Annotated in this window: 49 protein-coding genes (3 of these 49 cut by a window edge); 29 read left to right on the top strand and 20 right to left on the bottom strand. The window is 68.3% G+C overall.

Annotated elements, in window-relative coordinates:
* On the bottom strand, positions 1–6 hold the beginning of the coding sequence (locus tag BM43_RS33495) for a GNVR domain-containing protein (protein ID WP_036051535.1). It extends 2,220 nt beyond the left edge of the window; 6 of the gene's 2,226 nt are visible here — the first part of the coding sequence; the start codon lies at positions 4–6; its stop codon lies beyond the left edge, outside the window.
* Positions 1–460, bottom strand: the 5' portion of a protein-coding gene (locus BM43_RS33490) for an arsenate reductase/protein-tyrosine-phosphatase family protein (protein ID WP_036040857.1). The gene continues 8 nt to the left of window position 1, outside the view; only the first 460 of its 468 coding nucleotides appear in the window; it begins with the start codon at positions 458–460; its stop codon lies beyond the left edge, outside the window. The genes BM43_RS33495 and BM43_RS33490 overlap by 14 nt, the downstream gene beginning before the upstream one ends.
* The gene (locus BM43_RS33485; protein WP_080752213.1) at positions 460–1,650 is read right to left on the bottom strand and encodes a polysaccharide biosynthesis/export family protein; all 1,191 of its coding nucleotides are present in this window, start codon (positions 1,648–1,650) and stop codon (positions 460–462) included. Before BM43_RS33485 ends, BM43_RS33490 begins: the two co-directional genes overlap by 1 nt.
* 273 nt (positions 1,651–1,923) lie before the next feature.
* Here BM43_RS33485 and BM43_RS33480 point away from each other — a divergent pair, with 273 nt between their 5' ends.
* On the top strand, positions 1,924–2,331 hold the full coding sequence (locus BM43_RS33480) for a hypothetical protein (protein ID WP_036051537.1): 408 nt from the start codon (positions 1,924–1,926) through the stop codon (positions 2,329–2,331).
* A gap of 18 nt (positions 2,332–2,349) precedes the next feature.
* Here the strand turns inward: BM43_RS33480 and BM43_RS33475 are convergent, their stop codons facing one another.
* From BM43_RS33475 to BM43_RS33465, 3 genes are all read right to left on the bottom strand, one after another.
* A complete protein-coding gene (locus BM43_RS33475; RefSeq protein ID WP_036051540.1) occupies positions 2,350–3,408 on the bottom strand; it encodes a sugar transferase in 1,059 nt (352 codons plus the stop codon).
* A gap of 624 nt (positions 3,409–4,032) precedes the next feature.
* Positions 4,033–4,764 (bottom strand): hypothetical protein, encoded by a 732-nt coding sequence (locus BM43_RS41540; RefSeq protein ID WP_036051543.1) that lies wholly within the window; start codon positions 4,762–4,764, stop codon positions 4,033–4,035.
* 84 nt (positions 4,765–4,848) lie between these two features.
* Positions 4,849–7,173 (bottom strand): YjbH domain-containing protein, encoded by a 2,325-nt coding sequence (locus BM43_RS33465; RefSeq protein WP_036051545.1) that lies wholly within the window; start codon positions 7,171–7,173, stop codon positions 4,849–4,851.
* A gap of 598 nt (positions 7,174–7,771) precedes the next feature.
* On the opposite strand from BM43_RS33465, the gene BM43_RS33460 reads away from it, so the two are divergent.
* Positions 7,772–8,944 (top strand): YncE family protein, encoded by a 1,173-nt coding sequence (locus tag BM43_RS33460; RefSeq protein WP_111946379.1) that lies wholly within the window; start codon positions 7,772–7,774, stop codon positions 8,942–8,944.
* 82 nt (positions 8,945–9,026) lie between these two features.
* Here the strand turns inward: BM43_RS33460 and BM43_RS33455 are convergent, their stop codons facing one another.
* Positions 9,027–11,867, bottom strand: coding sequence for a TonB-dependent receptor domain-containing protein (locus BM43_RS33455; protein ID WP_036051548.1), 2,841 nt, complete (start codon positions 11,865–11,867; stop codon positions 9,027–9,029).
* Positions 11,868–12,360: 493 nt separating this feature from the next.
* Between BM43_RS33455 and BM43_RS33450 the strand changes: the two genes are divergently transcribed.
* From BM43_RS33450 to BM43_RS33360, 19 genes are all read left to right on the top strand, one after another.
* Complete coding sequence (locus tag BM43_RS33450) at positions 12,361–13,941, top strand: thioredoxin family protein (RefSeq protein WP_036053461.1); 1,581 nt, start codon at positions 12,361–12,363, stop codon at positions 13,939–13,941.
* Between the two features lie 1,016 nt (positions 13,942–14,957).
* Positions 14,958–16,790: a fatty acyl-AMP ligase gene (locus BM43_RS33445; RefSeq protein ID WP_036051551.1), complete on the top strand. Its 1,833-nt coding sequence runs from the start codon at positions 14,958–14,960 to the stop codon at positions 16,788–16,790.
* 16 nt (positions 16,791–16,806) lie between these two features.
* A complete protein-coding gene (locus BM43_RS33440; RefSeq protein ID WP_036053463.1) occupies positions 16,807–17,736 on the top strand; it encodes an acyl-CoA desaturase in 930 nt (309 codons plus the stop codon).
* Positions 17,737–17,761: 25 nt separating this feature from the next.
* The gene (locus tag BM43_RS33435) at positions 17,762–18,736 is read left to right on the top strand and encodes an acyl-CoA desaturase (RefSeq protein ID WP_036051553.1); all 975 of its coding nucleotides are present in this window, start codon (positions 17,762–17,764) and stop codon (positions 18,734–18,736) included.
* Between the two features lie 62 nt (positions 18,737–18,798).
* A complete protein-coding gene (locus tag BM43_RS33430; protein ID WP_013697992.1) occupies positions 18,799–19,122 on the top strand; it encodes an acyl carrier protein in 324 nt (107 codons plus the stop codon).
* A gap of 21 nt (positions 19,123–19,143) precedes the next feature.
* On the top strand, positions 19,144–20,244 hold the full coding sequence (locus BM43_RS33425) for a fatty acid desaturase (RefSeq protein ID WP_025100205.1): 1,101 nt from the start codon (positions 19,144–19,146) through the stop codon (positions 20,242–20,244).
* Between the two features lie 71 nt (positions 20,245–20,315).
* Complete coding sequence (locus BM43_RS33420; protein WP_052710582.1) at positions 20,316–21,290, top strand: alpha/beta fold hydrolase; 975 nt, start codon at positions 20,316–20,318, stop codon at positions 21,288–21,290.
* Between the two features lie 15 nt (positions 21,291–21,305).
* A complete protein-coding gene (locus BM43_RS33415; protein ID WP_036051556.1) occupies positions 21,306–22,184 on the top strand; it encodes a ferritin family protein in 879 nt (292 codons plus the stop codon).
* A 17-nt stretch (positions 22,185–22,201) separates the two neighbouring features.
* Positions 22,202–22,387, top strand: coding sequence for a rubredoxin (locus BM43_RS33410; protein ID WP_013697988.1), 186 nt, complete (start codon positions 22,202–22,204; stop codon positions 22,385–22,387).
* A gap of 49 nt (positions 22,388–22,436) precedes the next feature.
* On the top strand, positions 22,437–23,633 hold the full coding sequence (locus BM43_RS33405; protein WP_036051559.1) for a cytochrome P450: 1,197 nt from the start codon (positions 22,437–22,439) through the stop codon (positions 23,631–23,633).
* Between the two features lie 236 nt (positions 23,634–23,869).
* On the top strand, positions 23,870–24,958 hold the full coding sequence (locus tag BM43_RS33400) for an HlyD family secretion protein (protein ID WP_025100201.1): 1,089 nt from the start codon (positions 23,870–23,872) through the stop codon (positions 24,956–24,958).
* Positions 24,958–26,598: a DHA2 family efflux MFS transporter permease subunit gene (locus BM43_RS33395; protein WP_036051561.1), complete on the top strand. Its 1,641-nt coding sequence runs from the start codon at positions 24,958–24,960 to the stop codon at positions 26,596–26,598. Before BM43_RS33400 ends, BM43_RS33395 begins: the two co-directional genes overlap by 1 nt.
* Before the next feature lie 11 nt (positions 26,599–26,609).
* Positions 26,610–28,163 carry an efflux transporter outer membrane subunit gene (locus tag BM43_RS33390; RefSeq protein WP_036051564.1) on the top strand — a complete coding sequence of 518 codons (1,554 nt, stop codon included), beginning with the start codon at positions 26,610–26,612 and terminating at the stop codon, positions 28,161–28,163.
* 120 nt (positions 28,164–28,283) lie between these two features.
* Positions 28,284–28,703, top strand: coding sequence for a MarR family winged helix-turn-helix transcriptional regulator (locus BM43_RS33385; RefSeq protein ID WP_025100198.1), 420 nt, complete (start codon positions 28,284–28,286; stop codon positions 28,701–28,703).
* Between the two features lie 57 nt (positions 28,704–28,760).
* The gene (locus BM43_RS33380) at positions 28,761–29,375 is read left to right on the top strand and encodes a TetR/AcrR family transcriptional regulator (protein ID WP_036051567.1); all 615 of its coding nucleotides are present in this window, start codon (positions 28,761–28,763) and stop codon (positions 29,373–29,375) included.
* A 77-nt stretch (positions 29,376–29,452) separates the two neighbouring features.
* A complete protein-coding gene (locus tag BM43_RS33375) occupies positions 29,453–30,637 on the top strand; it encodes an acetyl-CoA C-acyltransferase (RefSeq protein ID WP_036051568.1) in 1,185 nt (394 codons plus the stop codon).
* A 261-nt stretch (positions 30,638–30,898) separates the two neighbouring features.
* Positions 30,899–31,897 carry an aldo/keto reductase gene (locus BM43_RS33370; protein ID WP_036051570.1) on the top strand — a complete coding sequence of 333 codons (999 nt, stop codon included), beginning with the start codon at positions 30,899–30,901 and terminating at the stop codon, positions 31,895–31,897.
* A gap of 22 nt (positions 31,898–31,919) precedes the next feature.
* Positions 31,920–32,348, top strand: a complete 429-nt coding sequence (locus tag BM43_RS33365) for an SRPBCC family protein (RefSeq protein WP_036051572.1) — start codon at positions 31,920–31,922, stop codon at positions 32,346–32,348.
* 359 nt (positions 32,349–32,707) lie between these two features.
* A complete protein-coding gene (locus tag BM43_RS33360) occupies positions 32,708–34,111 on the top strand; it encodes a tetratricopeptide repeat protein (protein ID WP_036051578.1) in 1,404 nt (467 codons plus the stop codon).
* Positions 34,112–34,200: 89 nt separating this feature from the next.
* On the opposite strand, the gene BM43_RS37725 is transcribed toward BM43_RS33360, so the two are convergent.
* From BM43_RS37725 to BM43_RS33345, 3 genes are all read right to left on the bottom strand, one after another.
* Positions 34,201–35,250 carry a leucine-rich repeat domain-containing protein gene (locus tag BM43_RS37725; protein ID WP_052409285.1) on the bottom strand — a complete coding sequence of 350 codons (1,050 nt, stop codon included), beginning with the start codon at positions 35,248–35,250 and terminating at the stop codon, positions 34,201–34,203.
* Positions 35,251–35,450: 200 nt separating this feature from the next.
* A complete protein-coding gene (locus tag BM43_RS33350; RefSeq protein WP_036051579.1) occupies positions 35,451–36,647 on the bottom strand; it encodes an amidohydrolase family protein in 1,197 nt (398 codons plus the stop codon).
* 79 nt (positions 36,648–36,726) lie between these two features.
* Entirely contained in the window at positions 36,727–37,440 is a 714-nt protein-coding gene (locus BM43_RS33345) for a FadR/GntR family transcriptional regulator (RefSeq protein ID WP_013697975.1), read from the bottom strand.
* Positions 37,441–37,673: 233 nt separating this feature from the next.
* Between BM43_RS33345 and BM43_RS33340 the strand changes: the two genes are divergently transcribed.
* The 3 genes from BM43_RS33340 to BM43_RS33330 are packed head-to-tail and all read left to right on the top strand — an operon-like array spanning position 37,674 to position 40,530.
* On the top strand, positions 37,674–38,456 hold the full coding sequence (locus tag BM43_RS33340) for a (Fe-S)-binding protein (RefSeq protein WP_025100190.1): 783 nt from the start codon (positions 37,674–37,676) through the stop codon (positions 38,454–38,456).
* Complete coding sequence (locus tag BM43_RS33335; protein WP_036051582.1) at positions 38,453–39,886, top strand: lactate utilization protein B; 1,434 nt, start codon at positions 38,453–38,455, stop codon at positions 39,884–39,886. The genes BM43_RS33340 and BM43_RS33335 overlap by 4 nt, the downstream gene beginning before the upstream one ends.
* Positions 39,883–40,530, top strand: a complete 648-nt coding sequence (locus BM43_RS33330; protein ID WP_036051584.1) for a LutC/YkgG family protein — start codon at positions 39,883–39,885, stop codon at positions 40,528–40,530. Before BM43_RS33335 ends, BM43_RS33330 begins: the two co-directional genes overlap by 4 nt.
* 141 nt (positions 40,531–40,671) lie before the next feature.
* Here the strand turns inward: BM43_RS33330 and BM43_RS33325 are convergent, their stop codons facing one another.
* Positions 40,672–41,226: a hypothetical protein gene (locus tag BM43_RS33325; protein ID WP_036051586.1), complete on the bottom strand. Its 555-nt coding sequence runs from the start codon at positions 41,224–41,226 to the stop codon at positions 40,672–40,674.
* A 318-nt stretch (positions 41,227–41,544) separates the two neighbouring features.
* Between BM43_RS33325 and BM43_RS33320 the strand changes: the two genes are divergently transcribed.
* Positions 41,545–42,051: a dihydrofolate reductase gene (locus tag BM43_RS33320; protein ID WP_036051589.1), complete on the top strand. Its 507-nt coding sequence runs from the start codon at positions 41,545–41,547 to the stop codon at positions 42,049–42,051.
* Positions 42,048–42,308 (top strand): hypothetical protein, encoded by a 261-nt coding sequence (locus BM43_RS33315; protein ID WP_013697968.1) that lies wholly within the window; start codon positions 42,048–42,050, stop codon positions 42,306–42,308. The genes BM43_RS33320 and BM43_RS33315 overlap by 4 nt, the downstream gene beginning before the upstream one ends.
* A gap of 23 nt (positions 42,309–42,331) precedes the next feature.
* Here BM43_RS33315 and BM43_RS33310 read toward each other — a convergent pair whose 3' ends face one another.
* The 7 genes from BM43_RS33310 to BM43_RS41020 all read right to left on the bottom strand — a co-directional run bounded on the left by BM43_RS33310 (position 42,332) and on the right by BM43_RS41020 (position 48,764).
* A complete protein-coding gene (locus tag BM43_RS33310) occupies positions 42,332–43,081 on the bottom strand; it encodes a FadR/GntR family transcriptional regulator (protein WP_036051591.1) in 750 nt (249 codons plus the stop codon).
* A 186-nt stretch (positions 43,082–43,267) separates the two neighbouring features.
* Positions 43,268–44,509 carry an L-fucose:H+ symporter permease gene (fucP, locus tag BM43_RS33305; RefSeq protein WP_025100186.1) on the bottom strand — a complete coding sequence of 414 codons (1,242 nt, stop codon included), beginning with the start codon at positions 44,507–44,509 and terminating at the stop codon, positions 43,268–43,270.
* A 71-nt stretch (positions 44,510–44,580) separates the two neighbouring features.
* Positions 44,581–44,919 carry an L-rhamnose mutarotase gene (locus BM43_RS33300; protein ID WP_036051593.1) on the bottom strand — a complete coding sequence of 113 codons (339 nt, stop codon included), beginning with the start codon at positions 44,917–44,919 and terminating at the stop codon, positions 44,581–44,583.
* A gap of 48 nt (positions 44,920–44,967) precedes the next feature.
* Complete coding sequence (locus BM43_RS33295; RefSeq protein ID WP_036051595.1) at positions 44,968–45,744, bottom strand: SDR family oxidoreductase; 777 nt, start codon at positions 45,742–45,744, stop codon at positions 44,968–44,970.
* 33 nt (positions 45,745–45,777) lie between these two features.
* Positions 45,778–47,115, bottom strand: a complete 1,338-nt coding sequence (locus BM43_RS33290) for an L-fuconate dehydratase (RefSeq protein WP_036051598.1) — start codon at positions 47,113–47,115, stop codon at positions 45,778–45,780.
* A 186-nt stretch (positions 47,116–47,301) separates the two neighbouring features.
* Complete coding sequence (locus BM43_RS33285; RefSeq protein WP_036051602.1) at positions 47,302–48,144, bottom strand: amidohydrolase family protein; 843 nt, start codon at positions 48,142–48,144, stop codon at positions 47,302–47,304.
* 332 nt (positions 48,145–48,476) lie between these two features.
* Entirely contained in the window at positions 48,477–48,764 is a 288-nt protein-coding gene (locus BM43_RS41020; RefSeq protein WP_124083840.1) for a hypothetical protein, read from the bottom strand.
* An 88-nt stretch (positions 48,765–48,852) separates the two neighbouring features.
* On the opposite strand from BM43_RS41020, the gene BM43_RS33280 reads away from it, so the two are divergent.
* Both BM43_RS33280 and BM43_RS33275 read left to right on the top strand, forming a co-directional pair.
* Positions 48,853–50,994: a M1 family metallopeptidase gene (locus BM43_RS33280; protein WP_036051605.1), complete on the top strand. Its 2,142-nt coding sequence runs from the start codon at positions 48,853–48,855 to the stop codon at positions 50,992–50,994.
* An 835-nt stretch (positions 50,995–51,829) separates the two neighbouring features.
* On the top strand, positions 51,830–54,013 hold the full coding sequence (locus BM43_RS33275) for a hypothetical protein (protein WP_036051607.1): 2,184 nt from the start codon (positions 51,830–51,832) through the stop codon (positions 54,011–54,013).
* A gap of 98 nt (positions 54,014–54,111) precedes the next feature.
* Here BM43_RS33275 and BM43_RS33270 read toward each other — a convergent pair whose 3' ends face one another.
* A complete protein-coding gene (locus BM43_RS33270; protein ID WP_036051608.1) occupies positions 54,112–54,948 on the bottom strand; it encodes a GNAT family N-acetyltransferase in 837 nt (278 codons plus the stop codon).
* A gap of 169 nt (positions 54,949–55,117) precedes the next feature.
* Between BM43_RS33270 and BM43_RS33265 the strand changes: the two genes are divergently transcribed.
* Positions 55,118–55,441, top strand: coding sequence for a YXWGXW repeat-containing protein (locus BM43_RS33265; RefSeq protein ID WP_013697958.1), 324 nt, complete (start codon positions 55,118–55,120; stop codon positions 55,439–55,441).
* Positions 55,442–55,564: 123 nt separating this feature from the next.
* Here the strand turns inward: BM43_RS33265 and hutU are convergent, their stop codons facing one another.
* A protein-coding gene (gene hutU, locus BM43_RS33260; protein WP_036051610.1) for a urocanate hydratase crosses the window boundary here: on the bottom strand, positions 55,565–56,651 show its 3' portion. It continues 602 nt past the right edge of the window; only the last 1,087 of its 1,689 coding nucleotides appear in the window; the start codon falls outside the window, past its right edge; it ends in the stop codon at positions 55,565–55,567.

The raw sequence follows: 56,651 nt of genomic DNA, 5'->3' as shown, positions 1-56,651 counted from the left end.
GTTCATGCACGGCATCCTGCGAAATGAGCGGCGGTTGCGCGGCGCGCGCGATGCGCCACGACCAGCGCTCGACGCCGGCCTGCAGCCGGTCGAGCGCCACGGGATAGGCGGCGGGGCCGCGGCGATACGGATCGGCGAGGTCTTCGTCGAGCAGGCGCCAGACGCGGCCGGTGGCGCTCGGGTAACGCCGCGCGATCACGCGGCGCTGCCGCTCGCTCATCGTCAGCACCAGCGAGGCGGCCTCCAGCATCCATTGCGCGAGCGCCTGCGAGCGGTGCGTGCCGATCTCGAGGCCGAGCCGGCGCAGGCACTCGACCGCGAGCGGATCGGGCGGCAGGCCCGGCATCGCCTCGACGCCGGCCGACCAGACCCGCCAGCCCGGCAGCGCGCGCTCGAACAGGGCCGCCGCCATCGGGCTGCGGCAGAGGTTGGCGGTACAGATCACGAGCAGGGTCTCCATCAGTAGGCGATGCTCCGGCCGGTGGCGAGCGTCTGCGCGCTCGGCAGGAACATGCCCACCACGCGGCTCCAGCGCACCAGCGAGGAGGCGTCGACGAACACCACGTCGTCGGGGCGCAGCGGGAACTCGTTGGCCAGCGCCATCGACACCGGCGAAGTGGCATCGAGGTGGAAGATGGTCGGCGAGGCGCCGGTTTGGCTGCGGATCACGTAGACCTGGCTGGCATCGGCCGAGTACTGGCTCACGCCGCCCGCGTAGCCGAGCGCCTCGCCCAGCGACAGGCGCCCGTTGTTGAAGTTGAGCGTGGTGGTATGGCCCACCTCGCCGAGCACGAACACCTTGGTGTCGCTCAAGGGGTAGACGCGCACCAGGTCGCCGTCCTGCAGCAGGATGCGATCGGGGTTGATGCCCTGCGCCACCAGCCTCGGCAGGTTCACGATCGCGGTGGCATCGCCGCGCGTGACCGAGATGCGCGCGCGGTCGCCCGCGCTGGTCAGGCCGCCGGCGCGGTTGATCGCCTCGGGCAGGGTCATCGGCAGGTCGTTCATCACCTGCAGGCCCGGCAGGCGCACCTCGCCGTCCAGGTAGATGCGCCGGCTGCGATAGGCCTGGATCCGCAAGGTCACCTGCGGATCGCGGATGAACTTCGCCAGGCGCGCCGTCACGCGTTCGCGCGCCTCCAGCTCGGTCAGCCCGGCCACCTCCACCGCGCCGATATAGGCGAACTGCACGCGGCCGGTCGCATCGACCGTGTAGCCCGACACGATCGCGTTCGAGCCGGTGTTGTCGACACCGGTGCTGGCGCCCTGCGTGACCGGCATGTTCAGCTCGGGATGATCCCAGACCACGATCGCCAGCACGTCGCCGGGGCCGAGCGTGTAGGGCCGCGGCTTGCCGAACAGCGCGCTGACGTCGGCGGGAATCGAGGGATCGGTGGCGGCCCGCACCTTGGTGATCAACTGGCCGTCGATCTCGACCAGCGAGCCGGTGGGCGGCGCATCGCCCGCGCCCTGGGCGGCTCCCCCGGGCTCGCCGCCGACCGTGCCGGAAGCGCGCGCCGCGGACGCCGCGCGCTGGCAGGCGGGCGACGGCGCGCCGTTGCCGTCGGCCGCGCAGCCGCCGCGGAACGTCATGCCGGGCGCGAAGGCGCAGCCGCCCAGCAGCGTGGCGCCGAGCACCAGCGCCGCCATGCACGATGCGCCCGCCCGTCGTGCCGAGCGAGCCGCGCCTCGTCGCGTGCCGCGTCGATCGTCGCGCCGGAGCGCTTTCGCCAATCCGCCCAGCAGTGCTATCGTTCGTGTTCCCATTGCCGTGTCGAACATGATGTCTGGCCTGTCCTTGTCATCGCGCAATCGCAGCCGCTCGCTCGCGGCCCGCTTCCGCCTTTCGTTCATGGTTCGGCCGATACGCTGCGATGGCGTCTCGGCATACCCGCCCAACCTGCTGCGCTGCTTCGCTACCGCATGAATCCACGACTCCTGCTCGCGCTCGCCGCCGGCCTCTCGCTGAGCCTCGCCGCCCTCGCCCAAGGCGGGGCCGAGCCGTCCACGTCGTCATCCCCGTCCTACCGCTACGTGCCACCCAGCCAGACCGGCGCGATGCTGCCCGCGCCCACCTCCGCCGCCTCCGCCACCTCGGCAACGGGCGCCGCCGCGCCGCTGGGCGCCTCGCTGCCGCGCGCCTATCGCGCACCGGGCCGCGCCGGCCTCACGCCCGGCAACACCGCCACGCATTCGAACCGGCAGAAGCTGGCGCGTTATCGCGCCAAGCCGGCCGCCGCCGCCGCGGCGAGCGACGATGCGGCCAACCCCTATCGCTACGACGGCTGGAGCGCCTCGTCGGTCTACGACAACAGCGCGCCGGCGCGCTGAGATCGCGGCCCGCGCCGTTCAGTAGGCGCCCTCGCGCCGCATCACTACGCCCACCGTGCGCAGCAGGATTCCGAAGTCGAGCATCGGCGACCACTGCTTCACGTAGGACACGTCGAGCGAGACACGCCGCGCGTAATCGACATCGCTGCGCCCGCTCACCTGCCACAGCCCGGTAATGCCGGGCTTGGCCATCAGGTAGTAGCGCACCTCCAGGCCATAGCGCTCGAGCTCCTTCTCGACGATCGGGCGCGGGCCGACCAGGCTCATCTCGCCGCGCAGCACGTTCCAGAGCTGGGGCAGTTCGTCGAGGCTGGTGCTGCGCAGGAAATGCCCGACGCGCGTGACGCGCACGTCGTGCTTGAGCTTGAAATCGCGTTCCCATTCGGCGCGCGCCTGCGGATCGCGCGCCAGCAGCTCGCGCAGCACGGCGTCGCTGTTGGTCACCATGGTGCGGAACTTGAGGCAGCGGAAGGCGCGGCCGTCGCGGCCGACGCGCAGGTGGCCGTAGATCGCCGGGCCGCCGTCGCGGCGCACCAGCAGCGCGAGGATCAGGAACAGCGGCGAGAGCGCCACCAGCATCGGGATCACCAGCGCGGTGTCGAACCCTCGCTTGAAGGTGCGGCGCGCCAGGTGCGTGGCCAGGCGCATGTCGGCGCGCGCCGCCAGCTCGTGCGCGCGTGCGCCGAAGCGCCAGAGCGTCTTCAGCACGGTCAGCGCCAGGGTGCGCGCGATCAGCATGCCGAGCCCGCTGGTGATGGTCCAGTAGAGGAACCACACGCGCGAGACCAGGTGCAGGCGATGCAGCACGAACAGCAGCAGGAAGCCGCAAGCCTGCACGAACAACCAGGCGATGATGGTGCGACTGATCAGGTTGAACACCGAGCGCACGCCGGACAGCCCGTAGGTATCGCAGGCCGGGAACACCGACAGCGCGAGCGCGACGGCGAAGGCCACCAGCAGGCCGTCGAAGCCGGAGGCGGCCGATGCCGAAGGCGGCATCAGTTCGAAATGCAATGCGCATAGCGCGCCGACAATGATCAACGTACCGTCGACCAGGCGCCAGATCAGGCCTCTCATCACCCCACCCCGTTCAAAAAGTCTTGCGTTTCTCGGTCTTTCAGAATTGTTTTCTTGTGTACCGCCGCGATGCCTTGATGCTTTTTGTCGAGCTGTCGAGGCACGTGCGCATGCCGCCGGCAAGCCGGCTCGACAATTCGAAACAATCTTTCGTTTTCCTACTGTTCGAGGTGTGATGCAGGGCTTCCGCATCACACCTGCGCACGGCGAGGCGGCTGGCACGGCCGCCCGCGCCGGTATCGCACAAGCTTGCACGTCACGACAGTTGTGCGCTGCAGCGATCGGCGCGGCGTGTATCAAGCATGAAACATGCCATTGAATCGAATTTCGAAAAACTGACGCCGAATCTTTTGAAAATCCATTTTTATCAATGCTTTATTGGATTATCGAAAAGCTCGTTCCCGGCGATACCGTCTGTATCGATGCTGAAACGCGTCGTTACGTTACGCGCTGCAAAAAGACGCGTTACGTAACGATGAGAGCGGTAAGCAGATGAATGACGACTGGATCGGATAACTTAATATATTTAACGCAAACGATTGCGTGAAATGACAACTTGAGACGGCGCGTGCCCGGCCGTCGATGCCGGCGAAAGCTCGCGCCGTCAGTCGCGGGACCGCTCGATCACGGCGTGCCGCTGGTGCTGCCGCCCGTGCCGCCGGTCGGGCTGTTCGCCGTGGTGCCGGCCGCCGCCACCGCCGAGAGCAGCGTGGCCGAGGGCGTGCCGTTGCTGGTAAAGGCGCCGGCGGCCTGCAGCGCGTCGAGGTCCGCGTCGGCGCCGGGCTGGCCTGGCGTGAACGCGGTGGTCAGGAAGGCCGAGGTGGACAGCGTGATGCCATAGAGCTTCTTCAGCACCGCTGCCACGCCGCCTTGCGCCGCGGCGAGATCCGCGTTGTTGCTCGCAGCGGCCTGGTAGGCCGTGTTCGTGCCGAGGCCGGCGAGCAGCCCGTTGAGATCGGTGCCGAGCTCGGCCGCCAGGTAGACCAGCATCAGCTCGGTGAGCGGCGTGACGTTGAAGGTGCCGCTGCCGTTCGCCAACGAGTGCAGCGTGGCCGAGCCGGTGCTGCCGGTGATCGAGCACGGCCCGCTGAACGCGAAGCTCAGCGCGTAGGCGCCGCTCGCGGTGGCCGTCCCGGCTCCGTTGCCCTGCGCGCAGGCGATGGTGATCGAGGCATTCGCCATCGCCGCGCCCACCGCCGCCGTGCCGCTGATCTTGCCCGAGGCGACGGTCTGCGGCCCGACCGGGCCGCCTCCGCCGCTATCCCCGCCGCCGCCGCAGGCCGCCATCGTGGCTGCCGCGACGATACCCAGGCCGATCCACCGCGCGGCGCGCAGCTTCGTGTGATTCGTCTTCATCGTGGTTCTCCGTGATCTCGTGAATCGTCCAGACGCCGCCGGCCGCGCGCATCCGGAAACCTGCGCGGCCGGCGGCACGTGAATTCATGGCTGCGGCGTGGCGGCATCGAGCGCGGCCGTCGGCGAGGCCGGCCGCGGATTCGACGCCTCGGGCGCCGCGTAGCGCTGGTAGGCGTCGCGCATCCGGTAGAGCTGGGTGGCGAAGTAGGCCGCGCTGAAGCGGCCCTGGTTGAGCAGCAACTGCTGCGCGTCGTAGGCGAAGTCGAGGTTCTCCCCACCGTCGGCCGACAGGTAGTTGGTCGAGCCCACGCGCGTGCGGAAATTGAGCGGGAACTGCGCCGTGCCGCCGATCTCGACCAGGCCCGGCTTCATGCCCTGGCGCGGCGTGAGCGGGAAGCTGGCCGAAGCGCCGACGAAGGAGCCGCGGCCGCTGTGCTGCGCCTGGAAGCTGAAGGCGACGTCGTCGAACCAGCGCGTGGCCACCAGCAGCGGGCCCTTGTCGCCGCCCACGTAGCGCGCCACGCCGGCCTCGATCCAGAGCTTCCACGAAGGCTGCACCCAGCGGTAGCTGAGCAGTGCGCTCTTCTCGTCGGGTAGCGCGTCCTTGCCCGGTTCGCGGCGCAGGTAGGCCAGCTTCAGGCGCACCACGTCGGGCCGGCCCGGCACGAAGGCGGTGGTCTCGTTCTCGACGCCGAGATACTGCAGGTCGAACTTGCCGACCGAGGTGACGTTGAACACGCGCGGCGCGATCCAGAAGCTCTGCGCCAGCGCCGCGTCGGCGATGCCGCCGCGCAAGCGGTAGGCGCTGTAGAAGCGGCCGTCGTCCATGTTGCGGCTGTTGGCGATCGGCGCGATCGCGCTCGCGTAGAACTCGGCGCCGCGCCAGAGCGGCACGAAGGCGCGCAGTTCGGCGCCCACCGAATAGTCGAAGTTGCCGTAGTCGGTGCCGTACAGATAGCGGGTGACCGGCGCGATCTCGAAGCGCACCAGGCTGTGGCGGCCGGTCTTCGTGGACCAGTCGATGGCGGAGGCCGCGTAGGTCGGGCGCATGCGCATGGTCAGCGAGGCGTCGGCCGCGGTGGGCGAGCCGCCGGCCAGGAAGGCCGCGTAGGCGCCGCGATCGACGCTGACTTCCGCGATCGCCTGGTCGGCCTTGCGGATCACCACGCGGATCGTGTCGATCTCGCTGCCCGCGTGCCGCGCGGCGACGCCCAGCGCGATGCCGAGCGCGTCGGCCTCGTTCTGGTTGTAGCGATGGTTCTCGTATTCGACCACCAGGTCGCGGCCGACGATGCCCGCGCGGCCGCGTTCGAGGCCGGCCGCCGAGAGCGCGTCGACAATCGCGTCGAGCGAGGTGGGTCCGGCCTCGGCGGCCGGGGCCAGGGCGATGCGCTGCATGGCGAGCGGCGCGGCCGCCCGGCCCGATGCGGCCAGCGCCGACCAGGCAACGGCCGGCGACATCGATGACGCCGTCGCCACGCTTGCACTCGCCTGGTCCGAATCACGGCGAGGAGCTGATGCGACGGCAAGCTCGCCCGCCTCGCCCTTGCCAAGCTCTGCCGTGGCCTGCGCGGCAGCCGCCGGCCCGGCCGCATCCCGCGCGAGCCTCGCCTCGCAAGGACCGCCCTCGCAGCGCGAGGCATCGAAACGCCGGCCGAGCGGAATCTGGATGCCGACCGAGAACGCGGTGCGCTCGGCCACGCCGTTGGTGCTCTTCAGCGAACGCATCAAGCTGGCCACCACGCTCGCATCGGCCAGCCAGCGGATCGACGGCGACTGATAGCGGATGCCCGCATAGGGCGTCTTCGAATCGTGCTCGACCAGCAGCGACAGGCCGGTATGGAACACGTCCAGCTCCGCGCCGCCGAACACGCCGTCGAGCCGGTCGCCGCTGCCGTAGCCGAGCGTCAGCGTGGCCGGCCCGAGCACCTGCGAGACCACGCCATAGGTCGAGCGGAAGAAATGCGTCTGGCCGCCGATGTCGTCGATGCCGACGGCGATGTCGGGCTGGTAGCGGAACCACTTCGGCACCGCCACCTTCAGGTTCGCCATCAGGTGGCGCACCACGATCGACTCGGCGCCGGGAAACACCGGCCGCACGTTGCCGGTGTAGTTCACCAGCCCGCCCGTGGCCTCGACATACGGCAGGATGCCGATCCCCGCCCAGGCCACGTCGGCCTTGGTGGCGGTGCCGCCGAAGCGCGGATCGATGTAGTCGTTGTACTGCCCTTCGAAAGTCCCTTGCGGCAAGGTGAAGCCATAGGGAATCACCAGGCCGCCGCTGGGACCGAGCGCCGAGAGCGCCGGCGGCGCGGCCGACGCCGCGCTGCCCGCGAACGCCTGGATCGCGCCCAGCGCGACGATCCGCAGGCCATGCCTGGCCTTCGTCTTACGGTTCTTGTAGGTCATTGTTGTCGCTTGTCGTTGACGTGTGATCGTGGCGACGTCGTCCCCCCGCTCATCGCGTCGAACCGCGCCGGCCGCCTCGGGGTGGCACGCCCGAGACAGGCCGGATCGGCTGCGACCCACCGCAGGCGACCACCGGCCTCCACGCAACGGAGGTCTGGATCGGTACGGTGTTCGGTGAGACATGCCCGGACCTCGGGCATGGACGACAATCGCGCTGCATCGCACCGGCCACCCCGCGTCGGATGCGTCTGCAGTCCTGCTGCCAGACCGTCGCCGCGCGCTTCACTTCAGGCCGCGCGGGCGACGCTGCAATGCAGCAAGAAGTGTTCCCGATTTCGGTGATTGCTCCGTTTTCGTCAACGCTGGAATTCCCGGTTGCCGAAGTCGCAATAACGCGCAGAAGATTGCCTGACCCCATGCAAGCCGCCGCCGGGCGACGTTCCGGTTACGTGACGCGCGGAACACGCGTTACGTGCGCGCGCAACCAAATATCCGGCCACGTTTCTCAACAGGCTTACGCTAAGCTGAATAGCCGCCATCCTCACCACGTCCAGGCGGCTGCTTCGCTTCACGTCGTTTCGATTTCGGGGAATCCAACATGACAAGCTTATTTTCGAGCGCTGGACCGGCACGCCGGTGCCTCGTCGCGGGAACGCTGGCTCTGTGGGCCGGCATCGGTGCCGCGCAGGTGCCGCCCGGCGGCGCCGTCTACCTGGCCGGCAACCAGGGCAGCGTGACGGTGCTCAACGCCGTCAACCTGAAGCAGATCGCCTCCATCCCGCGCGCTGGCGCGGCCGGCGCCTACCAGTTGCAGGCCTCGCCCTCGGGGCAGCGCGTCTACGGCGTCGCCTATGCATCGGGGCCGAACACCACCGCCACGCTGTTCGCAATCGACACCGCCAGCAACCAGGTCGCCGCCACGGCGGTCCGCGCCAACAGCACCACGGGCGGTTTCGCCCTGCCGGTGGGCTCCGGCAAGCTCTATACCAACGGCAACCAGACGCACCAGCCGCCCGTGACCGGTACCGGCGGCATCTACCAGAGCGATGCGGTGGTCAACGTACTCGATGCCGGCACGCTGCAGCCGCTCAAGCAGATCGTGATCGCCACCCTGGGCAACGGCAGCGGGCCGGGCGGCGCCATCGCGGCATCGCCGGACGGCTCGCGCATCTATGCCGCCAACGTCAATTTCCGCTCGATCGCGGTGATCGATGCGCAAACCGATACGCTGCTCGCGACGATCGACACATCGAGCGTCAACAACGGTTATCCGGCGAGCCTGGCGGTCACGCCGGACGGCAGCAAGCTGTTCCTCGCGCAGGGCATCAACGGCACCGAGCCGGGCAAGTTGGCCGTGATCGATACGGCCTCGCGCGCCATCGTCAAGCTGATCGACCTGCCCGGCGCCGGACCGAGGCCCGCGAGCCTGTCGATCTCGCCCGATGGCCAGCAGTTGTACGTGGCGAACGGCCAGGCCGACTTTCCTTCTCACCAGAACGGCCTGTTCGTGGTCGACGTGGCGACGCTGGCCGTGACCCGGTCGCTGCCCGCGCCCGACGACGTGTTCTCCTTCACCAACAGCGGCGTCGCGCAGGACGGCTACCGGATCCTGTTCAATCCCAGCTATACCGCCGCGGGGCAGACCGGCCTGCTCTCCCTGGATCCGGCCGAGAACCGCATCAGCGCGCGCGTGCTGCTGCCGGCCGGCGCCAACTGGTCGAGCGGCCTGGCCGTGGTGGCCGGCAACCGCGCCTGCGCGACGGCACGATGAGCGCCACCCGGTGCCGAAGCATCGCATGGCTGCTCCGGCACCGGGATTGCGCTCGCCGGTTTGCTGCCGTCCCGCCGCCCGCTCAACTGAAGCGATGGCTGAACTCCAGCCACAGCGTGCGCCCGTAAGGCAGGTAGTAGCCGACCGTGTAATACGGCCAGCCGGCCGAATCGTCGTGCTTGATGGTGTTGAACACGTTGTTCATCACGAAGGTCAGCGAGGTATCGCGCGTGAACTGATAGGACAGGCTCAGGTTGGCCAGCGTGGTGGGCGTGAGGTAGGCGGTCTGCGCGGCGTTGGGCACCTTGCCGTAGCGCTCGACCTGCACCGTCGAGGTCCACTTCGGGATCGACCAGGTCAGGCTCAGCATCAGCTTGTCGGGCCATTCCGGGTTGCCGGTCGGGTTGTTCAGCGAATGCAGCAGGTCCTGCACGGGGCTGTTGGCGTACTGCTGGTAGCGCAGGCTCAGCACCTTGGTGTAGTTCGCCGCCAGCAGGAAATTGCCGATGCCGTGCAGGCGGAAGCGCCACTTGCCGCTCAGGTCGAAGCCGGTGGTTTTCTCCATCGCCGCGTTGATCGGGTTGATCAGGATGGTGTTGATCGCACCGGGATCGAGCACGGCCGTGAGCGGATTGCGAACCACGCGCGCCAGCGCATCCACGCAATCGGGCGAGGCCGCGCTCAGGCGTCCTTCGCGGCAGGCCGCCTCGGTGCGCAGCAGGTTGTCGGGATCGATGTTGGTGACCAGGTTGTCGATACGGATGTTGTAGTAGTCGGCCGACAGGTCGATATCGGGCGTGGGCGCGAGCACGAAGCCCGCGCCCCAGGACTTGCCGTTTTCCGGCTTCAGTTGCGCGTTGCCGGTCTGCACGAAGTTCGAGCCCGGCGCCACGTTCGCGTATTCGCAGTTGGCCAGCGACTGGCCGGACTGGTTGCAGCGGAAATAGTCGGTGGTCGACTCGAAGTAGCCCTTGGTCGGGCTCTGGAAGATGTAGTTCATGTCCGGCGCGCGAAAGCTGGTGCCGTAGTTGCCGCGCAGCAGCAACTCGCGCAGCGGCCGGTATTCGAGGCCGAGGTTGTAGGTGAACTTGTGGTTGCGCGTGCCGGCGAAGGAATAGTCGTCGTAGCGCGTCGCGACATCGGCGTTCAACTGGCGGAAGATCGGCACGCGCAGCTCGAGCGCGGCCGCGTAGCGCTTGCGGTTGCCGCTCGCGCCGTAGATGCCGGCCGAGTTGTAGTAGCTGCCCTGGGCCAGCGCCGGGTCCACCGAATTGCTGAAGCCCTGCGTGCCGTATTCGATCACGCCGGCGGCGCGCACCGGCCCGGCCGGCAGGCGGAACAGGTCGCCGTTGGTGGCCAGGCTGAAGGTCTGCGTCCAGGTGTTGTTCTGGCTTGCGGATTCGCCATAGAGCGATCCGAATTGCGCTGGCGTGAGCGGTGTCGAGAAGCGCGTCGGGTCGGGCGCGTAGATCGGCGCGCCGTCGGCCGCGGTGCCCAGTTGCGGGCCGAGAAAGTAGCTGTCGATGCCGGCGCGCAGGCGCGGCACCGTCGCGCGGCTCTGGTAGCCCGAGGCGCTGTAGGTCAGCTCGTAGTTCCAACTGCTGTCGGGCAGCTTGCCGCGCAGGCCGGTGATCACATTGGCGGCGAAATCGTCCCAGCGCTTGTTCCAGACCGAGGCACCGCCGATCTCCTGCGGCGAGAAACGCCGCGTCCAGGTTTCGTTGGCCTGGGTGAGATCGTTGAAGAAGTAGCCGGTGCCGCCCAGCGCCGAGGTCCAGCTCGGGCCGCGCGTGTTGTTCTCGGTCTGGTTCCAGGCGGTCGATACCGAGCCGAACAGCGTGACCAGCTCGCTGAGCCGGTACTCGACGCCACCGTAGAGGTTCTCGCTGAGGTTGTCGGTCTGGGTCGTCCAGAACGCCGGCTTGGCACCGCCGCTGCCGCAATACGCGCCCTTGGCGGTATTGACGGTCGAGACGCCGCCGAACGCGCCGATGCCGCCCAGCGCGCCGCAAGCGCCGGCGCCGCCGAGGTAGGCGCCCGTGTCGAGGTTCCGGCGCGACCAGATGGTGGTGGGCGTCTCGCCTTCGAGCGAGGCCGAGGACATGAAATCGCGCTGGCCCGACCAGATCGGATTGGTCTTGCTGATCTCCAGGCCGAACACCGTGCTCAGCGCGCCGAATTCCTTGCCGCCCGATACCTGCAGGCGGCCGTTGCCGCCGCCGCCGTCCCAGGTGCGCCCGCCCTTCAGGTTCACCTCGATGCCGTCGATGTGCTTCTTCATGATGATGTTGACCACGCCCGCGATCGCATCCGAGCCGTAGACCGCCGAGGCCGCGCCGTTCAGGATCTCGATGCGGTCGATCATCTCCGAAGGGATGTTGGCGAGGTTCACGAAGTTGACGTTGCCGTCGTAGGCGATCGGGTAATCGGCCACGCGCCGGCCGTCGACCAGCACCAGCGTGTGGTTGGCGCCGAGCCCGCGCAGGTTGATGGCATTGGCGGCCGGCGTGAAGGTGTTGCCGTAGTCGGCGCCCTGCGAGAAACCGGTGTTCTGCGTCTGCGATTGCAGCGCGTCGTAGACGTTGCGATAACCCTTGGCTTCGAGATCCTTGCCGGTGATGACGGTGACCGGCGTGGCACCCTCCTTCTCCGTGCGCGGGATGCGCGAGCCGGTCACCACGAAGGTCTTCAGCGAGGTGGATTTCGGCGCGGCGGCCGTGGATGGCGATGCCGCCGCGCCGGCTGGCGTTGCGACGGCGGCAGCAGCGGCGCTGGCCGCGGCCGGCGCATCGGCGACGGCCGGCCCGGACGCGGCCACGGTTTGCTGGGCCAGCGCCGGCGCGGCGCTGGCGAGCGAGATCGACAGGCAGAGCGCAGCCGCGCCCCACCCGGTCACGCGGGATATCTTGTCATGCGAGTTCATGTTGATCTCGTCTATCGGCCGAACGACCCTCGGCTGACCGGCCCGGTGCCGCTCGTGACGACACCGGGCCCGCCCGCCCCCTCTGATTCGCGTCTTCGCCGCGCGTCCGGATCACGAGACGCCAGGCGAAAGCCATCGCGCAATGGCACGCGAGATTTTTCTAAGACATCCTGAATACCGGCGGCACGCCGGCAAGGACCGGGGGAGACTTTATCGACCCGCCCGGCCCGTCACAAACGATATTTCCGCATATTGATGTGAGGAATTCGGGCGTATTTCCGAGCCCGGAATTTCGCCGTCTTCAACAATCCGGTCGATTGCCTACGCAACCACCCAGCAAGCCGGCGCGGAATATCGATATGCGCGTCGAAACGAAATGCAAAGCGGCTTTTCGGGCTTGTGCGCGCGACGATTCTGCTTCAGTGTCTCGATACTTCAGACCAATATCGACGCCGGGCCGCACTCGCCGCGCCGCAACCAGTCGGATCTCCTCATGAAAACCTCGATGAAGAAGGCCTCGATGGGCCTGCTGCTCGCTGCCGCGAGCGCCTGTTTTTCCTCCTCGTTCGCCGCCACCCAGCCGGCGAGCCCGGCGGTCCACCTGCCGCCCGGCATCGCCTGGCAGCAGGGCGACATCGATGCCGCGTTCGCCCGGGCCAAGCGCAGCAACAAGCCGCTGCTGCTGTACTGGGGCGCCGTGTGGTGCCCGTCCTGCAACCAGGTGAAGGCGACCGTGTTCAGCCAGCAGGTGTTCAAGGACCGCTCGTCCTTCTTCGTGCCGGTTTATCTCGACGGCGACGCGGAAAACGCGCAGAAGCTCGGCGAGCGCTTCAAGGTGCGCGGCTACCCGACCATGATCCTGTTCCGTCCCGACGGCACCGAAGTCACGCGCCTGCCGGGCGAGGCGGACCTGGACCGCTACATGCAGGCGCTGTCGCTCGGCATGAACGCCACCCATCCCTTCAAGCAGACGCTGGCCGCCGCGCTGCGCGACGGCGCCGCGCTCAAGCCTGACGAATGGCGCATGCTGGCCGATTACTCCTGGGATACCGATGGCGGGCTGCCGGTGCCGGGCGAACGTGTCGCGCAGACCCTGCAGACACTGGCCGCGCATGCGCGTGCCGATCACGCGCCGAAGGAGGCGCTGCGCTTCGCGCTGAAGGCGGCCGTCACGGCCGCCGATGGCGAGCCGGCCCAGCAGGGCGAACTCGACAAGGCCGCGGGCCTGGCGGCCCTACAGGCGACGCTGAACGATCCGCGCCTGAGCCGCGAGCAATCCGACGTGCTGGTTGCCGCGCCGGCGGACCTGGTGCACTGGCTCGCCAAGGACGCGACCGAACGCGCGCGCCTGAGCCAAGCCTACGACGCGGCGCTCACGCGCCTGTCGACCGATGCCTCGCTGTCGGCGATCGATCGCACCATCGCCCTGCATGGGCGCGTGTCGCTGGCGCGGCTCGTCGCGCCGAAGGGCACGCCGCTGCCGGCGCCCCTGCTCGACACGGTGCGCAAGCAGGTGAGCGCCACCACGCAGGCGGCCACCAATCCCTACGAGCATGCGGCCGTGGTCAGCGAAGGCGCGGACACGCTCACGGACGCCGGCCTCTACGACGATTCGGATGCGCTGCTCGAGGCCGAGCTGCCGCGCTCGTCGACGCCCTACTACTTCATGTCCGGCCTCGCGGCGAACGCGAAGGCGCGCGGCGACAAGGCGGCCGCGCTCGAGTGGTATCGCAAGGCCTACGAAGCAACCAGCGGCTCGGCCACGCGGCTGCGCTGGGGCGCCACCTACCTGGCGAACGCGGTGACGCTCGCGCCCGAGGACAGCACGCGCATCGAAGGCATCGCCAGCGGCGTGCTGAACCAGGTCGGGCAGACGCGCAATGCGTTCTACGGCGCGAATCGACGCGCCCTGAGCAAGGTGGTGACGCAGCTCGTGCAATGGAACAAGGACGGCCGCCACGAGGGCGCGGTGAAGTCGGTGGTGAAGCAGTTCGAGGGCGTGTGCGGGAAGCTGCCGGCCGGCGATCCGCAAACGTCCACCTGCCATGACCTGATCCAGCCGGCGAAAGCCTGAGCCCGGCCATCTTCCCCATGCGGGACCTGCCGCCCGGCGATGCCTCGCCGCGAGCGAGCAGGTCCTGAATCAAACACGATCGCGCCTGCCCGCCGCCCGGGCGAACACGGCGCGATACGTCGCCTCCCTCCCCTGCCTCGATATTTCCCTGTCGTGATGTCGCGTGCGTGTTTCGCGATCCCGATCGATTCGATCGCGCCGCCCGTCCAATCTTCCATCGCAAACTGGCACTGTCAAAACTGTTCCATTAACAAGCCAGTTATCGAGCCGGTTCCCGTATGTACCGGGCTGGACAATTAATACGCGGCAATGACAAGCCGCTTCTCCCTTATTTCCAAATATTTTCCGGACACCGGCCGAACCCTTTCTTTTTGATATCGGAAATATTCATCGGATCATTGAAAGGCGCTTGACAATGTTTTTCTCTTGAATAAACATTAATGCATATACATGCAAACAAAGCAGCCGAGGGCCGTAACGATTGAGCGGTACGTTCCACTACCCGTTCCGAGCGGGAAGCGGAGCATGCGAGGCGATGGCGTCATTCCTTCGCGCGTGCCCCGTTTCCCCGTCCATGCGAGGAATGCGGCCTGATACCGGTTATAGCGCCCAGCGGCTTGAGCGCGGCCCGTAGTACGTGTCTCATCTGATGTTGCAGCTCGAAGTCAAACAACACGCTGTGCTGCGGACCTGACGATCCCCCGATCGCCAGCGTCCTGTATCGCCGCGCCGTCCCCCACACGTGTCGGCCGGAACGGATGAGTTTTGCCCGCGGAATGAAAAAACGCGCTTAACCGGTTTGTGAAGCCATTTCAAAATCCGGATAGCTTTATTAAGCGCAAGCGTAGTTTGTATTTCCGTCTACGTAATCCTACGTAAATCGGAAAATGCCTGCGTATTTTGTTCCGGTTGGATTCGGGAATTCGATTTTCAGTGGAACGGACCGATACGCGCGACGCCGTGGCATTTGGCGTGGCGCATGTCGATGCAACGCTTTACGTGGAAAGGATGCCGACATGACACATCTCGAAGTCGCAAGCCCGGCGCTCGATGCGCTCGACGCGAGCCATTCGCGCCATCGCGCCGCCGCGACGCTGGCCGAGCACGCCCTCGACACGCTGGCCGACGTGCTGCGCCTGCGCGCCGCGACGCTGCCCGGGCAGACCGCCTTCATCCACCTGGTGGACGGCGAAGGCGAGACTCGCACCGTGAGCTATGCCGAGCTGCAACTGCAGGCCGGCGCGATCGCGCGCCACCTCGCCGCGCGCGGCGTGGCCGGCAAGCGTGTGCTGATGCTGTTCGAGGCCGGCATCGACTACATCGCCGCGCTGTTCGGCGTCTGGATGGCCGGCGCGGTGGCGGTGCCCTCGTTCCCGCCGGTGGGCACGCGGGCGCTGGGGCGGCTCGGCGCGATCGCGCGCGACTCGCAGCCCGAGCTGATCCTGACCGATTCGCGCTTCACCCGGCTGCGCGAGCGCGTGCTGGCGCTGCTGCCGGACGGCTTCCCGGAGGAGGCCTGGACCGAGGCCGATGCGCTTTTTCGCGCCGATACTCATGCATATGCATACAACGCGACCGATGTCGGCCCGGCCTTGCCGGTGCTCGATCGCGAGGCGCTTGCCCTGCTCCAGTACACGTCGGGCTCGACCTCCGATCCGAAGGGCGTGATGCTGACCCACGGCAACCTGCTCAGCAACTGCCACGGCGCGAGCCGCTGGATGGGCGGGCCGCGCGAGCGCGTCGGTTGCACCTGGTTGCCGCCCTATCACGACATGGGCCTGATGGGCGGCATCCTGCAGCCGATCTACGAGGGTTTCCCGACCGTGATCCTCTCGCCCGGCCACTTCGTCCAGCAGCCGCTGCGCTGGCTGGCGGCGCTCTCGCAGTACCGCGTCACCACCACCATCGCGCCGAACTTCGCCTTCGACCTCTGTTGCAACTCGATCGGCGACGAGGTGCTGCCGCTGCTCGACCTTTCCACGGTCGAGGCGATCTACTGCGGCGCCGAGCCGGTCCGGCGCCGCACCTTCGAGCGTTTCGCCGATCGCTTCGCGCGCTGCGGCTTCCGCGCCGAGGCCTTCGGCCCCTGCTACGGACTGGCCGAGGCCACCGTGTTCGTATCGGGCAAGGTGGACGGCGCCGCGCCCGCCTTCGTCGAGCTCGACCAGGACGGCCTGGCGCGCGGCGAGGTGCGCGAGATCGCGGCCGATCATCCGCGCGCCCAGGCGCTGGCCTCCTGCGGCGCGCCGGCGCCGGGCCACGACGTGCGAATCGTCGGCCCGGACGGCCGCGCGCTGCCCGACGGCGCGATCGGCGAAATCTGGGTAGGCGGCCCGAACATCGGCATCGGCTACTGGAACCAGCCCGAGCGCAGCGAGGAGACCTTCCACGCGCGCCTGGAAGGCTCGGCACAACGCTACATGCGCACCGGCGACCTCGGTTTCCTGCGCGCCGGCGAGCTGTACGTCACCGGCCGCATCAAGGATCTGATCATCCACGCGGGCCGCAATCTCTATCCTCAGGATATCGAACTGCTGGTGGAGGAGCTCGACGCGCGGATCCGGCCGAACGGCGTGGCGGCCTTCTCGATCGACGACGGCCAGGGCGAGCGGATCGCCGTGGTGGCCGAACTCCGGCGCGGCGAGAAGGTGGCCGAGGGCGAACTGCAGACGCTGCGCGAGGCGATCGTCGAGCGCGTCACGCAGCAGCTCGGCGCCGCGCCGCACCTGATCCATTTCGCGCCGATGGGCGCGATCCCCTTGACCACGAGCGGCAAGATCCAGCGCTACGCCACCCGCCACGCGCTGCTGACGCAATCGCTGGCGAGCTATCCCCATGCACGCGCCTGAGCCCGCGAAGGACATCATGGACATCCAGACCCAAACCTCCCCCTCGCGGCCCGCGCCGCTCGCCGATCGCACCGGCGCCACCGAACGGCGCCTGGCCTGGCTCACGGTCGGGATCCCGGCCGTCGGCGCGCTCGCGGCCGTGGCGCTGGCGATTGTGCACGGCATCGGCCGGCTCGAGATCGGCCTGCTCGCGGTGATGTACCTGGTCACCGCGCTTGGCGTCGAGGCGGGGCTGCATCGCTTCTTCTCTCACCAGGCCTTCAAGGCCGGCCCGGTGGTGACGGCGCTGTTCGCGATCGCCGGCTCGATGGCCGCGCAGGGGCCGATCCTGTTCTGGGCCGCCACGCACCGCATGCACCACGCCTTCACCGACCAGGAAGGCGACCCGCATTCGCCGCGCCTGCACGGCGAGCATCTCGGCGGGCGCCTGCGCGGCATCTGGCACGCGCACGTCGGCTGGCTGTTCACGCTGCGCCGGCAGAACTGGAGCCAGTTCACCCCCGACCTGCTGCGCGACCGCTGGGTGGTGCGCCTGAACCGCCTCTACTTCCTGTGGATCGCGCTCGGCCTGGCGCTGCCGACGCTGGCCGGCTGGCTGATCGGCGGCACCGGCTACGCGGCGCTGACGGGTTTCCTGTGGGGCGGCCTGCTGCGCATCTTCCTGGTCGACCAGGCCACCTGGGCGATCAACTCCTTCGCGCACAGCTTCGGCCCGCGCCCGAACCGCACCCGCGACCAGAGCCGCAACGTGTTCTGGCTGGCCCTGCCGGCGGTGGGCGGCGGCTGGCACAACAACCATCACGCCTTCCCGGCTCTCGCACGCACCAGCCAGCGCTTCTGGCAGCTCGACCTGTCGGGCGGCCTGATCGAGCTGCTGGCGGTGTTCGGCCTGGTGTGGGACGTGCGCCGCCCGGCCCCCGAGCGCAGCCGCGCCACCCAGCCCTGAGCGCCCGCCTTCCGGAGATTCCTTCATGACCCAGCTCGATCTCACCCCCGCGCCCACCCTCCCCGACGACCAGCCGGTGCGCGGCGTCAGCGTGCTCGACGCGCGCGGCGCCCGCATCAAGGCGATGACCGCCTTCGGCGTGATGACGATTCCGTTGGCCGGCACGCTGGCGGCGGCCTGGCTGGCCTGGGCCGGCTACGCCACGCGCGTCGACGCCTGGCTGTTCGCCGCGATGTACGTGCTGCACATGGCCGGCGTCTCGATCGGCTACCACCGCTTCCTGGCCCATCGCGCCTTCAAGACCTCGCCGCTGTTCCGCGCGCTGATCCTGATCTGCGGTTCGATGGCCGCGCAAGGCCCGATCCTGTTCTGGGTCACCACACACCGGCGCCACCACGCCTACAGCGACCGCCCGGGCGACCCGCATTCGCCCAACCTGCTGGGCGAGAGCCGCGCCGAGCGCCTGCGCGGGCTGTGGCATGCCCACATGCCCTGGATGATGTCGCCCGAGATGTCGAGCTGGAGCTACTTCGCGCAGGACATCCTGAAGGACCGCAGCCTGCTGTTCTTCAATCGCACCTACTTCTACTGGGTCCTGCTCGGCCTCGCGATCCCGGCCGTGGCCGGCGGGCTGATCACCGCGAGCTGGATGGGCGCGCTGTGCGGCCTGATGTTCGGCGGCTTCGCGCGCATGTTCATCGCCAACCAGTTCGCCTGGTGCGTCGGCTCGATCTGCCATCGCTACGGCAGCCGCCCGTTCGACACGCGCGACCACAGCACCAACAACTGGATCGTGGCCTTCCTGACCTTCGGCGAGGGCCTGCAGAACAACCATCACGCCTTCCCGGCCTGGTACCGGCACGGCGTGCACTGGTGGGAGCCGGACCTGTCGGGCTGGATGCTGGCGCTGTTCGGATGGCTCGGCATCGTCGAGGAGCTGCGCTCGCCCAGCCGCGACGTGATCGAGCGCGTGCGCAAGCGCGAGCCCGGCGGCGCCTGAGCGCGCCGCATCCCGATCGTTTTGTTTTGCTTTGCCTTCTTCAACCCTGAGGAGTACGCATCATGGCGTTCATGTCGAGCCTGTTCAGCAAGATCGGCTTCATCGAGGAAAAACGTTCCTCGACCCCGCTCACCGAGGCGGGCATCCATCAATGGCTGGTCGAGCGACTGGCCAGGCAACTCAACGTGCCGATCGCGCAGATCGATCCGGCGCGCAGCTTCGAGTCCTACGGGCTCGACTCGCTGGTCGCGCTGCAGGTCGCGGGCGATCTCGAGAAGCTGCTCGAGCAGCGCCTGTCGCCGGCGCTGCTGTTCGAACACCAGAACATCGACGACCTGGCGAGCTATCTCGCCGCCGAACTCGCCACCGGCGAGATCAAGGCCTGAGGCCCACCAAGGAGCGAACCGATGGCAACCATCCAACTACCGCAGCAGCAGACCCCGGGCTTTCGGGACTTCGTGCAGTCGATCAAGTCGCTGGACGGCGAGCGCCTGGCCGACGCGATTCCGCGCGAACTCTACGAACCGCGCCTGGCGCGCGGCCTGCTGGGCTTCTTCGCCAGCACCGCGCTCTACGTGGGCGCCGTGATCGGCGTGCACTACGCGCCGCACTGGTCGCTCTGGATCCCGCTCTGGCTGCTGGCCGGCCTGGGCGGCTGGGGCCTGTTCTGCATCGCCCACGATTGCGGGCACAACTCCTTCTCGAAGAGCCGTCGCTTCAATTTCGCGCTCGGCCAGATCGCGCTGTTCCCGCTGCTCTACCCGTTCCACGGCTGGCGCCACATGCACAACCTGCATCACGCCAACACCAACAGCCTGGAGATGGATACCGACTGGCGCCCGGTGCTGCCGGAGCAATACCGCCGCATGGGCGCCTGGGAGAAGTTCGTGTACCGCAGCACGCGCAGCTGGCTGTTCTGGCTGGGCACGGTCAACTACCAGCGCCACTCGGGCTTCAAGCCCAGCATGTTCCCCAAGCGCGAGGCCCGCAACGACGTGCGCCGCTCGGTGGTGATCACGGTGCTGTTCGCCGCCGTCTACCTGCCCACCCTGGTCTGGTTCACGGGCTGGCAGGGTTTCCTGCTGTACTTCCTCGGCCCCTGGCTCGGCATCCACGCCTGGTTCAGCACCACCACGATGATGCATCACATCTCGGACGAACTGCCGTTCCTGACGCGCGAGCACTGGAGCCTGAACGGCAGCCGCCTGATGATGACCACCGACTACGAGTACCCGAAGTGGCTGCACTTCTTCACCCACAACATCTCGGTGCATGCCGCCCACCACGTGGTGCCGGTGATCCCCTTCTACAACCTGCCCAAGGCACGCGAGGCACTCAAGCGCGCCTATCCCGGCTCGATCCGGCAGAAGCCGTTCACGCTCGGCGAGGTCTGGAAGGTGATCCGCGCCTGCCATCTCTATGACCCGGTGCACGGCTACTACCGCTCGTTCGAGGCGGTCGCCACGCCGCCCGCGGCCACCCCGCCGCGCGCCGACTCGGCGATCTGAGCCCACCACCCGAGCCCACTATCTGAGCCCACTACCCGGATTCATCAGGCCACTCTGGCAGGAGAAGGACGATGTCCAATACTTCCGAGTCATCCCTCCCGCACGGCGCGGCGGCCGCCGCCGCGTCGGCGCCTTCGCCGGCACCCGCGGCGAGCCCCGCGATGTCGTTCGGCAAGCGCGTGCTCAAGGGCTACGTCGGCGCGCTCGGCGCGGTCTCGCCGGCGGCCGCCGCGCGGCGCGCCACCGACCTGTTCGGCTATACGCGCACCTTCCGCAAGACGCCGCCCAAGGATATGTCGCCGCTCGGCGCGCGCCGCTTCGAGATCCGCGGCGTGGACGGCGTCACCCACGGCCATCTGTGGGGCAAGGGCGAGCGCACCGTGCTGCTGGTGCACGGCTGGGGCGCCGACAGCGCCACCATGTTCTCCTTCGTGCCCAAGCTGCAGAAGGCGGGGTTTCGCGTGGCCGCCTTCGACGCGCCGGCGCACGGCGTCTCGCCCGGCACGGTCACCACCATGACGGCCTTCAAGAACGCCGTGAAGGGCGCGATCGAATCGCTCGGCGGCGTGCACGGCATCGTCTCGCATTCGCTGGGCAGCATCGCCTCGACCGGCGCGATGGCCGAGCTCGGGCCCGACAGCGTGGACGGCATCGTGATGCTGGCGCCGCCCTGCACGCTGCCGGCGGTGATCGACCGCTGGTCGGGCGACTTCCTGCGCCTCGCGCCCAGCGTGATGGCGGCGATGTATGCCGAGCTGCATCGCCGCAACGGCGTGCCGCCCCAGCACTGGGACATCGGCGCGCTGGGCCGGGGCCTGCGCACGCGGATCTTCGTGATGCATGGCCCGAACGACAAGATCGTGCCGATCTGCGAGTCGGAGAACATCGCCGCGGCCTTGCCGCACGTGCGCTTCGAGCGCGTCGAGAAGGTCGGCCACGTGCGGATCCTGTCGGACGCGCGCGTGATCGAGCGCGCCACCCAGTTCCTCGCGATCGGCGGCGAGCCGGCGGCGAACGCGCCGTCGCTGGCGCCGGTCACGGGCTGAGCCGAGGGGACCACCATGCTCTATCCCGAACTGTACCGAAGCCTGGAACGCGCGCGCTGGGACATGCAGCACGACGTCGACTGGGACCGCTTCGACGCCTCGCTGCTGTCCGACGAGCAGGCGCTGTCGATCAAGATGAACGCGATCACGGAATGGGCGGCGCTGCCGGCCACCGAGATGTTCCTGCGCGACAACGTCGACGACAGCGATTTCTCGGCCTTCATGTCGATCTGGTTCTACGAGGAACAGAAGCACTCGCTGGTGCTGATCGAGTACCTGCGGCGCTTCCGTCCCGAGCTCGCGCCCACCGAGGACGAGCTGCACGCGGTGCGCTTCCCGTTCGACCCGGCCCCGGCGCTGGAGACACTGACCCTGCACTTCGGCGGCGAGATCCGCCTCAACCACTGGTATCGCTGCGCCGCGCACTGGCACACCGAGCCGGTGATCCGGCAGATCTACGAGCTGATCTCGCGCGACGAGGCGCGCCACGCGGCCGCCTACCTGAAGTACATGCGCCGCGCGCTGGACCGGCACGGCGACGCGGCGCGCCTGGCCTTCGCCAAGATCGGCACGCTGATGGCCAGCGCCAACCGCGCGGCCAAGGCGATCCACCCGACCAACCTGCACGTGAATCGCACGCTGTTCCCCAACGACACGGTGCAGAGCCGCCTGCCCGATCCCGAATGGCTGGGCCGCTGGCTCGACACGCAGATCCGCTTCGACCGAGACTGGGAGAACCGCGTGGCCGACCGCATCCTGCACAACCTGTCGATCCTGCTGGACCGTCCGCTGCTCAACGTCAAGGACCTCCACAAGCTGCGCAAGCAGCTGCACCAGAACCTGGAAGGCGCGAGCGCGGGCGCGGCCGCCGCCGAGCCTGCCCTGCAGCACTGATCCGGAGAACGCTCACGATGTCCGAACTCACCGTCGAATACCGCACCTGGATGTGCCTGATCTGCGGTTACCTCTATGACGAACGAAGCGGCGACCCGAACGCCGGGATCGCCGCCGGCACGCGCTGGGAGGACATTCCCGACGACTGGCGCTGCCCCGAATGCGACGTGCCCAAGCTCGACTTCGAGATGGTCTCGATCTGAGGCCCGGCTGCCCGAGCGCCATTTCCCAAGACACCAAGGACTCCCCACCATGCAATACAGCGACCTGGCGACACCCGATTTCCTGAAGAACCCCTACCCCGTGTTCGACGCGATGCGCGCCGAGGGCCAACTGGTCAAGCTCGCGCCCAAGCTCTACGCGACCTCGCACTACGGCTTCGGCGAGAAGCTGCTGCTCGACCGCCGCTTCGGCAAGGGCATCGTCGAGGCGGTCAAGGCGCGCTATGGCGAGGGCGTGATCGACCAGCCGCCGTTCCGCACCTTCCGCTCGATGCTGCCGGGCCTGAACCCGCCCAAGCACACCAACCTGCGCGCGCTGCTGATGAAGTCCTTCAACGCGCGCCAGGTCGAGAAGTTCCGCGAGGCCTCCTACACCATCTCGAACCAGTTGATCGACCGGCTGGTGAAGGAGCCGCAGGGCGACCTGGTGACCGGCTTCGCCTTCCTGCTGCCGATGCAGACCATGTGCACCATCCTCGGCGTGCCGCTGTCGGACGGCGCGATGTTCAAGCGCGCCGCCGACCGCGCGGCCGGCGCGCTCAACGTCACGCCGCTCAACGCCGAGCAGCTCGAGGAATCGCGCAAGTCGGCGATCGAACTCGAAACCTACTTCGCCAAGGTGCTGGCCGAGCGCCGCAAGGAGCCGGGCGACGACCTGATCTCGCAGATGATCCTGGCCGAGGAAGACGGCCAGCGCCTGACCGACGACGAGATCGTCGCCAACCTCTGCTTCCTGTTCGTGGCCGGCCACGAGACCACCGAGAACATGATCGGCAACACGCTGATCGCGCTGCAGCGCCACCCGGAGCAACGCGAGCGCGTCAAGGCCGACCTCTCGATCATGCCCCGGGTGGTGACCGAGGCGCTGCGCTACGACAGCTCGGTGCAGATCGCCCAGCGCGTGGCGCTCGAGGAAGTCGAGCTGGAAGACCAGACGATCCAGCGCGGCGACCTGATCTGCGTGTTCCTCGGCGGCGGCAATCGCGATCCGGAGAAGTTCGAGAACCCGGACCGGCTCGACATCGACCGCGAGAACGTGCGCCCGCTCTCGTTCGGCGGCGGCCTGCACTACTGCCTGGGCGCGCGGCTCGCGCTGCTGGAGATCGCGGCCGCGCTGGAGGTGGTCTACACGCGCCTGCCGAACCTGCACCTGACCAATCTCGACGCGCTGCCCTATCGCCGCAACAACGCGCTGCGCGGCGTCGATTCGCTGCTCGGCACCTGGTAGGACACGCGGCGCGCCGCGTGAGCGAGGCGCCGTGATTGCTGCACGCAAGGCAGGGCCGCGCGGGCCGTCGCGCCGCGCCAGGCTCCGGCATGCCCGGCGTTCGGGCATGCCGGAATTCGGCCTCTTCATATGACGATGACCATCTGAAACCGGCATGAATCGCCGCGATCGTTGCGCATGCAACGCATGATCCCGGCGAGGACGGCCAAGCAAGCCAGGCGAAGGAGAACCTCAACTTGAGCGAGAACCAAACGGGCGCGACGGCACTGCCGGGCGCCGCCGACGGAAAACCGAAACGCAAGCGCAAGCTGGTGCTGCCGGTGCTGATCGTGCTGCTGGTGCTGCTCGCCGGCTACGCGATCTACTGGTGGCTGCACGGGCGCTTCTACGAGACCACCGACGACGCCTACGTGGGCGGCAACATCACGGTGATCTCGCCGCACGTGGCGGGCTACGTGTCGGAGCTGCTGGTGGAGGACAACCAGCGCGTGCGCGCCGGCCAGCCGCTGCTGCGCCTGCAGCCCGGCGATTTCGCCGCCGCGCTGGATGCCGCCAAGGCCAACGAGGCGGCCATGCGCGCCTCGCGCGCGCAACTGCTGGCGCGCCGCACGCTGCAGCAGACCCTGATCGACCAGGCCGGCGCCGAAGTCGCGGAGAAATCGGCCGCGCTGTCCTTCGCCCGGACCGACGCGGCGCGCTACCGCAATCTGCTCAGCACCGCGGCGGGCACGCGCCAGAGCGAGGAACGCTCCAGCGCCGCGCTCAAGCAGGCCCAGGCGCAGCTCGATTCGGCCTCGGCGAAGCTGCGCGAGGCGCGCCAGCAGGTGGGCGTGCTCGACAGCCAGATCGCCGGCGCCGATGCCGCGATCCTGCAGGCCGGCGCGGCCCAGCGCACCGCCGAACTGAACGTCGGCTACACCGAGCTGCGCGCGCCGATCGACGGCTACGTGGGCAATCGCGCGATCCACGTGGGCAGCTACGTGACGCCCGGCACCCAACTGATGTCGGTGGTGGCCGCCAGGGGCCTGTGGGTCGACGCGAACTACAAGGAGGACCAGCTGCGCCACATGCAGGCCGGCCAGCGCGCCAGGATCTGCGCCGACGTGCAGTCCTCGCGCTGCTTCGAGGGCCGCGTGCACCTGCTGGCGCCGGCCACCGGCGCGGTGTTCAGCGTGATCCCGCCGCAGAACGCCACCGGCAACTTCACGCGCATCGTGCAGCGCGTGCCGGTGCGGATCAGCTTCGAGGCGGCCGACGGCGTGCTGGGCGTGCTGCGCCCGGGCCTGTCCACCACCGTGACGGTCGACACCCACGGAGCCTCCTGATGAGCGAGCTCGCCAAGCGCCCCGCCGGCGTGCCGGCCGAGGGCACGCCCGGCGCGGCCGGTGCCGGCGCTGCTTCCGGCCCGCCGCCGGCCGCCGCGCATCCGCCCGCCTGGCCGTTCGCGGTGATGTGCGTGGGCATGTTCATCGCGCTGCTCGACATCCAGATCGTGGCCTCCTCGCTGCAGGAGATCGGCGGCGGCCTGAGCGCGGCGCAGGACCAGATCGGCTGGGTGCAGACCGCCTACCTGATCGCCGAGATCACCGTGATCCCGATGTCGGGCTGGCTCACGCGCGTGTTCTCCACGCGCCGCCTGTTCGCCGGCTCGGCGCTCGGCTTCACGGCCGCCAGCCTGCTGTGCGGCTTCGCCTGGAACATCGAGAGCATGATCGTGTTCCGCGCGATCCAGGGCGTGCTGGGCGCCTCGATGATCCCCACCGTGTTCACCTCCTCGTTCCACTACTTCGACGGCAAGCGGCGCGTGATCGCGGCCGCCGTGATCGGCACCATCGCGTCGCTCGCGCCGGCGCTCGGGCCGATCGTCGGCGGCTTCATCACCGATACCGCCAACTGGCGCTGGCTGTTCTACGTGAACCTGGTGCCGGGGCTGCTGGTGGCGCTGGGCGTCTCGCTGGCGGCCGACATCGACCGGCCCGATCACTCCCTGCTCAAGGGCGCCGACTACGTGGGCATCGCGCTGATGGCGGTATTCCTCGGCACGCTCGAATACGTGCTGGAGGAAGGCGCGCGCTGGAACTGGCTCGACGACCCCATCATCCGCCGCTGCGCGGTGATCTCGGCCTGCGCGGGCAGCGTGTTCGTGGCGCGCTGCCTGAGCATCGACAACCCGATCGTCGACCTGCGCGCCTTCGGCAACCGCAACTTCACGATCGGCTGCATCCTGTCCTTCCTGACCGGCGTGGGCGCCTTCTCGTCGATCTACCTGACGCCGCTGTTCCTCGGCTACGTGCGCGGCTACGACGCCTGGCAGACCGGCGTGGCGATGATGCCGACCGGCATCGCCGCGCTGGTGGGCGTGCCGGTCTACGTGATGTTCGCGCGCAAGACCGACCTGCGCTGGCTGATGATGTTCGGCATGGCGATGTTCGGCCTGTCGATGTGGGACTTCCGCTTCATCACCCACGACTGGGGCAACCAGCAGTTGCTCTGGCCGCAGCTGATCCGCGGCTTCCCCCAGGTGTTCGCGATCGCGCCGGCGGTCACGCTCGGCCTGGGCAGCCTGCCGCCCGAGCGGCTCAAATACGCCAGCGGCCTGTTCAACATGATGCGCAACCTGGGCGGCGCGGTGGGCATCGCGATCGTCGGCGCGATCCTCAACAATCGCACCAACCTGCATTTCACCGATATCGCCTCGCGCCTGACGGCCGCCAACCAGCCGATGAACAAGATGCTCGGCACGCTGGAGGCCCAGCTCGGCCCGGCGCTCGGCTCCGCCCAGGCCGGCGCGGCCGCCTCGCTGCGCGAGCTGCACGACATCGCGTTGCGCGAGGCGCAGACCATGGCCTATGGCGACGCGCTCACCACCATCATGATCGGCTTCATGTTCGCCACCCTGATCGTGCCGCTGATGCGCAAGGTGGTGCCGCCGCCGCCCCCCGATTCGTCGAAGAACGCTCACTGAGGCGCCTCCCAATGTCACGAACTCCTGATCATTCGTTTGCGCGGCCGTGCCGGCCGGGCCGCCCGGCTCTCGCGCGGCCGGCGGCAATGGCCGCCGCCGCGCTGGCCGCATCGCTCCTGGGCGGCTGCACGGTCGGCCCCGACTACCGGCCGGCCGATTCGCCGCTCGCGCCGAACTATGCCAGCCAGGATGCGCTGCGCACGCTGCAGGCGCGGCCCGCGGCCGAACCGGTCGCGCTCGATGCCTGGTGGCTCGGCTTCCACGATCCGGTGCTCACGCAGCTGATCGAGCGCGCGCTGGCGCAGAACCTCGACCTGGCCGCCGCCGAGGCGCGCGTGGCGCAAGCGCGCGCGGCGGCCGCCGATGCCGGCGCGCAGCGGCTGCCCAGGCTCGATGCCGAGGGCACGGCGGCGCGCCAGCGGCAGTCGCTGGAATCGCCGCTGGGCCGGATCGGCTCGGCCCTGCCCGGCTACGATCGCAACCAGGGCTATACCCAGCTTGGCCTGGGCGCGAGCTGGGAGCTCGACCTGGCCGGCGGCCTGCGCCGCCAGGCCCAGGCCGCCAGCGCCGAGGCCGAGGCGGCCGAGGCCCTGCATGCCGGTTCGCGCGTCTCGGTGGCGGCCGACGCGGCCGATGCCTATTTCCGGCTGCGCGGCCTGCAGGCGCGCATCGCCATCGTCGAGCAGCAGATCGAGGCCGATCGCCACCTGGTCTCGCTGGTCCGCGATCGCGTCGGCAACGGCGTGGCGACGCGGCGCGAACAGGCCGAGGCCGAGGCGCGGCTCGCGCAGACGCGCTCTCAGCGTCCACCCTTGCTGGCCGAACGCGCGCGCCAAGCCAACCGGCTGGACATCCTGATGGGCGCCGCGCCCGGCACCTACACGGCGCAGCTGGGCACGCCGGCCGCGGACCCGGCGGTGCCGGGCCTGCCGGCCGCAATCGGCCCGGACACGCTGCTGCGCCGCCGCCCCGACGTGGTGGCGGCCGAGCGGCGGCTGGCGGCGAGCAACGCGGGCATCGGCGCGGCGCTGGCAGAGTACTACCCGAAGCTGTCGCTGTCGGGGATCCTCGGCTTCGAGGCGCTCGACGGCCCGCTGTTCAAGTCGGCCGCGTTCCAGCCCGGCGCGCTGGCCGGGCTGCGCTGGCGCCTGTTCGACTTCGGCCGCGTCGATGCCGAGGTGGCGCAGGCCAGGGGGCGCCATGCCGAGGCGCTCGCCGTCTACCGCCAGGCCGTGCTGCGCGCGGCCGAGGATGTGGAGAACGCGGTGACCGACTGGGCGCAGATCGGCGCGCAGCGCGACGAGCTCGCGCGCCAGGTGGAAGCCGAGGCGCTGGCCCAGCGCGCGGCGCGCGATGCCTATGCGCAGGGCGACGCGAGCCTGGTCGAGGTGCTGGTGGAGGATCAGCAATGGCTCTCGGCGCGCGGCGAGCAGGCGCGCCTGAACGCCGACTACGCGCGCGCCGCGGTGGCCACCTTCCGCTCGCTGGGCGGCGGCTGGACGCTGCCGGAAACCGCCCCGGCGGCATGGGCCGCCAGCTCGCGCCAGGATCCCCCGGCCCCATGAAAAAGCACGCGCAGCCTGTCAAAACCGCGATGGTGGCGATTTTTCCTTGTCATAGAATACGGGCAACGTATTCCGCATTTCCCCATCCGACGAGGAGAGCAAGTCATGAGCCAGGGTCCGCTGAAATTGCCGTGTCATTGCGGCACCTTGCGACAGGCCGCGCGCGCGGTCACGGCGATGTACGACGCCCGGCTCGCGCCGCACGGAATCCGCATCACACAGTTCACCATCCTGATGGCCCTGTATGGCGCCGAGGCGGCCTCGATGCGCGGCCTGTCGGCCGCCCTGCTGCTCGACCAGACCACCCTCAGCCGCACCCTGGCCACGCTGCGCTCGCGCAAGCTGGTGCGCTCGCTGCCGGATCGGGACGACAAGCGCGTGCATCTGTGGTGCCTCACGCGCACCGGCGAAAAGCTCTACGAAACCTGCCTGCCCGACTGGGAAGCGGCCCAGCGCGAGCTGGCGCGCCATGGCGGCAAGGGCGACCTGCAGGCATTCAGCAACGAGGTCTATCAATTGACGGAGGCACTGGCCGGCTGAGCGGCGCACGCGCGCCGGATCGCGCGGCCGGCCCGTCCCCGGGGAGACGGTGAGGCGATGCGATACGATCCGGAGCACAAGGCCAGGACGCGCGCGCGCATCGAGGCGGTGGCCTCGGCGCGCTTTCGCCGGGAAGGCATCGACGCGGTCGGCGTGGCCAGCCTGATGGAGACGGCGGGCCTCACGCACGGCGGCTTCTACGCGCATTTCAAGTCGAAGGACGCCCTGATCGCCGCGGCGATCGCGATCGGCTTCGGCCAGACCACCGAGCGGCTGCGCGAGCGCATGGCGAGCCATCCCGCATTGCCGCGCGCGGTCGCCTTCATGGGCGCCTACCTCAACGAGCGGCACCGCGATCATCCCGAAACCGGCTGCGCCGCGGCCACCCTGGCCGTCGAGATCGGCCGGGGCAGCGATGCCGTGCGGCGCGTGTTTACCGAACACCTCGAATCGCTGGTCGATTGCGCGCGCGCGCCGGCGGACGACGCCGGCGAGGGTGGCCACGACGCCCCCGCCCTGGCCGACTCGCAAGCGCAGCGGCAGGAAGCCGGGCTGGCGGCCGTGGCGCTGGCCATCGGCTCGCTGATCCTGTCGCGCGCGGTGGACGACCCCGGCCTCTCGCGGCGCCTGCTGGAAGCCGGCGTGAAGGCCTCATGGCGCTTGTCCGACTAGCTTTCCGTTTCCATAGCGGTTAAGTATGCATATGCATACATATTCGAGCTTTCCTTTTCATTTCAATGGAGCCTGCGATGTCTAGTGATCCGATCGTGATTCTCTCCGCCGCGCGCACGCCGGTGGGCCGTTACCTCGGCAATCTCTCGCCAAAGAGCGCCGTCGAGCTCGGCTCGACCGCGATCCGCGCGGCGGTCGAGCGTGCCGGCATCGAACCGTCGAGCGTCGACGAGGCCTATATCGGCTGCGTGTTGCCGGCCGGGCTCGGCCAGGCGCCGGCTCGCCAGGCCGCGCTCGGGGCGGGGCTGCCGCGTTCGGTGGCCTCGGTGACGGTCAACAAGGTCTGCGGCTCCGGCATGCAGGCGATCCGTTACGCCTTCGACGCGCTGTCCAACGACAGCGCCTCGCTGGTGGTGGCGGGCGGCATGGAAAGCATGAGCAATGCACCCTACCTGGCGCTGAAGGCGCGCGGCGGCTATCGCTCGGGCCATGGCAGCTTCTACGATCACGTCGCGCTCGACGGGCTGGAGGACGCCTACGAGCGCGGCCGGCCGATGGGCGAATTCGGCGAGCAATGCGCCTCGCATTACGCCTTCACGCGCGAGCTGCAGGACGCGTTCGCGACGGAATCGCTGCTGCGTGCGCAGCGCTCGCAGGCCGAGGGCCGCTTCGACTGGGAGATCGCGCCGGTCGAGCTGAGCACCAGACAGGGCAGCGTGTCGATCGCGGCCGACGAGCAGCCGCAAAGCGTCGATCCGGCCAAGATCCCCAAGCTCAAGCCCTCGTTCAGCCCGACCGGCACCATCACGCCGGCCAGCTCCAGTCCGCTGTCGGACGGTGCCGCCGCGCTGGTGCTGACGCGCGAATCGGTGGCGCGGCAGCTGGGCCGGCAGCCGATCGCGCGCATCCACGCGCACTGCGCCCATGCGCAGGACCCCGAATGGTTCACCACGGCGCCGATCGGTGCCTTGAAGAAGCTGTTCGCGCGCACCGGCTGGCAGCCGCACGAGGTCGACTACTACGAGGTCAACGAAGCCTTCGCGGTGGTGCCGATGGCGGTGATGCACGATTTCGACATTCCGCGCGAACGCATGAACGCGCATGGCGGTGCCTGCGCGATCGGCCATCCGATCGGCGCCTCGGGCGCGCGCATCGTCGTCACGCTGCTGGGCGTGCTGCGCGCCCAGGGTGCCAAACGCGGCGTGGCGAGCCTGTGCATCGGCGGCGGCGAAGCCACGGCGGTGGCGGTGGAATTGCTGTAGGCGGCGGGCGCGAGCCGGGTATCGGGAGGCCCGGCGTCCGCGCCGGGCACCTGGAGCCGATCGGCCGCGCCGCCGGCCGCCGCTGACGCGTGCAAGCGGACCGCCCGCGCCGCATTCTTGACTGCCGCTCAAGACAATCTGACTCGCGCACGGGTTGTTGCCGAGCCCGTGCGCCCTCACACTCGATGCACCTTCCCTTTGACACCGGGGCGGGGCGACATCGACACGAGGTCGCCCGGCGCCCCCACACGACAGCACATCATGCGAATCGAGATTCCCGACCAGATCGGTTTCGGTACCGCGCCGCTCGGCAACATGTACCGCGACATCCCCCATGACGAAGCACTGGCGACCGTCGCGGCCGCCTGGGACAGCGGCATCCGCTATTTCGACACCGCCCCGCTCTACGGCGCGGGCCTGGCCGAGCTGCGCCTGGGCGAAGCGCTGGCGGCCTACCCGCGCGAGGCCTACCGGCTCGGCACCAAGGTCGGCCGGCTGATCCTCGACGAGCACGAAAGCGCCGCCGAGCGCGACCTCGGCGAGAAAGGCGGCCTGTTCGAACACGGCCTGCCGAACCGGATCGTCTACGACTACAGCGAGGCGGGCACGCTGCGCGCGATCGAGGACAGCCTGAAGCGCCTGCGCACCGACCGGCTCGACACGGTGTGGATCCACGATCCGGCCGTCGACTTCCACGGCGCGGCCTGGCGCGAGGTGTTCGACGCCGCGATGTCGGGGGCGGCGGTGGCGCTCACGCGGCTGCGCGAGCAAGGCGTGATCGGCAGCTGGGGGCTGGGCGTGAACCGCGTCGAGCCCTGCGTGCTCGCGCTCGATCGCGCCGATCCGGACGGTTTCCTGCTGGCCGGCCGCTACACCCTGCTCGACCACGCCGAGGCGCTCGCCACGCTGATGCCGAAGGCGCAGCAGCGCGGGCTCGGCATCGTGGTGGGCGGCCCCTACAACTCCGGGCTGCTGGCCGGCGGCACGCATTACGAATACCAGCCCGCCACGCCCGAGATGATCGCGCGCGTCGAGCGCATCAAGGCGATCTGCGCGCGTCATGGCGCCGACATTCGCGCCGTTGCGCTACAGTTCTCGCTCGCGCACCCCGCGGTGGCGGGGGTGATTCCCGGCGCCAGCCGGCCCGGGCGGATCGCCGAGAACCGGCGCCTCGCCGACGCGCGGATCGCGCCGGCACTGTGGAACGAGCTGAAGGCCGAAGGCCTGATCACCGCCCAGGCGCCGGTCCCGCGGCACTGAACCCCAACAGGAGGCAGCAAGCATGTCGAATGTCAGCATTTCCGTCGAGATCGCCGCGCCGGCCGATCGCGTCTGGGCCATCGTCGGCGGATTCAACGGCCTGCCGGCCTGGCTCGCCCCGGTGCGCACCTCGCGCCTGTCCGACGACGGCAAGACGCGTCATCTCGAGATCGGCACCGATACGCGCATCGTCGAGCAGTTGCTCGAGCACAGCGACGCCGATCGCCGCTACAGCTACTCGATCCTCGAAGGCCCGGATCCGGTGGTCGACTACGTCGCGACCATCGCGGTCGAGCGCAGCGGCGAAAACGGCGCCAAGGCGACCTGGAGCAGCCGCTTCACGCCGAACGCCGGCGCCGACGAAGCCAAGCTCATCGCGCAGTATTCGGGGCTCTACGAAATAGGCCTGAAGCAGGCCAAGGCGCTGGCCGAAGGCGCCGCCCGGGCCTGAAGCCGGCAAATCCGGCAAACCCGGCCTCGCCGGGCAGGCCACACGGGGCGATCGCCGACGAGATGCCGGGCGGTCGCCCCGTTTTCCTTGTCGCGGCGGCTTCGCCATGCCCAGGCATGGAAGACGGATCGGTCTCGGCGGCAGGCGATCCGCAGCGCTGCCCGGCGAGCCGAAGCCAATCCTCGCGCCCAGCCTGCCCTCGACTGTGAAACGAAGCGCCAGGCCGTATCATGTCGAGTCGCGGATCCCGCTCCTGATCAGCCGCCCGGCCGTACCGGGCGAGCACCGATCCGCCGCTTTCGCCCGTGCTTTCGACATCCCGTTTCCGATTCCCGCCCGCCCCAGCCGAACACCCCACCATGAAACCCGCCCTCGCCGACACCTTCGGGCAGCATTGGCATGCCGACGATCCCGCCACCCTGGAACGCTGGAACCGCGCGATCCGCGACTACTTCACGTTCCGCGGCAATCCCGTGGGCGACGCGCTGGCGCTGTCGAACGACGCCGCCTTCGTGATGGGCGACGTGTTCGCGCTGAGCATGCTGCTGTTCGACGGCGAGCCGAAGACCTCGCCGCGCATCGCGCCGCGCCTGCGGCGCCTGGCCGAGCGTTTTCCAGACGCCACCGAGCAGGAGCAAGGCCATATCCGCGCCGTGCAGGCCTGCGCCGAGGGCGAGATCACGCGCGCCACCGAGCATTGGCAGGCGGTGCTCGAACGCGAGCCGGGAGACCTGCTGGCGATGAAGCTCGCGCACGAGGCGCACTTCCTGGTCGGCGACGCCGCGCGCATGCTCGATTCGATGCGACGCGCAATGCGCGACTGGCGCCCGGACCAGCCCGGCTACGGCTTCGTGCTCGGCCAGTACGCCTTCGCGCTGGAAGAGAACGGCCATTACGCGGCGGCCGAGGGCCCGGCCCTGCTGGCGCTGGAACGCGAGCGCGACGATTGCTGGGCGCTGCACGCGCTGATCCACGTCCACGAGATGCAGAACCGCCACGACGCCTGCCTGGCGCTGCTCGACGCGCTCAAGCCGCGCTGGAGCGAGCAGCCGCTGCTGCTGGCGCATATCTGGTGGCACCTGGCCCTGCGCTACGTGGCGGCGCGCCGCTACGACGAGGCGCTGGCGATCCACGACGCGCACCTGGCCAGCGTCGACGCGGCCAGCGCGTTCCGGCTGACCGACGGCACCTCGCTGCTGTGGCGGCTGGAACTGGCCGGGCAGGACGTGGGCGAGCGCTGGCAGTTGCTGGCCGACAAGTGGCTGGGCCATGCCGAGCGGCACGGCAACGGCTTCCTCGACGTGCATATCGCGATGGCCTTCGCCGGCGCGCGCCGCGGCGACGAGCTGCGGCGCTTCCTGGCCGGTTTCGACCAGCCCGCGCTGGCGGGCGGCGCCAGCGAGCTGGACCAGATCCGCCGGCAGGTCACGGCGCCCGTGTGCGCGGCGCTGGCCGCCTATGGCGACGGCGACGACGCGGCCGCCTGCGAGATGCTGGGCGCCGTGCTGCCGGCCCTGCACCGGATCGGCGGCAGCAACGCGCAGCGCGACCTGTTCAAGCGCACCCTGGCGGCCAGCCAGTTGCGCGCGGGCAAGCTCGCCGAATGCCGGCGCTTCCTGCTCAAGTGCCTCGACGAGGCGCCCAATACCACCTGGGTGCTCGACGAGCTGGCGCGCGTCGAGGAACGTGCCGAGGATCCGGCCATGGCCGCGCATTACCGCGCCTGGGCGCGCCTCACGATCGAGCCGCTGCGGACCGAGTGAGGCGGCGGACCGAATAAGACAACGGGACGAATAAGACGGCGGGACGAATAAGACGGCGGGCGCGCCGTGACCGGCGGCGGCGCGCGATCTCAGACCAGGATCACGCGGCCCGTCGCGCGCGCCTGCTCGGCGAGCTGCTGCCGTACCGGCTGGCTGATGCCCGAATTGCCGCGCAGGTCCAGATGGAGCAGCCGCGGGTTCGCGGCCAGAGCGAGCGCGCCGCGATCGCCGATGTCGTTGTCGGGCAGGCGCAGCCGTTGCAGGCCCGTCATGCCCGCCAGCGCCTCGGCGCCGCGATTGCCGATCGCGCAGTTGTCGAGCGTCAGCTCGCGCAGCCGGCCGTTGCCGGCCAGCACTTGCGCCCCCTCGTGGCCGACGCCGGGGCTGTTGCCCAGCGCCAGCGATTCGAGGCCGGGATGCGCCGCCAGCGCGCGCACGCCGGCGATCGTCAGGCGCATGTCCCCGTAGCCGAGCTTGCGCAGTTGCGGCAGGTTCGCGAGGTGCTGCGCGCCGGCGTCGCCCGCCCCGGTGCCCGCGGCGTTCAGTTCGCGCAATTGCGCGCCGTCACCGATCAACTGGATCAAACCCTGGCTGCCGAGGTTACCGTTCTCCTGGAGATCGAGCTTCTCCAGCTTGCCGAGTGCCGGCAGCGGCGCCTCGCCGAACGGCGCGGCCAGCGAGCGGCGCGAGCTCGGCGCGCGCAGCTCGAGGCCGCTGGCATCGAGATGCGAGAGCTTCGGATATCGTCCCTGGTCGATCGCCTGGGCCACCTTGCGCAGATGCGTGCTGCTGGTGAGGCGGCGCTGCGTGGTCTGGTCCTCGGCGATCGCGTGGAATTGCCGGCTGACCGGGCGCATCGCGCGACGCGTCTCGGCGCCGCCCGAGGCGGCGATCTGGTGCAGCAGCTCGGCCGGCACGCGCGCGCGCTGCTCGGTATTGCCGGTGGCGTCGGCCGTCGCGGGCTTGGCGCCCGAGCCGCCGGCGAAGGTGCGACGCAAGGCGCCGAGGCCGGACAGCAGGCCGGTGTTCGCGTTCGTCGAAGGCGCGCCGTGATCGGGTTCGGGTTGCGTCGCGTGGCTGTCGGCGACGGGGATGCCGGCATCGTGCGATGCCGACACGCCGGTGAGGCTGCTTTTCATGATGAGGGCTCCGGTCGCGCCGGCCGCTTGCCGGCGCCTTATGGGAGCGCATTCTGGACGATCGTTTTTCGCGGCGCGGCCGTGGCGGGCGAACCGCGCGGGCCGCATGCGAAGCCGGCCGATCGCCGGCGCGGCGCGCTTCGCGCCGGCCGACGACAGATCGGATCGTCGTCCGCCGATGCACCCGCGCGGTGCCTGCCTCAACCCGCCACCAGCACGCCGTCGCGCGCGACGATCGCGCCCGAGGCCATCACCAGCCGCCGCGGCGGGCGCGCGACCACCGCCTCGGCCGCGCCGGCCGCCTCCACCAGCACCAGGTCGGCGCGCGCGCCCGGCGCCAGGCCGTAATCGCCGAAACCGCAGCCGCGCGCGGCCGAATCCGTCACGCAGTCGAGCGCGACGGCCAGCTCGTCGTCGCGGCGGAAGTTGTTGCGCATGCCGATCAGCATCGCGCGTTCGAGCATGTCGGGGCGGCCATAGGGCGTCCAGGTATCGCGGATCCCGTCGTTGCCGCCCACCACCGTCACGCCCGCCGCGCGGCAGGCCGCCACCGACGGCACCTCGATATCGGGCGGCGCGCTGGTGACGATCGGCACGTCCAGCGCGGCCATGCGCGCCAGCAACGCGTCGCGCACGCGCGGCTCCACCCCGCCCAGGCAGAAACCATGGCTGATCGCCACCCGGCCGCGCATGCCGAGCGCGGCAGTGCGATCGAGGACCAGCCCCAGCGAGGCCGCGCCCATCTCGCCGCGCTCGTGCAGATGCAGGTCGATGCCGCTGCCGTGCCGCTCGGCGAGCCGGAACATCAGGTCGACGGCCGCCACCGGGTCGCCCTCGATCGCGCAGGGATCGAGCCCGCCGACCAGGTCCGCGCCGGCGCCCAGCGCCGCGTCGAGCAGCGCCTCGGTGCCGGGCCGCGCCAGCACGCCCGATTGCGGGAAGGCGACGATCTGGATTTCCTGCCGGCCGCGCATCGCCTCGCGCGTGGCGAGCACGCCTTCCATGTGCTTCAGGCCCGCCTCGGTATCGATGTCGACATGGGTGCGCAGCCGCGTGGTGCCGGCCGCCAGGAAGGCGCGCGCCAGGGCCAGCGACTGCCGGCCCGCGTGGTGCCCCTGCTCGGCGCGCCAGCGTCGCTCGAACTCGATGCGATCGACCAGGCGCGGGCCGACCTCGTTGCGAAACCAGGGCAGGCCCCAGTGCGTCTTGTCGAGATGCGTGTGGCCCTCGACCAGGCCCGGCAGCGCCAGCCGGCGCGCGCCGTCCTCGATCACGCAGCCGGGCGGCGGCGCCAGCGCGGGGCCGATCGCGGCGATCCGCGAACCAATGATGAGGATGTCGGCGCGCGCGCCGTCCAGGGTGCGGATGTCACGAATCAGCAGGGAGGTCGTCGTCATTGGAGAAGCGGGAAAAGGTCGGTGTCGGGCGGGTCGTTGCATGCGCAACGGGATGGCGCGCGCGGTTCATGTCGCCGGCTCACATCGCGGTAACCGGCAGGTCGGGTTCGAGCTTGCGCCAGACGAAGCCGATATGCTCGACCATCAGGCGCCGCGCCTCCTCGGGCTGGCGCGCGCGGATCGCCTCCCACAGCCGCAGGTGCTGGGCCAGGATGTGCTCGCCGGCCTGCTCGCGCAGCTCGAACAGGTTGGTGTTGTTGAGCGAGATATGGGTGTGCAGCATCTTGGCCAGGCTGCCCTGCAGGTGGCGCAGCATCGCGTTGTGCGAGGCGCCGGCCAGCGCCGCGTGGAAATCGCCGTCGAGCCGCGATTCGCGCGCGTGGTCGCCCTCGCGATGCGCCTCGACCATCGCCGCCATCACGTTGCCGATCCGCGCGAGGTCCTCCTCGGTGGCGCGCATCGCAGCCAGGTAGGCCGTGGTGGCCTCCAGCATCAGGCGGAATTCCAGCATGTCGGGGCGCAGCTCGGGATGGTCGCCGACCAGTTGCCGCCACGGCGAGATCAGGCCCGTCTGCAGGCGGTCGGAAACGTAGAAGCCCGACATCGGGCGGCTCGTCAGCAGCCCGCGCGCCACCAGCCGCTGCAGCGCCGTGCGCACCGTCGAGCGCGCCGCGCCCATCGACTCGGCCAGCTTGCGCTCTCCCGGGATCCGTTCGCCGGGCGCCCACACGCCCTCGATCAGTTGCGTCTCGATCTCGCGCAGGATGCGCTCGGTCTGGCTGGGGGTTTTCATCGGGAGGCTGGGCTGGCGTGGATGGGTGGATCGAATCGAGGGATGGCGGAAGATCGGGGAGATCGGGAAGGCGCGGCCCGGCCGACAAACCGTAAACTGGTCGTACCAGTTTGCCGGAAGCCGGGCGGGCTGTCGATCATGGCGACCACCGATGCCAGGCCAGCCCCGCCCGGCGATCGGACCAGACAGGCGCCGCCCCGAGGCGGCGCCACATCCCCCAGCAGGAGAATTCCATGAAGGTGGCTCTGTTCGTGCCTTGTTTCATCGATGCGCTCTACCCCGAGGTCGGCATCGCGACGCTGGAGCTGCTCGAGAAGCTCGGCCTCGACGTCGACTATCCGCGCCGCCAGACCTGCTGCGGCCAGCCGCTCGCCAACAACGGCTGCGAGGCCGACGCGGCCGGCGCCGAAGCGCTGTTCGTCGACAACTTCGCCGGCTACGACTACGTGGTGGCGCCCTCCTCGAGCTGCGTCCACCATGTGCGCCAGCACCTGACGGCGGCCGGCGAATCGCCGCGGATCGCGGCGGTGCGTGCCAATACCTACGAATTGACCGAGTTCCTGCACGACGTGCTCGGCGTGCGCGCGTTCCCCTGGGCGCGCTTCGAGCACACGGTCGGGCTGCACAACAGTTGCAGCGCGATCCGCCACCTGCACGCGGCCTCGATGAGCGAGATCCAGGGCGAGCCCTGGTCGAAGGCGCGCACGCTGCTGGAGGGCGTGGCCGGGATCCGCTTCGCCGCGCCCGCCCGGCCCGACGAATGCTGCGGCTTCGGCGGCACCTTCTCGGTATCGGAGGCGGCCGTCTCGGTGCGCATGGGCCAGGACAAGGTGCGCGACCACCGGCAGGCCGGCGCCGAGTTCATGGTCTCGGCCGACATGTCCTGCCTGATGCACCAGCAGGGCTGCGCCGCGCGCGAGCGGATCCCGATGCGCTTCCTGCACATCGCCCAGGTGCTCAACGGCATCGATACGGCCGCGCTGGCCGGCCCCGGCCGCGTGGAGGTGCAGGCATGAGCCGCGCCAAACCCGTCGATCACGCCGGCGCCGCCGAGGCCTTCCTCGCCAAGACCGAGCATGTGGCCTTCCACGACCGCCGCCTGTGGGACCTGCGCAAGAAGCGCGACGCCCAGGCCGCCTCGATCGAGGAATGGGAGACGCTGCGCACGCTGGCCTCGCAGATCAAGGAACACACGCTGTCGCGCCTGGCCGACTACCTGGAGCAGTTCGCCTCGAACGCCGAGGCCAACGGCGTGAAGGTGCACTGGGCGCTCGACGCGGCCGCGCACAACGAAACCGTCTACCGCATCCTCGAATCGCATGGCGTGAAGACGCTGGTCAAGAGCAAGTCGATGCTGACCGACGAATGCGAGCTGCGCGAATACCTCGGGCCGCGCGGCATCGAGGTGATGGAGACCGATTTGGGCGAGCGGATCCAGCAGCTCGACCAGCAGCCGCCCTCGCATGTGGTGGTGCCGGCCGTGCACAAGCTGCGCGGCGACGTGGCCGAATTGTTCGGCCGCACGCTCGGCACCGATCCCGCCAACGACGACATCCACTACCTGGCCGAGAGCCAGCGCGTGACCACCCGCCCGGCCTTCCTGGAAGCCGGCGCCGGCATGACGGGCTGCAACTTCGCGGTGGCCGAGACCGGCACCGTGGTGGTCTGCACCAACGAGGGTAATGCCGACCTGTCGGCCAACGTGCCGCCGGTGCATATCGTTTCGATCGGCATCGAGAAGCTGATCCCGCGCATCGCCGACCTCGGCGTGTTCGTGCGGCTGCTCTCGCGCAGCGCGCTCGGCTCGCCGATCACGCAGTACACCTCGCACTTCCGCAAGCCGCGCCCCGGCACCGAGATGCATTTCGTGATCGTCGACAACGGCCGCTCGGCGCGCCTGGCGATGGACGATTTCTGGTACTCGCTGAAGTGCATCCGCTGCGGCGCCTGCATGAACACCTGCCCGGTCTATCGACGCAGCAGCGGGCTGTCGTATGGCAGCACCTATGCCGGGCCGATCGGCGCGATCCTCAACCCCGCCTACGACCTCAAGCGCTTCAGCACCCTGCCCTTCGCCTCGACCATGAACGGCAGTTGCAGCAATGTCTGCCCGGTCAAGATCAATATCCACGAGCAGTTGTATCGCTGGCGCCAGATCGTCGCCGAGGAAGGCGAGCTGCCGCGCGTCAAGCGCGGGCTGATCAAGGTGGCGGGCAAGCTGCTGGCCAATCCCTCGCTGTATCGCGCCTCGGTGCGTTCGATGCAGACCGCCCTGCATCGGCTGCCGAACCTGGTGCTCTACAACCCGCTCAATACCTGGGGCAAGGGGCGCGCGCTGCCCGAGGCGCCGAGGCAGACGTTCCGCGATTGGTACGAGGCGAATCGGGGCAAGGACGGCGCCCAGGCGGGCCCGGATAAGGACAAGGACGAGGAGTCGACATCATGAGCGTGTCTCGCGAGGAATTCCTGATGCGCGTGCGCGCGGCGCAGCGTGTGGCCGTGCGCGAGGATGGCGGTAACGGCGGCTTCGCGGCGATCGGCGGCGACGATCCGCATCCGTTGCCGGTGCTGCCGGTGTTCGAGACGCCCGCGGGCGATCGGCTCGAACGTTTCCGCGCGAGCCTGGCGACGATGGGCGGCAAGTGCGTCACGCCGGCCTCGCGTGAGGAACTGCCGGGATGGTTCGCCGAGCGATTTCCGGGGCATGTGCCGCTGTCGGCCACGGACGAGGTGCCGGGCGTCGAGTTGCTCGATGCGGCACGGGTGCCGGCTTCGCTGCATGAGGTGGAGGTGGGCGTGGTGCGTGCGCGCCATGGCGTGGCCGAAACCGGATCGGTCTGGCTTTCCGAGGCGGAGTATCGCGTCAATGCGCTGGGTTACCTGGTCCAGCATCTGGTGGTGCTGCTCGATCCGGCCGATATCGTCGATGGCTTGCAGGATCTGTATCGGATCGCCGATTTCCGCGAGGCGAGCTACGCGGCGCTGGTGACGGGACCCTCGGCCACGGCCGATATCGAGGGCGTGCTGATCCAGGGGGCGCAGGGGGTGAGGTCGTTGACGGTGGTGTTGCTGGGGCGTGGGCCGGCTTGAACAGGGTTGCCGCGCGAGAGCGGCAACCCGTTCATGGAGCGCCGGCCCCGGTCGGCCGGAATCACGCCGGCGGTAGCGAAACGCCTTGAGCCGTTTCTACCCGCCCCGGGAAGAAACGGCAGGCATTGCCCATCAAGGCATTTACTGACCGGAAAGTGCGGGAAATTTCGGATTGGTCACAACCTGCCTGATCAGTTCCTGCACCGCGGGACCAAACGCATCGGCTACGTTCTTGCAAGCCCCCATGGCGGTAAAGCTCGTGTCGAACGGATACTTGATCGACACCGTGTATCCGCTATCGGCGGGCGACTTCACGCTCATGGTGATTTGCCAATATGCCGGCGAGACCGAGCTGAAGCTCAGCGCTTCGATGCGACCTTCGATAGGCACGCCCTTCACGTCATAAGCCTGAGCCGTCAACAGCTCTTCCTGGAAAGCATCCTTGATGTATTGCGACAAGGTTTTCCCCGGAGCCACCTTCACCGGGCCCATGAGGCGGCACAGGAGACTCTCGTCCAGTCCGGGCGCCATGCCGATATCGCCTACACTGACCTTCTTCGATTGCAGGCTCTGCTGGATGGCAATGATATTGGCCGGGGAAGCCTTGTAGGGAATCGAGTTGGTCGTCTCGCATCCGGAGAGAAGTGCGCCGGCCGCACAAATGGCAGCCACCATCGAAATTCTGTTCTTCTTCATGAATTTATCGTTTGTTTTTAATAAAAATAGAAAATCCTATTGCCTCATCCTGGTCATCGAGCGGCTGTCTTGTTTGTTGGACCTGGACCTGTTGCAACGAGACCCCCGTCTCCCTGCAACAACCACTCGGATGCCATTAACCCGAAAAAATCAGCGGGTTTCGGATTATATCTCCAGCGCTGGAGTAATAGCGAGAGATAAGACAAACATTTCGCCGAGGCCGTGATCGGCGATTTTATTTGCCGTGCGCGGCGAAGTCCGCATGAGACGCGGCGCTCCCGTTAGAATGCCGCATTAAAGCGACATCGAGAGGCCTTCATGCTGGCGGGAAAACAGATCGTCATGGTGGCCGCGATGGCGGCGAATCGCGTCATCGGTTTCGGCAAGGACATTCCCTGGACGATCCCCGGCGAGCAGAAGCGCTTCCGCGAACTGACGATGGGACAGTTGCTGGTGATGGGGAGACTGACCTTCGAGTCGATCGGCAGGCCCCTGCCTGGCCGGGACGTGGTGGTGCTCAGTTCGCGCGACGAGGCCCTGGCAGGCGCACGGCGCGCGGCATGCTTCGAAGCGCTGGTGGACATCATCCGCGACGACCCTCGCGAGCGGGTACTCATCGGCGGCGGCCAACAGATATACGAGCGCTTCCTGCCTTTCGCCGATGTCGTCCATCTGACCGAAATCGATCTGCAGGTGCCTGGCGACACGTTCTTCCCAACGCTGCCGGCGCGCTTCACGGCCGTCGATCGGATCGAGATCGACGGTGCCGTCGCTCACGCCTTCGTCACCTATGCCAGCGCCTCGCCAGACGGAAACCTCCGATGAAACACGCCGACAGCGCCGCCCTAGATCGACTCGAACCGCTGCTCGCGGAAATCCGCCAACTGGCCGGCACGAGCCTGAAGGAACGCGCACGCGGCGTGTTCTACCGCCAGTCGCGCGCCTTCCTGCATTTCCATACCGACCCGGCCGGCCTGTTCGCCGACCTGCGCCGAGGCGAGGCCTTCGAGCGCTTCCCGCTCGCCTGCGCTGCCGAGCGCAGCCGCTTTCTCGCCGCCCTGCGCGAAACCCTCCGAGCCTGAACCGGCCCTTCTCCGCTGCGCCCCTACACCGACTGCCGCGAAAAAATCCGGATCACCGAATTCAGGTGAGTCAGCATCGCACGCCGCGCGCCCTTGGCATCGCGCGCCTCCAGCGCGTCGAGGATCGCGCGGTGCTCGACCTCGGAGCGATGCGGCATGTCACGCGGCGTATACAGCTTCTGCAGCCGCTGGAACAGCGGATCGTAACGATGCGCGAGCATCTGCTTGATCATCATCGCGTAGGCGTCGTTGCCGCTGGCCTCGGCGATGCGGATATGGAACAGCCGGTCGCCCGGATGCGTGGTCGAACCGCTGCGATTGTCCTGCTGATTGCGCAGGAAGGCTTCGCGGATCGCCGCGAGCTGCGCGTCGGAAGCATTGAGCGCGGCCAGCTCGGCCGCCTCGGGCTCGATCAGCTTGCGCGCCTGCAACAGGGAAAACGGCGGAATCTCGGCATTGAGGTCGAATTCGATGCCCAGCTCGGGATCGACCTCGAGCAGGTTCGAATGCGACGCCGGCGCGGCCTCGGCGGGCGGCTGCTCGCGCTGCCGCACCGAAACGCCGTCGCCGACACGCACGGAAACCAGCCCGACCACCTCCAGCGCGATCAGCGCCTCGCGCACCGAGGTGCGCGACACGCCGAACTGCACGGCCAGCTCGCGCTCGGGCGGCAGGTAGCTGCCGGGCGGGAAGCTGCCGGATTCGATCATCGCGCGCAATTGATCGGCGATTTGCTGGTAGAGACGGCGATTCTGGATAGGTTGGATCGGCATACGTTCGCTGGCGAGTCGCGTCGGGATCGTGGGCGTTCGCGGCCGCCGCCCCTCGGGCGGCACACGCGAACCAGACGGCGATTCTAATACGTATGCGTCGATCGGCCGACGCGCGCGCTTTCCGGCCTGCGCGCGCGCACGCCTGCCGGGCGCCGGCCAGCGGCCCGCGCGCAGCCGGATCATGGCTCAGGCGATGCGGCTGCCGCGCCAGCCGTACCAGGCCACCACGGCGAAACAGGCGAGCGGCAGCGCGTAGGCGATGCTCACGCCCGAGCCGTCGGCGACGCGCCCCATCGCGTAGGGCATGATCGCCCCGCCGACGATCGACATCACCTGGAACGAGGCGCCGCGCTTGGTCTGCGGGCCGAGATCCTTGACGCCGAGCGCGAAGATGGTCGGGAACATGATCGACATGAAGAAGAACACGCCGATCAGCGCGAGCACCGACAGCACCGGGATGCCGGCCAGCACGATGGCGCAGAGCGCGATGTTGGCGAGCGCGTAGAGCGTCAGCAGCCGGGCCGGCGAGACCTTGCCCATCGCGGCGGTACTCACGAAGCGCCCGGCCATGAACAGCAGCAGCGCGATCGACAGCATGAAGGAGGCGCGCTGCGCGCTCAGCTCGGGCCAGTGCACGATCGCGTAGTTGATGAAGAAGGCGCCCACGCCCACCTGCGCGGCCACGTAGAAGAACTGCGCGACGATGCCGCCCACGAAGTGCGGACGCGACCAGATCGACTCGCCGGCGGCACGCTGCGCGGCCGAGGCCGGGCGGCGGATGTCGGGCATCGGCGTGCGCGCGATCAGCAGCGCGAGCAGCACCACCACGCCGGCGATCGCCACGTAGGTGATGCGCACCGAGCCGAGCCCCTCGGCGGCGGCCTGGCTGGCCGCGCCCGAGGGGAAGAAGAAGGCGCCGCCGATCAGCGGCCCGAGGAAGCTGCCCAGGCCATTGAAGGATTGCGAGAGGTTCAGGCGCCGCTCGGCCGTCTCGGGCGTGCCGAGTTCGGTCACGTAGGGATTCGCGGCGGTTTCCAGGCAGCCGAGGCCGGAGGCGATCACGAACAGCGCGAACAGGAAGAACGGGAAGCTCGCCACGCCCGAGGCCGGGATGAACAGCAGCGCGCCGATCGCGTAGAGCGTGAGCCCCAGCAGGATGCCGCGCTTGTAGCCGAAGCGCTCCATCAGCAGCGCGGCCGGGATCGCCATCACGAAATAAGCCCCGAAATAGGCGCCCTGCAGCAGGCCCGATTGCGCCTTGCTGACGTGCAGCACGTCCTGGAAATGCTTGTTCAGCACGTCGAGCAAGCCGTATGAGAGCCCCCACATGAAAAAGAGGCTGGTCACCAGAATGAACGCGGTGCGCCAGTCGCGCGAGCGTTGCGCCGTGCCGACCGGCGTGACGCCGGCTTCCGATACCTGTTGCATGAATCCTGTCTCCTTCCGTCCCGGTCACGGGCTCGTCTGTTTCTGTTTCCGGTTGCCGTCGCCGGCCCTGCTCACTGCTCGTCGAGATCGAAGATGCGCGCCATCGGCGCCCACTTCACCCCGGCCGGCGTCCATGGCGTGGGCTGCTGGAAGGTGCTCATCAGCGTTTCCCACTCCACCACCTTCGGATCGGCCAGGCTCGTCGCCGCCATGCGCGCGGCGTCGAAGCGCGCGTCGTCCGTTTCCATCACCATCGTGAGGCGGTTGCCGATCCGCCAGATCTCCATCGAGGTCACGCCCTGCCCACGCAAGTGCGCGGCAATCTCCGGCCAGATGCGCTCGTGATGCGCCTCGTAGCGCGCGATCGATTCGGGGTCGTCTCTCAGGTCCAGCGCCAGGCATTGCCGCATCGTCGTGTCTCCGTTGTGTTCTTTCGAGGGTCGATCGGCGCGCGGGCCTCAGCCCAGCGCGCGGTCCAGGTGCGTGTAGCCGCCGTCGACGAACAGCCATTGGCCGGTCGTGTGCGAGGCGAGCTCCGACAGCAGGAACACGGCCGTCGAGGCGATCTCCTCGGGCGTGGTCATGCGCTTGCCGAAGGGGATGCGCTGCGTGATCGCGGCCAGTTTCGCCTCGGGATCGTCGAAGCTGGCGAGCCAGGATTCGTAGAGCGGCGTCATCACCTCGGCCGGGATCACGGCGTTCACGCGCACGCCGTCGCCGGCCAGCGAGGCGGCCCATTCGCGCGTGAGCGACAGCACCGCGCCTTTCGCGGCGCAATAGCCGCTGGTGCCGCCCTGCCCGGTCAGCGCCGTCTTCGACGAGACGTTGACGATCGCGCCGCGGCTGGCCTTCAGGTGCGGCTCACAGTAATGCGCCATCGCGTAGTAGTGCAGCAGATTGCGTTCGAGCGAGGCGACGAAGGCCGCGCGGCCCGCGCCCAGGCCGACGCCGTCGTTGACGCCGGCGTTGTTGACCAGGCCGTCGATGCGGCCGAATTCGGCGATCGCGGCATCGACGGCGGCCTGGCATTGCGCGTCGTCGAGCAGGTCGGTGCGCAGGAAGCGCGTGCGGGGCTGCTGGTCGCGCAGTTGCGAGGCGAAGGCATCGTCGGGCGCATTGCGGTCGAGCACCACCGGAATCGCGCCTTCGGCCGCCAATGCGCGCGTGATCGCGCCGCCGATGCCGGCCGCGCCGCCCGTGACCAGCACCACCTTGTCTTGCAGATCGAGGTTCATCAGGATTCTCCGTTCGCGTTCGAGCCCTGCCGCTCAGGCGGCTGCATGGGCCACGGCGGCGGCGGGATCGACCGATTCGCCCGACCTGGCCGTCTCGCCGCGAAAGCGATAACGCTCCAGCGATTCCGGTTTCATCTCGATCGAGAAACCGGGCGCGCTCGGCGGCATGTAGGCCGCGTCGCGCACCACGCAGGGCTCGACGAAATGCTCGTGAAGATGGTCGACGTACTCGATCACGCGGCCCTCGCGCGTGCCGGCGATGCAGACGTAATCGATCATCGACAGATGCTGCACGTATTCGCACAGGCCCACGCCGCCCGCGTGCGGGCACACCGGCAAGCCGTATTTCGCGGCCATCAGCATCACGGCCAGGATCTCGTTGACGCCGCCGAGGCGGCAGGCGTCGATCTGCACCACGTCGATCGCGCCGCGCATGATGAACTGCTTGAACAGCACGCGGTTCTGGCACATCTCGCCGGTGGCCACCTGCACCGGGCCGATCGCCTCGCGGATCTTGCGATGGCCTTCCACGTCGTCGGGGCTGGTGGGTTCCTCGATGAACCAGGGCTTGGCAAAGGCCAGTTCGCGCACCCAGTCGATCGCCTCGTCCACTTCCCAAACCTGGTTCGCGTCGATCATCAGCTTGCGATCCGGGCCGATCACCTCGCGCGCAATGCTCACGCGGCGGATGTCGTCCTCCAGGTTCGCGCCCACCTTCAGCTTCACGTGATCGAAGCCGGCGTCGATCGCCTCGCGGCAGAGCCGGCGCAGCTTGTCGTCGCTGTAGCCGAGCCAGCCGGCCGAGGTGGTGTAGCAGGGATAGCCCTCTCGTTCGAGCGTGGCGATCCGCTCGGCCTTGCCGGGCGCCTGCTCGCGCAGCAGTGCCAGCGCCTCCGACTCGCTCAGGCAGTCGCCGAGATAGCGGAAGTCGATGGTGCGCACCAATTGTTCGGGCGTCATGTCGGCCACCAGGCGCCACAAGGGCTTGCCTTCGGCCTTGGCCCACAGGTCCCAGGCGGCGTTGACCACCGCGCCGGTGGCCAGGTGGATCGCCCCTTTGTCCGGGCCGATCCAGCGCAACTGGCTGTCGGAGGTCACGTGGCGCCAGAAGCGGCCCATGTCCTCGCGGATCCAGTCCAGGTCGAGGCCCACCACCAGGTGGCGCATCGCCTCGATCGCCGCGCAGCAGATCTCGTTGCCGCGGCCGATCGTGAAGGTCAGCCCGTGCCCTTCCAGGCCGTCGCGATCGGTTTCGAGGATCACGTAGGCAGCCGAGTAATCGGGATCGGGGTTCATCGCATCGGAACCGTCGAGCTTCTGCGAGGTCGGAAAACGCACGTCGAGGACGCGCATCGAACGAATGATCGTCATGGTCGTATGTCGTGAATCGTGATTCGAGTGGCGGATGAGCTTGGCGTCATTGGCTCAAAGGATCAATGGTCCAACCAATTGGTCTCAATGATACGAGCTTCGGCCAGCCTCGTCACGCCGTGACGCCTCCGGGTTTTCCCGATGACGGGCCGGCATCGTGCCGGCCCGCGCCGCCTGCCCCGGTCTTCAGTCGATGCGGTAGAAACGACGCGCATTGCCGCCGAACACGTCGGCCAGCGCCTCGGCGCCGAACCAGCGCGTGCAGGCCCGCTCGCAGGCGGCGAACCAGTCCTCGTAGCCGCCATACGAGGCCGCCAGGCGCAGCACCGGCCAGTCGCTGCCCCACATCAGGCGGCGCGGCCCGAACAGCGTCGCCACGGCCTCGATGTAAGGCGCCACGCCGCTGTCGTCGCTGCCCTCGCCGGCCTCGGTCCACAGGCCCGAAAGCTTGCAGCTCACATTGGGCAGCGCCGCCAGGCGCGCCATCGCGCTACGCCACGGCTCCAGCCCGCCGCTGGCGATCGGCGGCTTCGCGGCGTGGTCGATCACGATCGGCAGCGTCGCGTGACGCGTGGCGAAGGCATGCAGCGCATCGAGCTGCGGCGGCAGCACCAGCGCATCGAACACGAGCGCGTGCTCGCGCAGCGCATCAACCGCGGGCGCGAGCGCCTCGTCGTCGATCCAGCGATCGTCCAGCGCCTGCAGCATCGGCCGCACGCCGCGGAATTTCGGCTCGGCCGCGAACGCCGCGATCCGCTGCGGCGCGTCGGCTGCCTTCATGTCCACCCAGCCCACCACCGCCTTCACGCTCGGCGTCGCGTTTGCGAGCGCGAGCAGGTAGCGCGTGTCGTCGAGCGTGGGCAGCGACTGCACGAGCACGGTGCCGTCGATCTCCGTCGCGCGCAGATGCGGCGCGAGATCCTCGGGGCCGAAATCGCGATGAATCGCGGCGAGGCTCGGCGGCGGCCATTCGCCCTCGCGCGCGGCCATGAGCCAGTAATGCTGGTGGGCGTCGATTCTCGAACTCATCGAGCGGTTTCCTTTGCCTGTTCAAATTTGGTTGCACTCACAACTTTCCGTGCTTGCCTGGCCCGGCGCCATCCCGAGCGTCGCGGCTGCTTGTACACACCGACGACATCGGACCAATGGTCCAGCCAATCACGCGACCTTCGACGACTTGTCTCGCCAGCGCCATCGGGGCTAACCCGCAGCCGGCCCGGCATCGCCTCATGCCGATTTTCGATCGGCATATTTTTCATTCGAGTAAATCGAAACGGCAATAAATTCGCCTACAGATTTTTCAACAAACCTCTTGTTCCATTACAAAAAATTACGTTGTATATTCACTCGCGGATTGCTTGTCAGGTTCCGGTATCGAGAACGTCGGCAAACTGTCCGGATTTGTACCACCCGGGTAATCGTTCGAACCCCGGGCCATGAAAAAGGCCAACGTCGAGAATCGCGCGCAAGTCCAGTATTTGCGCGGCGCAGCACGTGGCCAGGTTGAGCAAGCGCGTACCAACCCATGCCGCAGAGCATGGTTTGTTTCCCATTCGTTTATAAACAACAGGGCCTTCTAACATGCACGCCTTCACATAATTCCGCGCAAGCCTTTCCGGTAATTCATTCAAAACCGCCAGCCATTTCATTTCGCTGCGAAAAATCGGCGAGGGTCTACTATTGCCCACCGATTTCGACGCGCGATTAACCGTTTATTTCACCCTCGAAGGAATCGGCATGAGGATCACACTGCGTCAATTCCGGTATCTGCCGCTCGTCAGCGCCGTCGCGCTGGCACTCGCCGCCTGTGGCGGCGACGACGGCGGCTCCGGCTCGCCCGTCTCGTTCGGCGCCGCGAACAACCAGACCAGCAATGCCGCGCCGGCACCGGCCGTGGATCGCAGCACCAAGCCTGTCGAAATGCCCGATACGGTGGTGCCGGTCAACTACAAGCTCTGGTTCCGCCCGAACGATGCCCTGAACCAGTTCCAGGGCCGCGCCGACGTGGAGATCAACGTGCTGAAGCCGGTCAACGCGATCGTGGTGGCCGCGCACCGCCTGCAGTTCACCAACGGCAAGATCACGCTGCAGCCGGGCAACATCCCGCTGATCGCCACGCCGCAGGGCCAGGGTGACTACGTGCAGCTGCGCCCGGCGAGCGGCACCATCGCGCGCGGCAGCTACTCGCTGCACATGGAGTGGCAGGGCATCATCAACTTCGACTCGCACGGCGATCCGGCCCAGGGCACGGTCGGCAGTTGCGACAACGATCCTTATCCGGGCTGCTCGGCGGCCGAAGGCATGTTCCGCGTCGACCTGGTCGCCACCGACGGCACCACCAGCGGCGCGGTACTCACGCAGGGCGAATCGGACCTGTCGCGCCAATGGTTCCCGGGCTGGGACGAGCCGGCGTTCCGTCCGACCTACGAGCTGTCGGCCGAGGTGCCGCAATCCTGGAAGGTGGTGTCGAACGCGGCGGAGAAGCCCGCGGCCAACATCGGCGCCGGCTACAAGCTGGTCTCCTTCGAGAAGACCCCGCCGATGCCGTCCTACCTGGTGTTCTTCGGCGGCGGCAAGTTCGACACGCTCGAGGACGACTTCACCAGCCCGCTGCCCGACGGCCGCGGCATGCACCTGCGGATCTTCACGCCGCCGGGCATGAGCGAGTGGGCCAAGCCGGCGATGCAGGAAACCAAGCAGGCGCTCGACTACTACTACCGCTACACCGGCATTCCGCTGCCGCTGACGAAGTTCGACACAGTGGCTGCCAACGACAAGTTCAAGGATCAGAAGGACCTGAACTTCGGCGGCATGGAGAACTGGGGCTCGATTCTGGAATTCGCCGACGACATCCTGCCCAAGCCCGGCACGCCGATGTCGAACTACGGCCTGACGGTGCTGACGCACGAGGCCGCGCACCAATGGTTCGGCGACCTGGTCACGCTCGACTGGTGGGATGACGTCTGGCTCAACGAGTCCTTCGCAACCTACTTCGAGACGCGTACCAAGATCCAGTTCCATCCCGAGGTCTTCAACTGGGTGCAGGACATCAACGACAAGGCCCGCGTGATTCGCTCCGACATCGGACCGAAGGCCTTCCCGGTGCAGCCGAACTTCAATGCCTTCGGCTCGAACGACTTCGTGATCAATGCCGGCACCTTCGTCTACAACAAGGGCGGCCATGTGCTGAAGATGCTCGAGGGTTATCTCGGCGACGAGGTGATGCGCAAGGGTCTGCAGGAGTACTTGAACAAGTACGCGCTCGGCAATAGCACGCCGCAGCGGCTGTGGGATGCGTTGTCGGATGCGAGCGGCCAGAAGGTGGGCCCGATCGGCGACAGCTTCGTGCGCCAGACCGGCGTGCCGCTGCTCTCGCTCGACACGCAGTGCGACCTGACCAAGAACGAGAACATCGTGACGCTGAAACAGTCGCCGTTCCCGAACAAGAACGCCTATCCGGGCACGCAGTGGACCATCCCGGTGACGCTCGCCTACGGTGACGGCCTGATCAAGCGCACCACGCTGTCCTTCGGCGGCACGCAGACCCAGGTCCGCCTGCAAGGCTGTACCCCGGTGCTGGCGAATCCGAGCGGCTTCGACTACTACGTGACGAACTACAGCGACACCGCCTGGAGCGCGCTGCAACCGCAACTGGCACGCACCACCGATCCGGTGCTGCTGGCCAACCTGCGCAACGACACGACCCTGCTCGTCAACAACGGGCTCGCGCCGGCTTCGCGCAGCGCCTCGCTGACGGCGATCAGCCCGCCGGCCGCGATCATGCTGCGTCAGTTGCCGGCCACGGAATCGGTGGTTCGCGAGAGCCAGCCGGTGGTTCGCTTCCACGGCAAGTTCGCCGCTCGCCAGCGCACGCAGTAAGCATCCCGAGCCCAGTGCGGCGCGCCCAGGCGTGTCGCACCCGCGGCTCACCCGCCGGCGCGCGCCCGTCATTGCAGCAAGGACGGACGTGCGCCGGCATCCCTCCCTTCGTCATTCGCATTCCAAAGCGTTGTCGGTCGCGTGATGCACGCGTATCCCGATGCCGCCGACATCACGACCGCCTCGTCGACCTCACCCTCCCCCCGGTTCTCCGCCACTCGATCGCATCGAATGGGCTTGCGCAAAGCCCCGAACGGGTCCTGCCCGCCAAACTCGCTGAAGTGTCCGGCTTCCCGGCCGGGGTATGGTTATCCCCGACTGGCGCTATCTCCGTAACGAGATAGGATATCCGACAACAAAACGGCAAGCCGACAGTCAGCCGTCCGTAACGGTGCCCGGATGGACGGCGACTGGCGCATCCCGCGAGACCATCGCGGTGAAATGCCCTGTGGGTAAGAAGTATCAGAATGAAGAGTTCCCAGACTCGAGGGGGAGGCGGATCGATACGCGCGCCGCGCCGCGTGGCGGCATCGATTTCACTCCATGTTGTCTGACGACAGATGATTTAAGCCACAAGCCTGCTGACGTGCCCGTTTCCGCTACGGCCGCGCGCGCGACGACACGCCTGTCGCCTGCGCCGCCCGCGGTGTCCGGATGCGGCCGCGAGCACGCCGTGACCGTCCTCCGGACGTCGTCGCGCGGCCTCGCTCGCGCCGGCCGACCGGCCGACCGGCCGACCAGCCGACTGGCCGATGAAAAGGAGATGCCTCGATGCACTGACGATTCGCCCCGCTTCCCGCTGCCTCGCTGTCCTGATCATTCCAATGGAGACACCATGTTTTCGATAAAACAAACACGATCCGCCCTCGCCGTCAGCACTGCCCTCGCCGCCCTCTTGCTCGCCGCCTGCGGCGGGGAAACCAGCACCCCGCCCAGCGCCGGCTCGCCGGGCACGCCGGGCAATCCCGGCACGCCGTCGACGCTGGCCAGCTCCTTGCAGGGCATCGTCTACGGCACCGCCACCACGGCGGTGCCGAGCGGCGCGAACATCCCGATCACGATGATGGGCCAGATGCGCGCGTTGTTCGACAAGATCAAGGCGGCGCCCGATTTCACGCAGGTGGTGATGGACCTCGGCGACGGCAACCCGGTGCACGTGCTCGATACCAACACCGGCGACAAGTTCCTGCCGGGCAAGCTCGCGCTGGGCCTGTCGTGGATCCTGATCGACATGAAGTCGAAGAACGATCCGCAGTACGCGGACTATCTCGCGACCTACCAGAAGGTAACGTCGGCGATGATCCAGGGCACGCACGGTACGGATTACCTGTATGCGAACACGTCGTGGGGCGAGTATTACTACCTGGTTGCACTCAACAACTTCCAGGCGCACGGCATGCTCAATGAGGTGTTCAGCGATTCGATGCTGGCCACGCTGCAGCAGCGCCTGCTGTTCTGCGACATGTTCGGGCCGGACGCGAGCGGCAAGACCAATACCTGCCCGGCGGCCGGCACGCCGATCGACATCGCCTCGCTGAACACGGCGCAGAACTACTACGCGGTGTCCTATGGCATCGCCGGCCTGCGCCAGAAGCTCGGCTGGAGCAGCCCGGGCTTCTCGTCGAAGACGGACGCGACGGTGGCCACCATGAATGCGCGCGACGCCCTGCTCTACACGCTGACCAACCACATCCGCAACGACTCCTCCGGCGGCTTCTCCGACGAGGCCTCGAACACCAGCAAGACCTATTACGACCAGGCGCGTTTCGACCGCTACAGCACGCTGCTGATCGGCGAGGTGACCGAGCGCACCTTCGAGATGGGCAACGAGGCGAATCTCACGCCCGAGTTGAAGGGCTATCTGCGCAAGTCGGTCGACCTGATCCTGCCGCAGTTGAACACCGACGGCCAGGGCTTCAACTATGGCCGCTCGATCGGCCCTTACGGCGATTCGGCCTTCATGGAGGTGCTGACGGCGGCGGCCAACGCGGGCGTGCTGACCGACGACGAGAAGAAGGTCGCCTATGCCTTCATCTATCGCGCGGCGCTGCGCTTCGAGAACTTCTGGTACGACCCGACGCTGCCGACGCCCTCGGTCAACATGTGGGTCAAGGGACGCGGCACCGATACCTATCGCGGCAAGCCGCGCGTGATGGGGGAGAACTTCAGCCTGCTGCACCAATACATGTATGTGAACGCCTGGTGGAACAAGCTCGGCTTCGGCAGCACCGCGCCGCTCACCGACACGCAGTTCCAGTCGTGGCTCGATACCACCCAGCCGCATTACAAGCTGACCTGGTACAACCAGCCGACCGACACCGCGCATCCCTATAGCGCGGCGCTGGTGACGGTGCGCGACGGCAAGCGCGTGATCAACCTGAACCTGAGCCAGGCGCCCGACTACAACTCGTTCACGCCGTATTATCCGGTGCCGTTCTCGGACAAGCTGATCTACGGCACGACCGACCTCGCCTATGCGCTGCTGATCCCGCAGGTCAGCTACAACGGCAAGACCTACCAGCCGGTGACTTACTACAAGAACCTGAACGTGCAGGAGAGCAACGGCCAGGTGGTCGTGTCCTTCGACACGGCCAAGTTCCGGGTCGCCTCGAAGAACGCGGCCGCGTCCACCGATCTCGACCTGCAGACGCATACGGTGGTGACCTTCAGCCATGGCACGATCTCGCGCACCGATACGCTGAGCTCGGGCACGCTGACCGGCAACCTGTCGGTGGAGACCGACTACACGGCGTTCAACGACTTCTCGAACAGCACGGCGAATGCCGATGGCGTGTCGGTGTCCTACTCGAACGGCGCGGCGACCCACTACGCGACCACCGGCTTCGACAACTGCGCGTTGTCGGACTTCAGCACCGCGAACGGCACCACCAACCCGCTCTCGACCACGCCGATCGGGCAGTTGCATTCGAAGTTCGCCTGCACGACGCAAGCGTTCACGCTGGGGACCGGTCAGAGCAAGACGCTGAGCTGGACGCTGAAGTATGCGGATCCGGCGTAAGTGCCGCTGAACCAGCGGGCGGCCTGCCCCACCTGCTGGAAACAAAAGCCCCGCGCCGACCATGAAGTCAGGCGGGGCTTTTTCGCCTCCTTCATCATCTAGATCGACGAGACGGCCTCGCGATTCGAATGCACATGGAAACGGCAGACCTCGCCGAACCCGAGCCGCCGATACACGCCGAGCCCATCGGGCGAAGCTTGCAGCGCAGCCCGTCGCACGCCGTCCCGCTCGCGCGCCAGCGTCAGCGCCGCGTGCATCGCGGCCGACGCCAGGCCACGTCGACGCTGGTCCGACGCGGTACTGACATCGAACACATGCGCCACGTCATCGTCGATATAGAGCGCCGCCGTGCAGACCGCGCGCCCCTCGACTTCGCCGAGATAAAGCTTCAAGGGCTCGCTGCCGTCGAGCCCGAGCGCGGCGATCCGCGCATAGAAAGTCTCGATGCAGGGATCCGGCGGCACGAACAGCGCACCGATCAAGCCGGCGAAACGCGCGATATCGTCCCTACCGCTTATCGCGCGCAACACGAAATCCTCGGGATAGACCGGCGTCGGCAGCGTATCGAGCTCGGCCAGCATGCCGACGCTGGTCTCGTCGTAGCGGAAACCATTGGCATCGAGCATGCCGGCGATCCCCGCGCTGCCCGCGCTCTCGACGAACCACCAGGCAGCAGGCCGGCGCGCCTCGTTGAATCCGCGCGCGATGGTCTCGACCGTTTCCGCTCGCGCAAAACCCGTTGCATCGCCGATCACGAGATTGAAGGTATCGGAGCGCAGGCCGCTATCGATCACGAGCTGCCCGCCCAGGCTGCTCACACGCATCGCGCCGCCGATGCGGCACGGGAAATAGGCGTTCTTGCTGCGCATGCCGTCGATCAGCGTGGCAACCGATGCGTGATGATCGTGACGCCTGGAAGAAGCGGTGTATGTCATGGCCCTCTCGATTCGTTGTTATCGACCGCGAAACCGTTTCGACAAAACCGGCCGCGGCTTCGCTTATCATGTCGCGCCGGTGCCGGCCTGGGCCTGCCAGGAAGGCGGAAACCGGGATTTCAATATCATTCGGCCGCGTAGGATAACTGAAGGAATCATGGAAGGAAACATGAAGCGAAACTCACCCACCCGCCACGCTCCGATCCTCGCGATCGCCGCGGCGATATTGTCGAGCCTGAGCCTGGCCGCCTGCGTGGTCGAACCCGCCCAGCCGGTGGTCGTGCGCACCGCGCCGCCGCCGCCGCGCGTCGAGGTGGTGCCCGAGCCGCGCGTCGGTTATGCCTGGGAAGGCGGCCACTGGCGCTGGGTGCATGGCGCCTACGAATGGGAGCCGGGCCACTGGGAAGTGGTGCGCGTCGGCCATCATTGGGTGCGCGGCCACTGGGTCGAGCGCGGCCCGGGTTGGGTGTGGGTCGGCGGTCACTGGGACTGATCCGGCCGAGTGCGCGGGACGCTGTCGGCGCCCTCGCCTCGCCACCATGAAAAAGGCCGGCAGGACCGCGCAAGGCGATCCTGCCGGCCATCGCGAAGCCGCCCACGGGCGGCTTTCGCTTGATCAGCGTCCCAGCATCGGCAGCTTGAGGCCGGCCTCGCGCGCGGTTTCCTGCGCGAGTTCGTAGCCGGCATCGGCGTGACGCATCACGCCCGTGGCCGGATCATTGAACAGCACGCGGCCCAGGCGCTCCTTCGCCGCATCCGTGCCGTCGGCCACGATCACCACGCCCGAGTGCTGCGAGAAGCCCATGCCGACCCCGCCGCCATGGTGCAGCGACACCCACGACGCCCCGCCTGCCGTGTTCAGCAGCGCATTGAGCAGCGGCCAGTCGCTGACCGCGTCCGAGCCGTCCTTCATCGCTTCCGTCTCGCGGTTCGGGCTCGCCACCGAGCCCGTGTCGAGGTGGTCGCGCCCGATCACGATCGGCGCCTTCAGCTCGCCCTTGCGGACCATCTCGTTGAAGGCCTGCCCCAGGCGATAGCGATCCTTCACGCCCACCCAGCAGATCCGCGCCGGCAGCCCCTGGAAGGCGATCCGCTCGCGCGCCATGTCGAGCCAGTTGTGCAGGTGCGGATCGTCGGGGATCAGCTCCTTCACCTTCGCATCGGTCTTGTAGATATCCTCGGGATCGCCCGACAGCGCCACCCAGCGGAACGGCCCCTTGCCCTCGCAGAACAGCGGGCGGATATAGGCCGGCACGAAACCCGGGAAGTCGAAGGCGTTGTGCACGCCCATCTCCAGCGCCATCTGGCGGATGTTGTTGCCGTAGTCGAGCGTGGCCGCGCCGCGTTCCTGCAGCGTCAGCATCGCCTGCACCTGCCTGGCCATCGACTGCTTGGCCGGCTTCACGATGCTCTGCGGATCGACCTTGCGCGCCTCGTGCCATTGTTCGACGCTCCAGCCTTGCGGCAGGTAGCCGTTCACCGGGTCGTGCGCGCTGGTCTGGTCGGTCACGCAGTCCGGCGTGATGCCGCGCGCGACGATCTCGGCGAACAGGTCGGCCGCGTTGCCGAGCAGCCCGATCGAGACCGGCTTGCCGTTCGCCTTGGCCTCTTCCAGCATCGCCAGCGCCTCGTCGAGCGTCTTGGCCTTCTTGTCGACGTAGCGCGTCTTCAGGCGGAAATCGATGCGCGACTCGTCGCATTCC

It is taken from the genome of Burkholderia gladioli (assembly GCF_000959725.1).
GTDB classification, from domain to species: domain Bacteria; phylum Pseudomonadota; class Gammaproteobacteria; order Burkholderiales; family Burkholderiaceae; genus Burkholderia; species Burkholderia gladioli.
The sequence above is the reverse complement of the archived record's forward strand: the minus strand, read 5'-3'. Positions and strand labels throughout refer to the sequence as shown.

What these genes read in the sequence shown, in the direction of transcription:
- BM43_RS33450 (WP_036053461.1), top strand. Translation starts at nt 12,361, where the DNA reads ATGAAAACCTCGATGAAGAAGGCCTCGATGGGCCTGCTGCTCGCTGCC.
- BM43_RS33350 (WP_036051579.1), bottom strand. Translation starts at nt 36,647, where the DNA reads ATGACGACGACCTCCCTGCTGATTCGTGACATCCGCACCCTGGACGGC.
- BM43_RS33290 (WP_036051598.1), bottom strand. Translation starts at nt 47,115, where the DNA reads ATGACGATCATTCGTTCGATGCGCGTCCTCGACGTGCGTTTTCCGACC.
- BM43_RS33280 (WP_036051605.1), top strand. Translation starts at nt 48,853, where the DNA reads ATGAGGATCACACTGCGTCAATTCCGGTATCTGCCGCTCGTCAGCGCC.
- BM43_RS33435 (WP_036051553.1), top strand. Translation starts at nt 17,762, where the DNA reads ATGACCCAGCTCGATCTCACCCCCGCGCCCACCCTCCCCGACGACCAG.
- BM43_RS33310 (WP_036051591.1), bottom strand. Translation starts at nt 43,081, where the DNA reads ATGCCGATCCAACCTATCCAGAATCGCCGTCTCTACCAGCAAATCGCC.
- BM43_RS33485 (WP_080752213.1), bottom strand. Translation starts at nt 1,650, where the DNA reads ATGGCGGCGCTGGTGCTCGGCGCCACGCTGCTGGGCGGCTGCGCCTTC.
- BM43_RS33275 (WP_036051607.1), top strand. Translation starts at nt 51,830, where the DNA reads ATGTTTTCGATAAAACAAACACGATCCGCCCTCGCCGTCAGCACTGCC.
- BM43_RS33445 (WP_036051551.1), top strand. Translation starts at nt 14,958, where the DNA reads ATGACACATCTCGAAGTCGCAAGCCCGGCGCTCGATGCGCTCGACGCG.
- BM43_RS33320 (WP_036051589.1), top strand. Translation starts at nt 41,545, where the DNA reads ATGCTGGCGGGAAAACAGATCGTCATGGTGGCCGCGATGGCGGCGAAT.
- BM43_RS33395 (WP_036051561.1), top strand. Translation starts at nt 24,958, where the DNA reads ATGAGCGAGCTCGCCAAGCGCCCCGCCGGCGTGCCGGCCGAGGGCACG.
- BM43_RS33425 (WP_025100205.1), top strand. Translation starts at nt 19,144, where the DNA reads ATGGCAACCATCCAACTACCGCAGCAGCAGACCCCGGGCTTTCGGGAC.
- BM43_RS41020 (WP_124083840.1), bottom strand. Translation starts at nt 48,764, where the DNA reads ATGAAATGGCTGGCGGTTTTGAATGAATTACCGGAAAGGCTTGCGCGG.
- BM43_RS33345 (WP_013697975.1), bottom strand. Translation starts at nt 37,440, where the DNA reads ATGAAAACCCCCAGCCAGACCGAGCGCATCCTGCGCGAGATCGAGACG.
- BM43_RS33375 (WP_036051568.1), top strand. Translation starts at nt 29,453, where the DNA reads ATGTCTAGTGATCCGATCGTGATTCTCTCCGCCGCGCGCACGCCGGTG.
- BM43_RS33430 (WP_013697992.1), top strand. Translation starts at nt 18,799, where the DNA reads ATGGCGTTCATGTCGAGCCTGTTCAGCAAGATCGGCTTCATCGAGGAA.
- BM43_RS33370 (WP_036051570.1), top strand. Translation starts at nt 30,899, where the DNA reads ATGCGAATCGAGATTCCCGACCAGATCGGTTTCGGTACCGCGCCGCTC.
- BM43_RS33360 (WP_036051578.1), top strand. Translation starts at nt 32,708, where the DNA reads ATGAAACCCGCCCTCGCCGACACCTTCGGGCAGCATTGGCATGCCGAC.
- BM43_RS33365 (WP_036051572.1), top strand. Translation starts at nt 31,920, where the DNA reads ATGTCGAATGTCAGCATTTCCGTCGAGATCGCCGCGCCGGCCGATCGC.
- BM43_RS33410 (WP_013697988.1), top strand. Translation starts at nt 22,202, where the DNA reads ATGTCCGAACTCACCGTCGAATACCGCACCTGGATGTGCCTGATCTGC.
- BM43_RS33390 (WP_036051564.1), top strand. Translation starts at nt 26,610, where the DNA reads ATGTCACGAACTCCTGATCATTCGTTTGCGCGGCCGTGCCGGCCGGGC.
- BM43_RS33380 (WP_036051567.1), top strand. Translation starts at nt 28,761, where the DNA reads ATGCGATACGATCCGGAGCACAAGGCCAGGACGCGCGCGCGCATCGAG.
- BM43_RS33480 (WP_036051537.1), top strand. Translation starts at nt 1,924, where the DNA reads ATGAATCCACGACTCCTGCTCGCGCTCGCCGCCGGCCTCTCGCTGAGC.
- BM43_RS33475 (WP_036051540.1), bottom strand. Translation starts at nt 3,408, where the DNA reads ATGAGAGGCCTGATCTGGCGCCTGGTCGACGGTACGTTGATCATTGTC.
- BM43_RS41540 (WP_036051543.1), bottom strand. Translation starts at nt 4,764, where the DNA reads ATGAAGACGAATCACACGAAGCTGCGCGCCGCGCGGTGGATCGGCCTG.
- BM43_RS33340 (WP_025100190.1), top strand. Translation starts at nt 37,674, where the DNA reads ATGAAGGTGGCTCTGTTCGTGCCTTGTTTCATCGATGCGCTCTACCCC.
- BM43_RS33325 (WP_036051586.1), bottom strand. Translation starts at nt 41,226, where the DNA reads ATGAAGAAGAACAGAATTTCGATGGTGGCTGCCATTTGTGCGGCCGGC.
- BM43_RS33335 (WP_036051582.1), top strand. Translation starts at nt 38,453, where the DNA reads ATGAGCCGCGCCAAACCCGTCGATCACGCCGGCGCCGCCGAGGCCTTC.
- BM43_RS33330 (WP_036051584.1), top strand. Translation starts at nt 39,883, where the DNA reads ATGAGCGTGTCTCGCGAGGAATTCCTGATGCGCGTGCGCGCGGCGCAG.
- BM43_RS33405 (WP_036051559.1), top strand. Translation starts at nt 22,437, where the DNA reads ATGCAATACAGCGACCTGGCGACACCCGATTTCCTGAAGAACCCCTAC.
- BM43_RS33315 (WP_013697968.1), top strand. Translation starts at nt 42,048, where the DNA reads ATGAAACACGCCGACAGCGCCGCCCTAGATCGACTCGAACCGCTGCTC.
- BM43_RS33415 (WP_036051556.1), top strand. Translation starts at nt 21,306, where the DNA reads ATGCTCTATCCCGAACTGTACCGAAGCCTGGAACGCGCGCGCTGGGAC.
- BM43_RS33285 (WP_036051602.1), bottom strand. Translation starts at nt 48,144, where the DNA reads ATGAGTTCGAGAATCGACGCCCACCAGCATTACTGGCTCATGGCCGCG.
- BM43_RS33295 (WP_036051595.1), bottom strand. Translation starts at nt 45,744, where the DNA reads ATGAACCTCGATCTGCAAGACAAGGTGGTGCTGGTCACGGGCGGCGCG.
- BM43_RS33420 (WP_052710582.1), top strand. Translation starts at nt 20,316, where the DNA reads ATGTCCAATACTTCCGAGTCATCCCTCCCGCACGGCGCGGCGGCCGCC.
- BM43_RS33265 (WP_013697958.1), top strand. Translation starts at nt 55,118, where the DNA reads ATGAAGCGAAACTCACCCACCCGCCACGCTCCGATCCTCGCGATCGCC.
- BM43_RS33300 (WP_036051593.1), bottom strand. Translation starts at nt 44,919, where the DNA reads ATGCGGCAATGCCTGGCGCTGGACCTGAGAGACGACCCCGAATCGATC.
- BM43_RS33270 (WP_036051608.1), bottom strand. Translation starts at nt 54,948, where the DNA reads ATGACATACACCGCTTCTTCCAGGCGTCACGATCATCACGCATCGGTT.
- BM43_RS37725 (WP_052409285.1), bottom strand. Translation starts at nt 35,250, where the DNA reads ATGAAAAGCAGCCTCACCGGCGTGTCGGCATCGCACGATGCCGGCATC.
- BM43_RS33440 (WP_036053463.1), top strand. Translation starts at nt 16,807, where the DNA reads ATGGACATCCAGACCCAAACCTCCCCCTCGCGGCCCGCGCCGCTCGCC.
- BM43_RS33455 (WP_036051548.1), bottom strand. Translation starts at nt 11,867, where the DNA reads ATGAACTCGCATGACAAGATATCCCGCGTGACCGGGTGGGGCGCGGCT.
- BM43_RS33460 (WP_111946379.1), top strand. Translation starts at nt 7,772, where the DNA reads ATGACAAGCTTATTTTCGAGCGCTGGACCGGCACGCCGGTGCCTCGTC.
- fucP (WP_025100186.1), bottom strand. Translation starts at nt 44,509, where the DNA reads ATGCAACAGGTATCGGAAGCCGGCGTCACGCCGGTCGGCACGGCGCAA.
- BM43_RS33465 (WP_036051545.1), bottom strand. Translation starts at nt 7,173, where the DNA reads ATGACCTACAAGAACCGTAAGACGAAGGCCAGGCATGGCCTGCGGATC.